The organism is Streptomyces sp. DSM 42067 (genome assembly GCF_055792885.1).
Map to the genome: position 1 here is coordinate 6,960,111 of NZ_CM147706.1, position 57,671 is coordinate 7,017,781.

Below are 57,671 nucleotides of genomic sequence, written 5' to 3' on the forward strand. Positions count from 1 at the left end.
GGCGAGCGCGGTGAGCAGCAGGGCGGGCAGCACGCGCAGGGCGACGCGGCGGCGGGCATGGCGCACGACTGGATCCGGTTTTACGACGGTCGTGGTCATGTCCGGCCTCCCGAGGCCCAGGCGCGTACGAGGTCGGCGAGCAGCAGGACGCCGGTGATGACGGCGCCGGTGACGGCGACGACCCCGGCGATGAGGGGGCTGTCCCGGTCGGCGACCGCGCCGGCGAGGACGGAGCCGATGCCGGGGTAGTTGAAGATGGTCTCCACCACGACCGCGCCGCCCAGCAGCATGCCGGTGGAGGTGGCGATGCCGGCCGCGATGGTGGGCAGGGCGCCGGGCAGCAGGTGGTGGGTGAGGATCCGGTGCCGAGGCAGTCCGTCGAGCACGGCGGTCTCGATGTGTGGTGCCCCCGCCTCGTCGGCGAGGGCGGCCCGCACGATCCTGGTGTTCCAGCCGATCTGCGGGATGGCCAGGGCGAGGACGGGCAGGACGAGCATCTGCCAGGAGGCGGGCGAGCCGTCGGCGTCGGTCAGGGTGACGGCGGGCAGCCAGTCGGCCCACAACGCGAAGACGAGGACGAGGGCGACCGCGACGACGAACTCGGGCAGCGCGAGGATGCTGGTGGCGCTCGCCGACAGCGCCCGGTCCAGCGAGCCGCCCGGCTTGGCCGCCGCCCAGCAGCCGAGCGCAACCGAGGCGACGAGGGTCACCAGCAGCGCGAGCCCGCCGAGCAGCAGCGTGTTGGGGAACGGGTGGGCGAGCAGGTCGGCGACCTGCTCGCCGCGTGCGGAGGTGCCCAGGTCGCCGGTGGGCAGGCCGGTCATCCAGTCCCAGAACCGTTCCGCGACCGGCCGGTCCAGGCCCAGCAGATGGCGTCGCTGGGCGAGATCGGCCGCGCTCTCCCCGCGCTCGGAGGTGGCGCGCGCCGCGTCACCCGGAAGCAGCTCGACGGCGGCGAAGACGGCGGCGAGCAGCACGGCCAGTAGCAGGATCCGGCGTGCGAGTACACCGGCCGCGTACAGGGCCGTACGCATCACAGCCGGAACCGGCCGCGGCCCCAAGGCCGCGGCCGGTTCACCCTGGGTCAGCGAGCCAGCCATGCAGTCTCAAGCTGGACGCGCCCGTAGCCGGGCAAGGTGGGCAGGTTGCGCACGGCCGCGCCCGCGAGGTCGATGCCGTCGGCCATGCCCCACAGCAGGTAGCCGGACTCGTCGTACTCGATCTGCTGCAGCTCGTGGAGCACCTTGGCGCGGGCCGCCGCGTCCTTGGTCGCCATCGCCTTCTTGTATGCGGCGTCGAACTCGGCGTTCTTCCAACCCGTCTCGTTCTGCCCGGAGTCGGAGACCATGGTCTTGCTGGCGAAGAACACCACGGAGTCGTTGGTGCCCCAGTACGTGGTGTAGAGGTCGCCCTTGAGCCAGGTCTTGTCCCAGAACGTGGCGGACTCCTGCTTGACCACCTCGACCTTCACGCCGGCCTCGCGGACCTGGGAGGCGAACAGCGTCGCCGACTCGGCGAGGCCCGCGATGTCCTCGGTGGTCAGCAGCTTGTACGTCTTCGACAGGTCGAAGCCGGCTTCCTTCAGCAGCTGCTTGGCCTTGGCCAGGTCGCGCTTCCGCTGCGGGATGTCCTTGGCGTAGGCGGGGTCGCCGGTGCCGAGGATGTCGTTGGTGACCGTGCCGTAGCCGGACAGCACCTGCTTGACCATGGCCTCACGGTCCACGGCCAGCCGCAGCGCCTCGCGCACCTTCGCGTCCGCGAACGGGCCGTCGGCGGTGCGCATGACGATCGGCATCGCCATGTCGTTGGGGCGGCGCACGATCTGTATGTCGTCGCGCTTCTCGGCCGTACGGGCCGCCACCGCGCCGACGTTGGACGCGACATCGATCTGGCCGGCCAGCAGGGCGTTGGCCATCGCCTGGGGGCTTTCGAAGATCTTGACCTCGATGGCGTCGAGGAGCACGTCCCCGCCGTACCAGTCCTCGTTGCGTACGAGACGGGCGTTGCCGGAGCGGAACCAGTCCAGCTTGAAGGGGCCCGTGCCCGGCGCCTTGCCGAGATCCTTGTCCTTGGTGTCCTTCTTCAGGACGAACGTCGTCAGGCGTGTCAGCAGGGGCAGTTCGGCGTTGGCGTAGTCGGAGACCAGCACGACGGTGTCGTCTCCCTCGGCCTTGATGTTCTCAGCCTTGATGCCGGGCAGCCGGGAGGCCCCGGCGGGGGTGTTGCGCAGCCGCTTCAGCGACCAGACGACGTCCTCGGCGGTGACGGGCGTGCCGTCGTGGAACTTCGCTCCCTTGGCAAGAGTGAAGCGCCACGTCTTCAGGTCGTCCGACGCCTTCCAACTGGAGGCGAGGCGGGCAACGGTGTTGGGCTTGGCGCCGGGAACGGTGAGGGTGTCGTAGACGAGAGAGATGATCAGGTAGTCGCTCTCGTTGGCCTGCGTGCCGTGCGGATCCTGCGTGATGGCCGAGGCGCGGCCCAGTGCGCCGACCCGGAGGGTGCCGCCGCGCCGAGGCTTCTCACTGGACTTTGACGGCGACTTGGAAGAGGTCTCGTCGCTGCCGCCGCACGCGGCGAGCAGCGCGGCAGCGCCAATTCCGCCGCCGACCCACAGCACTTGGCGTCTGTTCACGTTCACGTACGACCTCGTTCCACTTGAGCAGGCAGATTGCTTAGGTGTGCCTACCCTAAGAATTTCCTGTACGCAAGCCGTGCGACATCCGCTCTTCTCGGTCTTTGATGCGTCAAGTCCGCGCATTGAAGCACATCATGGCGCGGCGGGCGGAACTGCACCCCGGAAGATGCAGGACCGATAGTTAGGGTTGCCTTACCTAAATTTGATTGGTACGTTTCGGGCCGCGCGTTACACAGACAACACACAGTCAACGCACAGATTGGCGTCTCCGGCACCGCATCCGCGCATCCGCCACCGGCGTCCGCGCACCCGCATGCCCCAGACACCCGCACCCGCTTGCCCCCGCAGCCGCATGCCCCCACATCCGCACCCGCAATGGAACGGACATCTCGCCATGCCCTTGGGAGCCGCACCCATACGGCAGCTCGAACCGCGCGCCGTCGACGAGCTGACCGACACAGCCCAGAAGATCCTCGCCGACTTCGGTAGTTCGGCCGCACGGCCCGAACTGCTCCGACGTGTCGCAAGGGCTGCCGCCGACCTGAGCGACATGACTCGCCACCACTGCCACCCGGTCGACACGGACGACGGCCTCTACGTCCTGCGTGGCCTGCCGGTCGACGACGCCGGAATTGGTCCCACGCCCGGCAGTTGGGCCACAGCGGGCGACCGCGCGGCCGTCTGGGACGTGATCCTGCTGCTGTTCGCCACGGCCATGGGCCACCCGATCGCCTGGGAGGGGCAGCAGGAGGGCCGGTTCGTGCACAACATCGTGCCCTCGCCCGGCCACGAGGAGGAGCAGACTGGTGCGAGCAGCACCGTGCTGCTCAGCCCGCACACCGAGGACGCCTTCCACCCCGGCCGCGCCCATCTGCTGCTGCTCGCCTGCATGCGCAACCACGACGCCGTCGCCACCACCGCCGCCAGCGTCCGCAAGGTCCGCCTCAGCGCCGACGACGTCGCGCTGCTGTCCCGCCCGGTACTGCCGATCCTCCCCGACGACGCCTATGCGGAGGCGCAGTCGTTCGCGGGAGAGCCGCCGAAGGTCCCCGTCCTGTGGCAGACCGTGGCCGGACCGACCCTGCGCTACGACCCCGCCTACACCCCGCTCGACGAGGCGCCCGCCGACTACCGCGCCGCCTACGACCGGCTGACCGCCGAGCTGGAGCGCGTGTCGGTCGCCGTCAGCCTGGAGCCCGGCGATGTCCTGGTCGTCGACAACGACGTCGTCGTCCACGGCCGGGTGCCGTTCAGGGCCCACTACGACGGCACCGACCGCTGGCTCAAGCGCGCCTCGGTGCGCGTCCCCGGGCGCCGCAGCCGGCCCCTGGCCGAGGCCGACGAACACGGCTACGGGCAGGCCGCGCTCGTGGCCCTTGTCTGACTACCTCAATCCGCCCTCGTACGAAGGAAACCGCCGTGATGGGCACCACCGCACGCACGGAGATACCGGCCGACATACCCGAGGACGACAAGACACTGCGCATCCTGAGCACCAGCGACCTCGCAGGCATCGACATCTCCCTGACCGACGTGGTCGACGTCGTCGAGCAGGCGTACCGCACCCTGGCCGACGGCAAGTCGGCCAACCCGCGCAAGCTCACCGTCAAGCCCGAGGACGGCCACTCCGTCTCGTACGCCATGCTCGGCCGGGACGGGGTCCGCGAGGTCGTCGCGATCAAGACGTCGTACAAGCACGGCTTGGACCGCTCCCGCGAGGAGCAGCACTACTACACGGCCCTCACGATCTACGACGACGTCACCGGACTGCCGGTCGCGATGATGGACTGCGGCCGCGTCGGCTCCCTGCGCACCCCGGCCGTCTCCGCGCTGCTGGCCCGTGAGTGCGCGGCGCCCGGCAGCCGCAGCGCCCTCGTCATCGGCACCGGGACGCAAGGCCGCCTGGCCCTCCCGTTCCTGCTCACCACGCTGCCGAACCTGGACCGGCTCATGGTTTACGGCACCCACCCCGACGGCCTCGCCGCGGTCCGTGAACGGCTCCACCACTACTTCCCGGAGAGGGAGGTGGAGGTGGTCGACGACGTGCGGGCGGCCGCGGCCGACGCCGACGTGGTGGTCGCCACCGCGGGACAGCACACGCCTGCCGCCGTGGAAGCAGCCGACCTGAAGCCGGGCGCTCTGTCGATCCTGGTCGGGCACGGCATCGCGCCCTCCACTCTGCAGGAGGCGGACCGGGTCATCGCCACCAGCGAGGCGCAGATGAAGGTCACCGGCACCGACATGGCCGACGCGGACGGCAACTTCCCGCCCGTGGACGCGGAGTTTCCCGAGATCGTAGCGGGCAGGGCCGAGGGCCGGCGCTCGCCCGACGAGCGGATCTTCGCGTACAACAGCGGACTGGTGGTCACCGACATCGCGCTCGGCCACCGGTTCGCGCAGCTGGCCATAGAGCAGGGCTTGGGAACGCGGGTGGCGCTGTGGCGGTGACCAGTTCGTCGGCTGCCCCGCCGCTGCCCGCCCACCCGGATCCGCAACTCGATGCGGTCCTCGGCAGCGGACTGCCGCGGGAGCTGTCGTATGCGCTACGCGGCCCGTTCCACCTGCTGCTGCCCGACCGGTTCGACTCCAATGTGGCTGCGTTCACGCATGCGTTGGCGGAGGCCGGTGTCGAGGGCCGCGTGTACTACGCGAAGAAGGCCAACAAGGCCGCAATCTGGATGGACCGCTGTGCGCTGTCCGACACGGGCGTGGACGTGGCCAGCGCCGGTGAGCTGCGGGACGCGCTCGGCCACGGGGTGCGCGGCGAGCAGATCGTGGTCACCGGGCCCGCCAAGGCCGACGGTCTGCTGCGGGTGGCCGTGCTGCAGGGCTGCCTGATCGCCGTGGACGCGCTCGACGAGCTGGAGCATGTCATCGCGCAAGCAGAGGCAGCCGCACGTCCGGCACGGGTACTGCTGCGGCGGCTGCCGCCTGCCCAGCATCACAGCCGCTTCGGCCTGGACGACAGGGAGATGGAATCCGCCCTCGCCCGGTGCCGGGAGGCCGGCGAAGCGGTCGCGATGGAAGGCTTCTCCTTCCACCTGTCGGGCTACGACACGCGGCCGCGTGCCGAGCTGGCGGGTGAGCTGGTCGACCTGTGCCTGAAGGCGCGGGTCCTCGGCCTGCGGGCGGACCGGATCAGCATCGGCGGCGGGTTCGCCGTCGACTACACCGCCGCCGAGCACTGGGAAGGCTTCCTGCGGGAGCAGCGGCCCGACCACTACCACGCGGGCAAGTCCTTCGCCGCCGCGGACTTCTACCCCTACCACTCGCCCGTGGCGGGCGCCGACGCCCTGCGCGCGGTTCTCGCCACATGCCCGTCCGGGTCCGCGCGCACCCTGGCCGAGCGGCTGCGTGAGGCCGGGGTAAGGCTCCTGCTGGAACCGGGGCGGGCCCTGCTGGACCGGGCCGGGTGCACCGTGTTCCGAGTGCAGGGCGTCAAGGACCGGGAAGGCTACGGCATCGTCACCGTGGACGGCAGCAGCCTGAGCCTGTCCGAGCAGTGGTTCAACAGCGAGTATCTGCCGGATCCGGTGCTGCTTCCCCAAGCCAAAGGCGGTAAGCCGTACGCCGCCTGCGTCGGGGGCGCCACCTGCCTGGAGTCGGACATGCTCACCTGGCGGAAGGTGCTGCTGCCCGTCCGGCCGACCCCCGGTGACCTGCTCGTGTACCCCAACACCGCTGGATACCAGATGGACTCCAACGAGTCCCCGTTCCACGAGCTGCCGCTCCCCCCGAAGGTCGTCCTCGACATCGCCGGCGGCACGACCCGCTGGCGGCTCGACCGCCCTCCACTGGCCTGACTCTCCCCTCCAACCCGAACCTTGGAGCCATCCGATGGACAAGGCGCTCTCGCGTCCCGCCGTGGTCAGCCGGGTCTCCGACCTCATCGGCCACACCCCGCTCTTCGAGCTGTGCCGCACCGACACCGGCAGCCGACTGCTGCTCAAACTCGAGCAGTTCAACCCGACCGGCACCGCGAAGATCCGCATGGCCCGGCAGATGGTCCTCGACGCCGAGGAGCGTGGCGCGCTGCGCCCGGGCGGCCGGATCATTGAGTCCACCTCTGGCAACACCGGCCTCGGCCTCGCCGTCATCGCTGCCGAACGCGGCTACACCTTCACCGCGGTCGTCGACCACCACGCGGCCGCCGACAAACTGCGCGGCATGAAGGCGCTCGGCGCCGAACTCGTCTACGTCGCCGAAGAGGGCGACGAGGAACTGGCCACGGCGGCTCGCGAGGAGTTCGCCGAGCAGTTGGCCCGCGAGGACGACACCGCCTACTTCACCGAGCAGCACAACAACGCTGCCAACGCAGTCGGTTACTACCCGGTCGGCCGCGAACTCGACGCCGCCCTCGACGGCCGCATCGACGTCCTCGTCGGTGCCGTCGGCACCGGCGGCGGCCTGTGCGGCACCGGGCGCGAGCTGCGCAAGACCGTCCCCGGTGTGCGGATCGTCGGGGTCGAGCCCAAGGGCTCCATCGCCTTCGGCCCACCCGCCCATGACTACTACCAGTCCGGCACCGGCACCCCGGAGGGCGCCACGATCGGCCTCCTCGTCGACTTCGACCTGATCGACGAGGGCGTCAAGGTCGGCGACGTGGAGGCATTCGCCACCGCCCGGGTCGTCGCCCGCCGCACCGGGCTCCTGATCGGCGGCTCCGCGGGCGGAGTGGTGTACGAGGCGCTGACCCGGATGTCCTCCCTCGCGCCGGGCACGACTATGGTCGCGCTGGTCAACGACGGAGGCGAGAAATACATGGACACCGTCTTCAACGACGACTGGATGAACGCCCGCGATCTCATCGACACGGCTGTCGAACGCGAGATCGACGAGCTCCTGACCAAACTCCGCGAGAACTGACACCAATGCCGATACCGCTCACCACCCTTCTCCGGGACAGCCGCGCCCTGGCTACCCTGGCCGTACCGCTCGCCCTCACCCAGCTCGCCCAGGTCGCCCTCACCACCACGGACACGGTGATGATGGGCCTGATGGGCGCCGAGGCGCTGGCCGGCGGCGGCCTGGCGTTGGTCATCTTCAACCAACTGCGCACCATGGGCGTCGGCATGGTCACCGCGGTCGGCAACCAGGTCTCCGCCGCCTCTGCCCACGCCGACGACGAGGAACTCACCGAAGAGGCCGCGGAACAGGTCCGGGACGTGGTCCGAGCCGCCCTCGCTCTGGCCACGCTGTCCGGCGTTTTCGGCGCGGTCGTCATCCTGCTGATCGGGTGGGCCGTCGCCTTCCTCGGTCAGGACCCCGACGTCGTCGACACAGCCTGGCCAGTGCTGCTCGCCCTCGCCCCCGGACTGATCCCCTGCCTGTGGTTCCAGGCGATCCGCCAGTTCACCGTCGGCATGCGCCGCCCCCAGGCCCTGCTGCGCATCACTCTCGCCTCCGTCGCCGTCAACGCGGCCCTCAACTGGGCATTCATCCATGGCACCTGGGGCGTTCCCGAGCTGGGCCTGCCCGGCATCGGTGTCTCCACCTCCCTGGTGTACGCGCTCACCTGCGTCGCCCTGTACGCATCGGCCCGCCGCGACCCCGAGCTCGCCCCCCTCCTCGACATCCGCATCTGGAAGACCCGCCCCGCCACCCTGCGCCGACTGACCGGCCTGGGCCTGCCGATCGCAGCCACCTACGGCTCCGAGGCCGGCTTCTTCTCCGTCGTCGCCCTGATCATCGGCACCTTCGGCAGCGCCGCCCTGGCCGCCCACACCGCCGTCAACCAGCTCATCTACATCGTCTTCCAGATCGCGGTCGGCCTGTCCCACGCCGCGTCCCTCAACGTCAGCCGGGAACTCGCCCTGGACCGGATCGCCGCGGCCCAGCGCATCAAGAACACGGCGCTCGCGTGTGCGGCGGCCGTGATGGCCGTGGTCGGCGTCGTCTACCTGACCGTGCCCGGCCTGGTGCTGCGCCCGTTCTTGGACCCGTCGGCCGCCGACGGGCACACGGCGACGGACATCGCCACCAACCTCCTCCTGGTCGCGGCCGTCCTGCAGTTCTTCGACTGCGCCCAGAACATCGGCGTCGGCCTGCTGCGCGGCTTGGACGACACCAAGAGCGGCTTCCGCATCACCCTGGTCGGCTACTGGCTGATCGGACTGCCCGCCGCCTGGCTCCTCGGCCACCTCGCCGGCCTGGAGACGGTCGGCGTCTGGCTCGGCCTCCTCACCGGCCTTGCCGCCACCGCCCTGCTCCTCCTGCGCCGCTACCACCAGGCCCTGACGCTCCGGGGAGCCGGACAGCCGGCCGTCGCCTGATCGGGCACCGCTGGCCCTCCTCTCCAGAGTGTGGGGGTGCGGTGTGGGCTGGCATTCGTGCATCGGTGGTCCGGGCTGAACGAACGGCAACGCGCGCTTCTCGAGCGGCTCGCCGGGGGAGAAGCCTGGAAACTCGGAGCTGGGGGAGTGGCGCTTCGCCTACGCGTTGCGTGAAGTTGGGGGGTGAGATGCGCTTCCGTGCCATTCGGCGCACGGCCGCGGGCCTGGTCCTGGTCCTGCTGCCGCTGCTGGCGGTCGCCTCGTGCGGCGAGGAACCGAAGAAGCACTTCCCGGGCGCCTTCCCGGGCACGCACACCGATGTGAGCGCGGCCCAGGCGTTCCGTGACTTCCGCCTCGATGTGCCGACGTCGGCGAAGGTCGTCGGGTACTACGCGTGGTCCCAGGACGACACGTACCCGATGGCGGCCGTGCTACGGATGCCCTGTTCCGCGGTGCCCGGTTTCGTCTCGGGCAGCGGACTGCGCAAGGCCTCCTCCCGGGAGGGAGCGATCGCCGGTGTCCAGGTCTTCGCAAGGGACCATGGCTGGACCGACGACGACAAGGACGAGCGCTACCTTCGGGACCGGGACCGGCCGGTGGGTGTCGTGACCCATCGGACGGGGACGGAATGCAAGGTGTACCTGCACACGTGACGGACGTGCGGGTCCTCGTGGACGTGGTGGTGGTCGCGTCGGTCGTCCCGGCCGCCGCGATCATCCCGCGTGTCCTGGTCCGCTGCCCCGACCCGGTCGGGGCGGCGGACCGCCGCGTCTCCCACAGGGGCCGCCACGCCCCTTCCCGACCCGCATTTGCGCAGGTCAGGCTGGGCGCGGCGGCTATCTGTCAGAGAGCGCTCAGATGTCCCGGAAGAGACCAGGCGGCCCCGTGACCTGGCACGCTGGACGGATTCACGTTGCTGACCTGCACAGATGGCCTTTCGGCTGTTTCAGGCTCGTGCTCGTTGACGTGGCCGGAAGTCCCAGAAAAGTCCCAGAGGGCTCCCAGTGCTGAAGGACGCCCTTTCGGCTCTGGTGAGGGTGAGGTAGCGCGGTGTGGGCTGGATCCTGTGCGTCGGAGGCCCGCCCTGATCGAACGGCAGCACAGGCTCCTCGAAAAGCCCCGTTGCTGAGCAAGGCCCTGGAACCTGGATGTCGAGTGACTGGCGCTCGGACGATGCCTTGCGGGATCGTGGGTCCCTGATGAGCGACGACGACTCTGCGTTCGCCGGCGGCAGTGAGTCGGCGGTGCCCGCCAAGCCTCGGACGCCCTACAGCGAGCGGCCTGTCGCGCGTGCCCGGCGGGCGAAGGCACAGGAGCTGATCGAGCGGCTCGTCGCCGAGGGGCGCGTCCGGATCATTGATCCCGATGACGACGAGGTCGCGGAGTGGCGGCGCGTCGTCAACTACGCGAAGCGGCACGGCCTGGAACCGGTAGGCAAACGCATCGAGAAGGTCCCGTACGGCGGGCCAGGGCTGGAGCTGTACCTCGCGGAGGGCCCGCATCCCAACGCGCGGAGTCAGCGGCCGAAGGCGGGCCGGGGGCTGGTTCCTGTCCCCGCGCGACTGGGGAACCTGCATCCGATGGTGACAGCACTCAAAGACGACGAGAGTCGGCTGGTAATGCCGTCTGCGCTGCGCCGAAGGTCACTCCTGCTACTGCAGGGACTTGCGGCTGAGGCGGTACGGCGAGGGTACGAGGTGCGGAAGGCCCGGTCGTCCTTCTTCCCGCGTGAGGGTGGAGTGGACGTCGCTGTCGACGGCTTCGCCTATACCGTCACCGTCAGGAAGGAGTTCCCGGAGTCCACAGATCCGGCGCGCTCCGCTCGTCTCGTCGTAGAGCTTGCCCATGGTCTGACCGGTCGGCCTGGTCGCTGGCGGGATCGGCAGAGCCGGACGCTTGAAGAAGCCCTGGGCGTGATCCTTGGAGAGATCGAGACACGAGCTGTGGAGGACGCCCGGCGCAGGCAGGATGAACAGCAGGCCAGGGCAGAACGCGAAGTTCGTTGGCAAGCGGCCATGGACGTGGCGAAGGAACAAGCTGTTCGCGAACAACTTGCCCAGGTGCTTCGTGAAGAGGTCGGGTGCTGGCAAGAGGCTGCTGTCCTCAGTGCGTACTGCATGGCATTGGAACGTCGTATCGGCGAGTTGGACGGTGCTGTGGACGAGTTGGCTCTGGACTCGGCCCGACGCCGTAGCCGGCGACAAGGCCTATTCGTCCCGCGCCAACTGTGCCTACCTGCGGAGACGCCACATCAAGGCGGTCATCCCGGAGAGGAAGGACCAGGCTGCCAACCGGAAGAAGAAGGGCAGCCGGGGCGGCCGGCCCGTCAGCCACGACGCTGATCTTTACAAGGAGCGGAACACCGTCGAGCGCCTGATCAACAAGCTGAAGGCCTGGCGGGGCATCGCGACTCGGTACGACAAGACGCCCGGGAGCTATCTCGCCGGCCTCCACCTCCGGGCCTCGATGATCTGGATCGACGACCTCTCGAACATGATCGCCGCCACTGCAAGCCGGGGGTATCGGTCTCCCCAGGCGGTGAGCCCGCGTAATGCAGCCGCGGTACCCGCGCCTACCGTGCACGGATGACGCGCGCCGTCCCGCGGCTGCCTACCGTGAAGACGTGAGAGTGATCGATCGTGGGCGGGCCATGGCCCGATCCCATCCGCAGGCAGTGGACGCCGCCCTGGCAGCCGCTGTGCTGCTGCTGTCCCTGTTGTCCTTCGTCTTCGCCCCGGGGGGCAGGCGGTATCCCCTCGACGCGGCCTACGTCGCGACCACGCTGGTGGCGAGCGGGGCCGTGGTACTGCGCCGGCACAGGCCCCTCGCGGTCCTCACGGTGACGGTGGCAGCAGCCGTGCTGTACATGGCGATCGATCCGAGGCAGAGACTCGAGCAGCCCCAGTCGGCCCCGCCTCTCGCGGTGCTGGTGGCGATGTACACGGTGGGGCTGTACACGGACCGGCGTACTCCGTGGATCGCGGGTGCCGCGACGGCGTCGGCCCTCTTCGGTGCGTCCGCGATCTTCCAGGAAGGACCGCTGTTCGCCCCCGACCGCGTCGCCATCGTGGCCTGGACGGGGCTGGCAACCGCGTGGGGCTACGCCGCGCGCAGCCGCCGCGCGTACATCGCGGCCATGGAGGAGCGGGCACGGCGCGCCGAGCAGGCCCGGGAGGAGGAGGCCCAGCGGCGGGTGGTGGCGGAGCGGATGCGGATCGCCCGCGAGCTGCACGATGTGGTCGCCCACCACATCGCGCTGGTCAACACACAGGCCGGGGTCGCGGCACACCTGATCCATGAACACCCGGACCGGGCCGGCGAGGCCCTCGGGCACATCCGCGACACCTCGCGGTCCGCGTTGGACGAACTGCGGGCCACCGTCGGCCTGCTGCGACAGTCCGACGACGCGGAGGCGCCCACGGAGCCCATCCCCGGCCTGAGCAGGCTCGACGACCTGGCTGCCTCCTTCGCCCCGACGGGACTGCAGGTGCAGGTGAGCCGTGAGGGGCAGCAGCGCGAGATACCGTCTTCGGTGGACCTGTGCGCATACAGGATCGTGCAGGAGGCGCTGACCAATGTCCGCAAGCACGTCGGTGCCGGCGCGGCCCGGGTGCGTCTGGCGTACGGTGCCGACGAGCTGCGGATCACGGTGGACGACGACGGCCGGGGCGGCGGGGTGTCCGCCGGCGCGGGAACCGGTCACGGGCTGATCGGCATGCGTGAACGGGCCGGGGCCGTCGGTGGCACTCTGCGGACCGGGCCGCGGCCCGGCGGCGGGTTCAGGGTCGATGCGAAACTGCCGATTCCACCCTGAACCTCGACTCCACCGCCCCGAACCTCGATTCCGCCCCGAACCTCGAAGAGGAACAGCTGACATGACCATCCGCGTGGTACTGGCCGACGACCAGAATCTGCTGCGCGCCACGTTCCGGCTGCTGATCGACTCGGCGCCCGGCATGGAGGTGGTCGGAGAGGCCGCCGACGGCCGCGAGGCGTATGAACTGGCCCGCACACAGCGCGCCGACGTGGTCCTGATGGACATCCGGATGCCCGGCACCGACGGCCTCGCCGGAACCAGGATGATCACCGCGGACGAGGATCTCGCCGGGGTGAAGGTGCTGATCCTGACCACTTTCGAGGTCGACGAGTATGTGGTCGAGGCACTGCGGGCCGGCGCCAGCGGCTTCCTCGGCAAGGGCATCAACCCCGAGGCGCTGCTGGAGGCGATCGAGGTCGTCGCCGCAGGCGAAGCCCTGCTCTCACCGGCGGCCACCAGGGGACTGATCACCCGCTTCCTCACCCAGCCCACTGCCATCCCCGACCGGATCCCGGAGCGGCTGGCCTGCCTGACACCGCGCGAGAGGGAGGTACTGACGCTGGTGGCGGGAGGGCTGTCGAACGAGGTGATCGCGGAGCAGCTGTACCTCAGCCCGATGACGGTCAAGACCCACGTCAACCGGACGATGGCCAAGCTGGGCGTACGCGACCGGGCGCAGCTCGTCGTGATCGCGTACGAGTCGGGTCTCGTACGCCCCGGCCGGGCATGAGGTCTCGTACGCCCCGGGCGGGGCATGACACCGGCCGGCGGCGCTGTGGTGGGGCACTCCTCGTACCGCAGACGCGGTACTGCACTCCTCGTACCGCGGATGCGGTACTGCGAAAAGCCCGCGGAGGGCTGACGCCGGGCGGGGGTCCGTGCGGCAAGGGTGGTGAGGCGTCCAGGTGTGTCCCGGACGCCTTGTCTCCACCGGCTGCCGGCGTTTCGCCGGCCGACGACGACAGAGAAGAGCCCCTCGCCGATGTCCTGGCTGTCCCGGGTCAGTCTGACCCACCGCAAACTTCTGGCGCTGATAACGATCATGCTGCTCGCGTTCGGCGTGTACACAAGCACGTCGATCAAGCAGCAGCTGCTTCCCGATACGTCCTTCCCGACCGTCACCGTGACCGCGGCCTATACGGGCGCGTCGCCCGAGATCGTCGAGAAGCAGGTCGTCGAACCGCTGGAGGACAGCCTCAAGAGCCTCGACGACCTCGAGAGCACCACCTCCACCTCCCGCCAGGGCTCGGCGACCGTGTCGCTGAGCTTCGACTACGGCAACGACCCGGACGAGCTGTCCTCGAAGGTCCAAACCGCCGTCGGCAAGGTGTCCGCGCAGCTGCCCACCGGGGTCGAGCCGGAGGTCTCCACCGGCAGCACCTCGGACATGCCGACGCTGACCCTCGCCGCAACCTCCACCAAGGTGAGCCAGCAGGAGCTCGCCGACCGGCTGGAGGACAAGGTCGTACCTGAGCTGAAGGCCGTCGACGGGGTCAACGAGGTCACCGTCACCGGTGTGCGCGACCAGGTCGTCACCATCACCCCGGACACGGACAAGCTCTCCGCCGCCGGGCTCACCACCAAGTCCATCAGCACCGCACTCACCGCCAGTGGCAGCTCGCTGTCGGCCGGCTCGATGGACTCCGGCGACTCCACCGTCAGCCTCGAGGTCGGCTCGGCGATCACCTCCCTGCAGCAGGTCAAGGATCTGCGCCTGACCTCCGCCACGCCCGGCGGGACGGCTGTACGCCTGGGCGATGTCGCCTCCGTGAAGCTCACGAACGCCACCGCCACCTCGCTGACGCGCACGAACGGCGAGCCCAGCCTCGGTGTCTCGCTGACCATGGACCAGGGCGGCAGCGCCTCGTCCATCTCCGACGATGTGAACGCCGAGCTGTCGGACCTTCAGGAGTCCCTGGCCGACGGCGCCGAGCTGACCGTGGTCTCCGACTCGGGCCCGGCCGTGAGCAAGCAGGTGATGGGGCTGCTCGAGGAGGGCCTGCTCGGTCTGCTCATGGCGGTCGTGGTGATCGTCATCTTCCTGCGCTCGATCCGCTCCACCCTGGTCACCGCGGTGTCGATCCCGCTGTCGCTGGTCATCGCGCTGATCGTGCTGTGGCAGCAGAACCTCTCGCTGAACATGCTGACGCTGGGCGCGCTGACCATGGCCGTGGGCCGGGTCGTCGACGACTCCATCGTGGTACTGGAGAACATCAAACGGCACCTCGGCTACGGCGAGGAGAAGAAGCAGGCCGTGCTGAGCGCGGTGCGCGAGGTCTCCTCCGCGGTGACGTCCTCGACCATCACCACGGTCGCGGTGTTCCTGCCCATCGGCCTGGTCGGCGGCTTTGTGGGCGAGCTGTTCGGGCCGTTCTCCCTCACGGTCGCGGCGGCGATGGTCGCCTCCCTGGTGGTGTCCCTGACCATCGTGCCCGCCCTGGCCTACTGGTTCCTCAAGCCCCCAAAGGGGGCGGCCGGTGCGGACCCGGAGGAATTCCGGCGCCGGATCGAGGAGAAGGAGCGGGGCGGCCTCCTGCCGCGGATCTACGTTCCCGTCGTCCACTGGGCCGTACGTCGCCGCAAGACGGTCCTGGTGGCGGCGATCGCGGTGCTCATCGCCACCTTCAGCATGGTCGGCAGCCTGAAGACCAGCTTCCTGGGCGACTCCGAATCGGACACCGTCAGCATCACGCAGAAGCTGGACGCCACCAGCAGCCTGTCCGTCACCAACGCGGCGGCGAAGAAGACCGAGAAGGTCCTTGCCTCGGTCGACGGCATTGAGTCGTACCAGGTGAACATCGGCTCGAGCGGCGGCGGTTCCCCCTTCGGTGGCGCGGGCGGCGGCACGAGCAGCGCCTCGTTCACCGCGAATCTCGCCGACGGCACCGACGGCTCGGCGCTCGAGAAGACGATCGAGAAGAAGCTGGACGCCCTGACCGGCGCCGGCACGTTCACGGTCGGCGCGGGCAGCGGCATGGGATCCAGCAGTGACATCTCGGTCTCGGTCACGGGCGACGACGACACGGCCCTGGCCACTGCCACCGAGCGAGTCACCAAGGCCCTGGAGGGAGTCGACGGTCTGACCGACGTCACCAGCGACCTCGCCGAGAGCGTCCCGCAGATCAGCATCGAGGCCAAGGCCACCCAGGCCACCCAGTACGGGCTCACCGACACCGCCATCGCGGAGGCGGTCGCCCAGGCCGCCCAGGGCACCACCGTCACCCAGGTCACTGTGGACGGCGCCCAGCGCGATGTCGTGGTCAAGGCGTCCGCGGACAGCCCGACGACCCTCAGCGAGATCAAGGCTCTCCAGATCCCGACCACGAGCGGGACCGTGCGGCTCGACAAGGTGGCCACCGTCACCAAGACCGACAGCTCGGTGACCCGCACCCGGGTGGACGGCGAGCAGACCATCACGGTGAGCGGTACGCCGGAGAGCGACGACACCGGTGCCGCGACCAGCGCCGTCACCACGGCCCTGAAGTCCGTGGACATGCCGTCGGGCACGTCCTACGAACTGGGCGGGGTGAGCTCCCAGCAGAGCGAGGCGTTCGGCCAGCTGGGCCTGGCCATGGCCGCGGCGATCGCGATCGTCTTCCTGGTGCTGGTGGCGACCTTCCGCAGCATCCGCCAGACGCTGGTGCTGCTGGTGTCCATCCCCTTCGCGGCCACCGGGGCGATCGCGCTCCTGCTGGTCACCGGCACTCCGCTGGGCCTGGCGGCGATGATCGGCCTGCTGATGCTGATCGGCATCGTCGTCACCAACGCGATCGTGCTGCTCGACCTGGTCAACCAGTACCGCGCGCAGGGCATGAGCGTCACCGAGGCGGTCGTCGAGGGCGGACGGCGGCGCCTGCGGCCGATCCTGATGACCGCACTGGCGACGATCTTCGCCCTGACTCCGATGGCGCTCGGCATCACCGGCGAGGGCGGATTCATCTCCAAGCCGCTGGCCATCGTGGTCATCGGCGGCCTGATCAGCTCGACCCTGCTCACCCTGGTACTGGTGCCGACCCTCTACACGATGGTCGAGGTCCGCAGGGAGAAGCGGCAGCGGCGCCGTGCGGCGAAGCGGTCCGCACTGCCCGCCCAGGACGAGCGTTCCCCGGAGCCCGCCGGGGTCTCCTGACCCGGTACCACTCCGGCCCGCAGGCCCCGGCTACCGGGGCCTGCGGGCGCGCCTATGCACCGACGTGCTTCGGTCCATTCGCGGCCGACCTGGGGGCAGCGAGGCAGAAGCGACTGCGCTGGGAAGCCGCGTTGCAGCAGGCCCGCGCCGAGTACGCCGAGGCGTACCGCGTCAAGCACCTCGAAGCCCAAGCCAAAGCGTGGCGCCGTGCGACCCCGCTTGGCCGAGTGTCTCGGAGCCCCGCGCAGACGACCTGCGGCCATTCCTGCGCGGTTGGAGCCCCTACGGTCCTCATCTCTACTGACCCGACAACATTTCGGAAAACCGTCAGCCGAACCGGACCGTCCACGGACTCCTGACCTGCGCCAGGCCCCGGCTACCGGGGCCTGCGGGCCGGCAGCGCCTGCGGCCGGTGGAGGTGGTGCTCAACGGGCGGCAGCCTTGGCGCGCCCAGACGAGGCATCGCCGCCACCGTGGCACTGGCTCAGAGCTACCGGCTCCACCCCGTCGCGCCCCGGCTCGGGAACCGGCCGACCAGGAGGTAGTACTGCGGCCGGGCCCGTCACCGCAGTTCGGGCGGCAGTCCGGCCCCACGTTTCACCTCGCCGAACCGCCGCTCGAAAAGGCTGAGTTGGGGCAGCGCGGGGGAGGGGGCCGAAGCGAAGGGCGGATACCGGTGCGCCCAGGGTTCGGGGACAACGACCGGGGTGTGTGGCCGGAGGTAGGAGGACACGGATCAGGAACGGCGCAGCTTGATGGACAGCAGGCGCCGTTACGGGGCCACGGTGTTGTCGGTGACGGCGGTCGGCGGGTAGTACCGCCGGCGGCAGCGGGCGCAGGGCATCCAGGGGGCATCCGTACCATCTGGGTGCCGGGCGGTCGGAACGAGTCACGCGACGCCGCACGGTTCGGCGCCGCGTTCCTTGGCCAGCCCCTACTCGGCTGAACGCCGGGCAGGGCCGGTAGGGGTGGGGCCGGCCCTGCCTGACGTCATCGGGGTTAACGGGGGGTCAGCGGGTGACCATGAGCTTGCGGACGCCTTAGTTGGTGCCGGTGAAGTCCATCGGGACCTCCTCCAGCGGGGTGACGAGGCGCAGGTTCGGGAAGCGCTGGAAGAGCTTGGGCAGGACGGTCTTCAGCTCGGCGCGGGCGACGTTCTGGCCGAGGCAGGCGTGGACGCCGTAGCCGAAGCCCATGTGGCGGACCATCTTGCGGTCGATGTCCAGGGTGTAGTTCTCGAAGGCCCGTGGGTCGCGGTTGGCGGCGTTCATGGCGACCACCACCAGATCGCCCGTCTTGATCTGGGCGCCGCCGATCTCCAGGTCCTCCTTGGCCACCCGGCCGAGGCCGAACTGGACGATCGTCAGGTAGCGCATCAGCTCCTCGACCGCAGTGCCGATCTTCTCCGGGTGCTCGACGAGGTCCTTGCGCTGCTCGTCGTGGGTGAGCAGGGTGAGCGCGGACAGGCCCATCATGGCGGCTGTGGTGTCGCGCCCGGCGAACAGCAGGAGCACACCGATGCCGATGAGCTGCCGTTCGGTGAGCATCGCGTCCTCACCCTCGGCCTTGTCGATCAGCTCGGCGAGGATGCCGTCGGTGGCGCCGGTGCGGCGCTTCTCGGCGACCAGATTGGTGATGTAGTCGATCAGCCAGTACGCGCCCTTGTCACGCTCCTCGCGGCTCTTGGCCACGTCCATCATGTCCATGGTGGCGTGGTGGAAGCCGTCGCGGTCCTCGTAGGGGACGCCGAGCAGCTCACAGATCACCAGGCACGGGATGGGCAGCGCCATGGCCTGGACGAAGTCGAAGGTCTCCGGCCCGGCGGCGATGGCGTCCAGGTGCTCGTCGACGATCTTGTCGAGGAGAACCGGGCGCACCACGCCCGGGCGTCCTCGAGGGAGCCGAAACGCTCGGGAAAGTCGTGCCGGTATTTCAGGGTCTTGTACTGGCTCTCGCTGTACGGATTGTCGTTCGACGTCTTCGGCCGCGAATGCGACTTGGTGACGCCCAGACCGGCCATCATCTGGGCGACGTTCTGCGCGACCATCGGGGACCCGCGGTCCGAGAACAGCGATCACGGGTAGACATGGGTGAGGGATTCCGCGACGCACGCCGGTTTGGCGGAACCGTCGAGTTCGAAGGTGAAGATCCGTGTCATCTGCACGCCACCCCGTTTGACCGGCTGCACATTGGCGACCGAGGCGTGCAGGCGCACGCGGCTGCCCATCGGGACCGGAGCAGGGAAACGGACCTTGTTGACCCCGTAGTTGAGTGACATTCCCACGCCGGTGACCTGGAGCAGCTCGGCGAACATGGGGATGCCCCAGCTCAGGATCATGTAGCCGTGAGCGATGGTTCCGCCGTACGGGCCCATCGCGGCGCGTTCGATGTCGGTGTGGATCCACTGGTGGTCGCCGGAGACATCCGCGAACCTGTCGATGAGTTCCTGGCTGACGGTCCGCCACTGCGAGCGGCCCAGATCCCGGCCCGACAACTGTGTGATCTCGGCTATGCCGTTGACCGTGAGGGTCATGGAGAAGGTCTGCTTCCTCGTATGTGCCGGCGGTGTCAGACGGTGATGTGCTCGTAGACCGCGGCCAGTCCCTGACCGCCGCCGACGCACATCGTCTCGAGCCCGTAGCGCGCGTGCCGCCTGTGCATCTCCCGGGTCAGCGTGGCGAGTATGCGGGCCCCGGTCGCACCCACCGGGTGTCCGAGCGAGATGCCGGAGCCGTTGACGTTGATCCGCTCGTGGTCCGCTTCGCCGAGTCCGAGCACGCGGGTGCAGGCCAACACCTGTGCGGCGAACGCCTCGTTGAGCTCGATGAGGTCCATGTCGGACAGTGAGAGTCCGGCCTTGTCCAGGGCGGTCCGGGTCGCCTTGACGGGACCGATTCCCATCGTCTCGGCCGGGACGCCCACGCGGGCGAAGGACACCAGCCGTACCAGAGGAGCCAGGCCGAGACGTTTCGCTGTGGCGCGGCTGGTCACCAGACACGCGGCGGCCGCGTCGTTCTGTCCACTGGCGTTTCCCGCGGTGACCGTCGCGCCGGAGTCGGTGTTCAGCATGACGGGGCGCAGCGCGGCGAGCTGTTCGGCCGTGGTGTCGGGCCGTATGTGTTCGTCGTCCGAGATGGTCGTCTCGCCCTTCCTGGTGCGCACCGTGACCGGGGTGATCTCTTGGCGGAAGAGTCCCGCCTTCATCGCATGCGCGGCACGCCGCTGGGAGCGCAGAGCGAGGGCGTCCTGGTCCTCGCGGCTGATGGCGAACTCGCGGCGCAGGTTCTCCGCGGTCTCGATCATTCCACCGGGCAGTGGATGGCGGGCGCCGCCCGCGGTCACCCGTCCGCGCGCCAGCGAGTCGTGCAGTTGCAGGGCAGGGGCCTTGATGCCCCAGCGCCCCTCGTGCGTGTAGAAGGGGGCCGTGCTCATGACGTCGACTCCGCCCGCGATGACCACCTCGCTGAAGCCTGAGCGGATCTGCATGGCCGCGTCGAGGACAGCCTGCAGGCCCGAGCCGCAGCGACGGTCGACCTGGACTCCGGAGACGCTGTCCGGCAGCCCTGCGTTCATGGCGGCCACCCGGCCGATCGCCGGTGCGTCCGAGGTCGGGTAGGCGTGGCCGAGGATCACCTCGTCGATCTCGTCCGGGCTGATCTCGGTCCGACGGACGACCTCGGCGATGACGTGGGCCGCGAGAGAAGCAGGGGACTGAGATGACAGAGCCCCGCCGAACCGCCCGATCGGCGTACGCACGGGTTCACAGATGACGACGTCGGTGGTGGGCTGCTCGGACATGCGCCGTTCCTTCGCGAGCGGGAGCTGTTGTCCCCACCCTGACACCCACCGACTAAGCCGGTCCAATACCTAATTACTCTTCCATTGAGACCAGAACATTCTCAGAAGAGTTCAGGTCGGGCGGCGTGGGCAATGCCTCCTGAGCGATGGCCAGCACCGTGCGCAGGGCGGCGGAAGGGTTGTCCCGGCGCCAGGCCAGGGCTGCCTGGAGGCGGACGGGCGACCCGGCCAGCGGGCGGTAGACCAGTCCCCTCTGCTGGATGTGCTGGCAGGAGGTGAGGGTGAGCGTCACGCCCACACCGGCCGCCACCAGCGCCAGGATGGTGTGGGAGTCCGGGGCCTCCTGCACCGTTCGTGGGGTGAATCCGGCGTTCTCGCACGCGCGCATCGTGGCATCGCGTAGCGAAGAACCCGCGTTGGCCGGGAAAGTGACGAAGCCGTCGCCCGCCAGAAAGTCGAGGGCGATGCGCTTGTGCCGCGCCAACGGATGGTCCGACGGCAGGGCGCAGACGAGCTCCTCCTCGTCGATCACCCGTGTCTGCACGCCGGGCCGGTTGACCGGCAGGCGTACGAAGCCCAGGTCCAGCGAACCTTCCGCGACCCGGTTCAGCGCGATCGTGGCGTAGGTCTGTCCCTCCAGGACCAGTTCGATGCCCGGATGGGCGGCTGCCACGGCCCGGGTCAGCAGGGGCAGGGTCTCGTGACTGGAGGCTCCGGCGAATCCCACCGTGACCCGACCGAACTCGCCGCGGCCGGCCGCTTTGGCCGCGCGCGTCGCGATGCCGACGTCCTCCAGGACCGTCCGTGCCGGCTCCAGGAAGGACTGGCCGGCGCTGGTGAGCCGCACCGAGCGGGTGCTTCGCTCGAAGAGCTGGACACCGAGTTCCTTCTCCAGCTGACGGATCTGCTGACTGAGCGGCGGCTGGGCCATCTGCAGCCGTTTCGCGGCACGCCCGAAGTGCAGTTCCTCGGCCACGGCGAGGAACGCGTTGATGTGCCGCAGTTCCATGAGGCTCCCTTCCGCGCCCTTACGGCGATTCATAAATTCTGCATCTGTATATGAGCGTAATTCGGTATTGGACGTGAATCAATGGCCGCTGGCACCGTGAGTGAGCGCCTGTCGGCACGGCAGAGGCGCCGGATTACGGCCGCCGCGTGAGCATGCCGGCCCGACCGTGTCCACCCGCATCAGAGAAACGAGGAGTTCGTGCACATCAGGATCGTCGGTGCCGGCGTCATGGGCCGCGGCATTGCCCAGTGGGCGCTGGTCGCCGGTCACACCGTCGAACTCTGCGACGCCCGCGAGGAAGCGGTTCCAGAAGCCGTCGACTTCATCGAGTCGATGATCGAACGCGCCGTACAGAGACAGCGGATGACCTCCGAGGCCGCCGCGGACGCCCTCGGCCGGCTCATCCCGCTCCGCTCCCCGACGGAGCCCGGCGAGGACGTGGGCCTGGTCGTCGAAGCCGTCCTGGAGGAACTCTCCGTCAAAGTCGGGCTGTTCCGCCAGTTGGAAGAGAAGCTGCCTTCGAAGGCGGTCTTCGCGACCAACACCTCCTCGCTGTCGGTCACCCGGATCGCGGCCGGGCTCTCGGATCCCTCCCGGCTCGTCGGCCTCCACTTCTTCAACCCGGTCCCCCTCATGAAGATCGTCGAGGTGGTGCCGGGAGCGCTCACCCGCGCGGACATCCCTCCCGCGCTCGTCGAGCTGGTCCGGGAGACGGGTCACGCCGCGGTGGTCGTGGCGGACACCCCCGGCTTCCTGATCAATCACGCCGGCCGCGGACTGGTCACTGAGGCGTTCGCGCTGCTGGAGGAATCCGTCGCCGACACGACCGGGATCGACCTCATCGCCCGCGACGTGCTCGGCCTGCGGATGGGCCCGTTCGAACTCATGGACCTCACCGGACTGGACGTCACAGCCACGGTGATCGAGTCCATCTGGCAGGGTTTCCGCCACTCCGACCGTCTCCGGCCTTCCTACCTCACTCCACACAGGGTCGCCGCCGGCCTGCTCGGGCGCAAGACCGGCCGCGGCTTCTACACCTACGGTCCCGACGAGCCGTCGACCCTCGGCGAGCCGCTGGTCGACGGCGATGCCAGGCGGCCCGTGCACGTCCACGGCGTAGGGGCGGACCTCGACGCGCTGCGCAAGGCCCTGCATCGTGCGGGCGCCGTGCTGGAGGCCGAGCCGTCGGCGCGCGCCGTGGTCCTGGTCCCCACCTGGGGGACCACGGTCGCCGAAGAGGTGGCCGAGGCCGGCCTGCCGGCGGAACGCACGTTGGGCGTCGATCCCTTGTCCCTGGGCACGCGCCGCCGTGTCCTGGCCGTCACTCCCGCGTCGGATCCGGCCGCGGTACGGGACGCGCGGGCCGTACTGGCCGGAACCGGCGAGCCGGGCAGGTCACACGCGGTGTCCGTCATCCGGGACACCGCGGGGTCGGTCGCGCAACGGTTGCTGGCGTCGATCGTCTCGGTGTCCGCGTCGATCGGCGAACGGTCGATCGCCGCCCCGCACGATATCGACGTGGCGGTCACGGCCGGTCTCGGCTACCCCGTCGGACCACTGGCCTGGGGTGACCGCATCGGCGCTCGCCGCCTGCTGTCGATGCAGCAGGCCCTGCACCGTACGACCGGCGACCCCCGATACCGGCCGACGCGGTGGGTCACCGAGCGGGCCCAGCTCGGCTTGCCCCTGACGGAACGGGGCACCGACCCCGTGCACATCGTGCGCTGAACCACTGCACGCCCATGCCACAGGTCCATGAGAACGGATGAGGGAGCAGGACCCATGTACTCACGGGATTTCGGACTGACGGAGACACAGCGCGACATCAGGACGATGGCCGCGAAGTTCATCGACGAGGAGATCGTGCCCCACGCCCGGGAGTGGGACCGGGCCGAGCGAGTCGATCCGGCGATCGTGAAGAAGTTGGGAGAGCTGGGGTTCCTGGGACTGATGATCCCGGAGAACTACGGCGGGGTGGACGCCGACATGCTCTCCTACGTCCTGGTCACCGAGGAACTCGGGCGTGGCGACTCCTCGGTCAGGGGGATCGTCTCCGTCTCCCTCGGCCTGGTCAGCAAGACCATTGCCACGCACGGGACGGCGGAGCAGAAGGACGAGTGGCTGCCGCGTCTGACCGCCGGCGAGGCGCTGGGTTGCTTCGCTCTCACCGAGCCGGGCACCGGCTCCGACGCGGCCTCCCTCACCACCCGGGCCGGCCGGGACGGCGACGACTGGGTGATCAACGGCAGCAAGATGTTCATCACCAACGGAACCGTTGCCTCGGTGGCCCTCACTTTCGCCCGCACGGGCGACCAAGGCATCACCGCTTTCCTGGTGCCTACCGACACTCCGGGATTCACCGCCACCGAGATCCACGGCAAGCTCGGACTGCGCGGCCAGGCCACCGCCGAGCTCACCTACGACGGCGTGCGCGTCCCGGACTCCGCCAGGCTCGGAGAGGTCGGCAAGGGACTGGGCATCGCCCTCGGGGCGCTGTCCCGCGGGAGGATCTCGGTGGCGGCCGGCGCCGTCGGCGTGGCCCAGGCCGCGCTCGACGCCGCCGTCGGCTACTCCACCGAGCGGACGCAGTTCGGCAAGCCGATAGCGTCGTTCCAGATGGTGCAGGAGCTGATCGCCGAGTCCGCCGTGGACGTACAGGCTTCCCGGCTGCTCACTCACCAGGTCGCCAGGATGGCTGACGCCGGTGCCACACCCAAGGAGTACGCGACCGATGCCTCCGTGGCCAAGTACCACGCGAGCGAGACGGCCGTGCGGGTCAGCAACAGGTGCCTTCAGGTGTTCGGGGGATACGGCTTCATCGACGAGTACCCGGTCGGGAAGTACCTGCGTGACGCACGCGTCCTCACTCTGTACGAGGGCACGAGCCAGGTGCAGAAGCTCATCATCGGCCGCGACCTCACAGGCGTGAACGCCTTGGTTTGACAACTCGTCGTACGGCGACGTTGACGGCCCCGACACCATCGGCACGTCGTGCCGTCCACGCCTCCGTGCCGTCATGTATGCGTTGGGTGAGGTGAGCGCTGCCACCCGGCCCGGTGGCTGCGGCCACGGCCGCTCGGATCGCGCGTTGCAGGGTCTGATGCGGCTGCGACGGGGCGTGGACGGCGTGGACGCTACTCGGAGTCGGCGGTGGCGGACGTCGAGGGGACCGCGCGCTGCGCGAGGCCGCCCTGCAGGAGGACCTCCACGGTCTTCTCGTAGTGCGCTCGCAGGCGCGCGGTGGCGACGTTCACATCACGTGCCAGGGCGGCCTCCAGCAACCCGGCGTGCTCGGCCTCCACATCACGAGACGGCGTACTGGTGCGCGGTGCCGACCACCGGCGGTACAGCTCCGTGGCGTCGAACAGGCCGCCGCACATGTCGAGCAGCACCGGTACGCCGCAGGCTTCGATCAGCTTGTAGTGGAACTCCCGGTGCGCCGCTGACCATTCGTCGCTGGTGTCCGCGGGTGCCTCCGGCCGCCGTCGAGGTGTCTTGGCCAGCCGGTGGTGGCAGGCGATCAGTTCGGACTCCCAGGTCACATCGCCCCGCTCGAGCGCCAGCCCGAGGGCCAGAGACTCGAGGTGGCAGCGGACGAGGGTGAGGTCCTGCAGCTCGTTCGCACACAGGCGGGGGACGAAGAAGCCGCGGTTGGGTTCGAGGGTGACGAACTTCTGTCCGACCAGGCGCGTGAGCGCTTCTCGTACCACCGTCGTGCTGGCGCCGTACTCGGACGCCAGGGCGGCCGGCCGCAGTCGCTCGCCCGGAACCCAGCGTCCACGCAGGATGTCGGACCGCACACGCTCGTGCACGTCGGCACCCAAGCTGTCGGATGATCCCCGTTTCGCCATGGCCCAGACCATAACATGAGGATAAGAATATATTCTCTATTGACAAGTATTTCATCGGCTCGTAGCGTCCCGCCTCACCGGACAACGGTCGCACCGCCATCGCGGGACGCGGCGCGGGTGACCCTGTCACGGATCTCTGCGGCCACGGCCCTACCCATCACACGGAGTCGCGATGAATGCTTCCGCGGGTCAATCAACAGATATCGCCACAAGACGCAGAGAGGTTCGACGCGTACTGGCGTCGAGCTATCTCGGCACGACGATCGAGTACTACGACTTCCTGATCTACGGGGCAGCGGCGACCCTCGTCTTCAACAAGGTCTTCTTCGCGGACCTGCCGCCGCTCGCGGGGACGATCCTCTCCCTGGCCACGCTGGCCATCGGATACATCGTGCGCCCACTCGGCGGCGTGATCTTCGGCCACTTCGGCGATCGCGTCGGACGTAAGTCCATGCTGGTGCTGTCGATGCTGATGATGGGCATCGCGAGCATGTTGATCGGAATGATCCCCAGCCCCGAGCAGATCGGGATCGCGGCACCTATCATCCTGGTCCTCCTCCGGATGGTGCAGGGCATCGCGGTCGGCGGCGAGTGGGGCGGGGCGTCGTTGATGGCGGTCGAGCACGCGGGCGACGGGCGTCGTGGCTTCGCGGCCGCGGTGGCGAACGCCGGGGGCCCGAGCGGGGCGGTACTGGCCGCGCTCGTCCTGGGCATCGTCTCGCTCATGCCGGCGGACGCGTTCTTCGCCTGGGGCTGGCGGGTGCCCTTCCTGCTCAGCGGCGTGCTGCTGGTGATCGGCCTGTGGGTCCGTCTGCAGATCGCGGAGTCGCCGGTGTTCCTGGAGGCGCTGCGGCGTAAGGAGGCCGCCGGGCGGTCCGCGCCGCCGATCGTCGAGGTGCTGCGGCGGCCGGGCCTGGTGATCGTCGTCGCGGTCAGCGTGATGGCGGCGATGGTCTACCAGTCGCTCCTCGCGACGATCGGCCTGACCATCGTGGTCGAGGGCGGCGTGTCGCGGTCCACCGCCCTCCTGCTGCAAGCACTCGCTTCGGTGGTCAACATCTTCAGTGTCATCGGGTTCGGCACGCTGTCCGACCGGATCGGGCGCCGACCCGTGCTGCTCGGCGGAGTCATCGCCGGTGGCGTCCTGATCTACCCGGTGCTCCAGTTGCTGGGCAGCGGATCGCAGTGGCTCGTTCTGGCCGGGTTCCTGCTCGGCTACGGGCTGGTGGTCGGTTCCCTGCTGGGCGTCGCCTCGTCGTTCATCACCGAGCAGTTCGGCGCGGAGCACCGCTACACCGGAGCGTCGCTGGGCTACCAGCTGTCCGCCACGGTCGGCGCCGGATTCACACCGATGATCGCGGGAGCACTGCTGGGTGCCTCCGGAGGCAACGGCACCTTGCTCATCGCCGGGTTCGTCGGCGGCGTGTGCCTGCTGAGCCTGATCGCGATCCTGCGCGTCACCGAGTCCTACCGCACCTCCTTCGCGCAGCCGGCTCCCGAACCGCGACTGGCAGTCGCCGAATAACGCGTCCCTCGTCGTTCCAACGTGCCCATCGGGCCTTGGAGCGACGAGGGACGAGCAAGGGCGGCGGCTCGTCAACGACAGGCGTGGCCGCCGCCCCGACCCCCATCCCTTTCGAACAGGAGTAGTACGACCATGAAGCTGGCAAGTTTCCGCAAGGACGGCATGGAGTCGTTCGGTGTCCTCGACGGCGAGAAGATCATCGACGGTGGCGGCCTGCTCTCCGGCCGCTACCGGAGCATCCGCGACGTCCTTGAGCACGACGCGCTGAGCGAGGTTCGTGCCGCTGCCCAGGGCGCCGACGTCGACTGCTCGCTGGCGGAGGTCGAGCTGCTCCCCGTGATCCCCGACCCGGGCAAGATCCTCTGCGTCGGCGTGAACTACCACGCCCACCGGGAGGAAGCGTCGCGCACAGCGGCCGAGTACCCGACCGTCTTTCCCCGGTACGCCGATTCCCAGGTGGGCCACGGGAGCCCCCTGATCAAGCCGCGGGAGACCGAACGGTTCGACTACGAGGGCGAACTGGCCGTCGTCATCGGCAAGCCCGGGCGCCGGATCGCCACCGCCGACGCGTTCGACCACGTCGCCGGGTACGCGTGCTACAACGACGGCAGCGTGCGGGACTGGCAGCGCCACACCCAGCAGTGGATGCCCGGCAAGACCTTCCCCGGAACCGGTGGGTTCGGCCCCGCCCTCGTGACGGCGGACGAGGTGCCCGACGTCCGCGCGCTGACCCTGACCACGCGGGTCAACGGCGAGGTCAGGCAGTCCGCCGGCGTGGCCGACCTGGTCTTCGACATCCCCTCGCTGATCGCCTACATCTCCACGTTCACCCCCCTCAACCCGGGAGACGTGATCGTCACGGGCACCCCGGGCGGTGTGGGCCTGTTCCGCGAGCCTCCGACCTTCCTGCAGGACAGGGACACCGTCTCCGTGGAGATCAGCGGTATAGGCACCCTCGTCAACGTGGTCGCCGACGAGGCGGCCTGACGATGCCCATCAACAAGATCGTGACGGCTGCCGAGGCGATCGCGGCCGTGGGAGACGGGGCCGTCGTCGCGGTGGGAGGGTTCGGTCGGTCCGGGGTTCCCGTCGCCCTGGTGGACGCGCTGCTCGACAGCGGCGCGAAAGACCTGCACGTCGTCTGCAACAACTGCGGCCTGGACGGGTGGGGGCTGGGCCGCATACTGGAGGCGGGCCGGATCGCCAAGGTGACGATGTCGTACATCGGCGAGAACAAGGAGCTCCAGCGCCGCTACCTCGCCGGTGAGGTCGAGGTCGAGCTGGTGCCGCAGGGCACGCTGGTCGAGCGGGTGCGCGCGGCCGGCGCCGGCATTCCGGCCTTCTACACGCCGACCGGTGTGGCGACGCTGGTCCAGGAGGGCGGGCTGCCGCTGCGCCACGCCCCGGACGGGACGGTGGCCCGGGCTTCCGAGCCGAAACCCACCGCGACGTTCGACGGTGTCGTGCACGTGCTTGAGCACGCGATCACACCGGACATCGCCCTGGTCCACGCCGAACAGGCCGACCGTTGGGGAAACCTGAGGTTCCGGGTCACGGCGCGCAACTTCAATCCGGTGTTCGCCACGGCCGGACGCACCACGATCGCCGAGGCCCGGCACATCGTCGAGCTCGGCCAGCTGTCCGGCGACGACATCCACCTGCCCGGCGCGTTTGTGGACCATGTGGTCGCCGGGCCGATCGATCCCGCGGAGGCGGCGATCGCCCCTGGGCCGGCGAAGGAGGTCCGCCATGTCCTGGAGTCGTGACGAGATGGCGCGCCGAGCGGCACGCGAACTGCGCGACGGTGAGGTGGTCAATCTCGGGATCGGCCTGCCCACCCTCGTTCCCGGCCACCTCCCGTCCGGCATCGAGGTGATGCTGCACAGCGAGAACGGGATGCTGGGCGTCGGTCCGTACCCCGACGACCATGCGGTCGATCCGGAACTGATCAATGCCGGCAAGGAGCCGATCACCTCGGTCGACGGCGCGTCCTTTTTCGACTCGGCGATGTCCTTCGGACTGATCCGTGGCGGACACGTCGACACCGCGATACTGGGGGCCTTCCAGGTGTCGGCCTGCGGTGACCTGGCGAACTGGATGGTGCCGGGCGCAGTGGTGCGGGGAATCGGCGGTGCGATGGACCTGGTCCACGGCGCCCGACGGGTGATCGTACTGATGAGCCACAGCGACCGGTCGGGGCGGCCGAAGCTCGTCAGCACCTGCGATCTCCCGCTCACCGGTCGCCAGGTGGTCGACACTGTCATCACCGACCGCGGTGTCTTCGACATCACCGAAGAGCGTGTGGTCGTTCGCGAGCTGGCCCCCGGTGAATCGCTGGAGGAGGTCCAACGGTTCACCGAGGCCGATCTGGCACTGGCCGAGGAGGTTCCGGCATGACGGACATCGCGATCGTCGGCGCCGGCCCGACCGGCCTGATGCTGGCCAACCTGCTCGCCCAGCACGGCGTCTCCGTGACGGTCCTGGAATGCTCGGAGGGCGTCTGCTCCGAACCACGTGCGGTGGCGCTGGCCGACGAGTCGCTGCGGGCCCTGCAAGCGCTCGGGCTGGTGTCCGCCCTCGCGCCGAACATGGTCCTGAACTCGGCGGCGCACTACTTCGGCCGCAACGGCCGGCGGTTCGCCGTGGCCCGCCCCGGCCAGGGACGCTTCGGGTATCCCACGAAGAACCTCTTCGACCAGCCCGAGCTGGTCGAGGTGCTGGGCAAGGATGCTGTCGACCGGGGCGTGGACGTCCGCTACAGCGTGCGCGTCAGCGATATCAGCCAGGACGCCGACGGCGTCGCCGTCATCACCGCCGACGGCACGGAACTGCGCTGCCGGTACCTGGTGGCCTGCGACGGCGGGGCCAGCACCGTCCGGGAGAAACTCGGTATCAGCATGTCCGGCTCGTCCCAGACCGAGCCATGGATCGTGCTCGACATGGTCAACGATCCCCATGACGAGCGGGCCTCGATGTTCTACTGCGACCCCGAACGCCCCACCGTCGTGGTGCCCGGTGTCCGCGGACGCTGTCGCTACGAGTTCATGCTGCTGCCGGGTGAGAACGCCGAGGCCGTGCTCACCGACGCGTTCCTGACCGAGCTGCTGAGCCGGTACCGTCCGTTCGACCCGGCCGACGTGCGGCGGAAAGCCGTCTACGTGGCACACCGCCTGATCGCCGACCGCTGGCGCGAGGGCAGGGTGTTCCTCGCCGGGGACGCGGCGCACATGATGCCCCCGTTCGCCGGACAGGGCTTGAACTCGGGCATCCGGGACGCCCGGAACCTGGCCTGGAAGCTCGCCGCAGCCGTCTCCGGGCAGGCCGGCCCGGCACTGCTGGACAGCTACGAGCTGGAACGCCGGCCGCACAGCAGGCAGATGGTGAACCTCTCCGCCACGCTGGGCCGACTGGTCATGACGACCAGCCGGGTCCAGGCGCTCGCCCGCGACGTGGTGTTCGGTCTGCTCCGCCTGGTTCCCCCGGCCCGCAGATACCTCACCGAAATGCGGTTCTTCCCCACCACGCGGGTGTCCGACGGATGCGTCGCGGCACCGACGGGCGTCGGCCGTGATCTGCTCGGCAGGCAACTTCCGCAGCCCATGGTGATCGACTCGGCCGGCGTCCGCCGCCGGCTCGACGAGCCGCTCGGGAACGGGTGGGCGGTGCTGGCCCTCGGGACGCGCCACGACCCCGAGGCGTTCACCGCGGTCAGCCGATCGGCCCTAGCCTCCCTCGACCCCCGTTACGTGTCACTCCTCCCGCAGGGCCGGATCCCCCGGGAGTGCTCCGCGGCCACGGCCGTCGCCGAGGCCGAATCGCTGCTGCCGTTCCCCACCGACGGCACCACATGGCTGCTGCTCGTCCGACCGGACCGGTACATCTGCGCGGCCTTCAGCCCCGCGGATGCCGAAGAGGTCGCCGCCTCGCTCGCTCCCTACCTGCCGGTCCTGGGATCGCGCCCCGTGACGAACGGCCCCGGCCACTCGCAAACCGACCGATAAGGAGTACGTCATGGGCCTTCACACGATGCGCCGGATCACGTTGGGTGTGCCCGACGTGACACAAGTAGCCGATTTTTACGAGGACTTCGGGCTCAAGCCGCTGGGCGATGGGCGGTTCGCCACCCGCGACGGGGGCGAGCAGTTGCGACTCGTCACACAGCCGACCCGTCGGCTGGTCGACATGACCATCGGCGTGGACGATCATGACGACCTGCTCCGGGCACAGTCCCGTTTGACCGCCCAGGGCTTCGCCGCCGAGCTGGGAGTGGCCACCCTGACCGCGGTCGAGCCGGTCACCGGCGTCACCGTCACCCTGGAAGTCCAGGAGCCGATCACGCAGACCGGCGTCGGCGAACCGGAGACCTACAACGCCCCCGGGCGGGTAACACGGGTGAATGCACGGGCCGCGGCGCTGGACCGCGCGGGAAGGGTACGCCCACGCAAGCTCGGACACGTGGTGCTCGGTTCCACCGATCTGGAGACCAGCATGCGGTTCTTCCGGGACGGCATCGGGTTCAAGGTCAGCGACCAGATCAAGGACCGCGGCTCGTTCATGCGGTGTTCCACCGACCACCACAACCTTCTCGTGCAGAACACGCCGGTCAACTTCGTGCACCACAGCTCCTGGCAGGTCGACGACGTGGACGAGGTCGGCCGAGGCGCGTCCGCCATGCTGGAGCAGGATCCCGCGCGGCACGTATGGGGGCTGGGGCGCCACCACGTGGGGTCCAACTTCTTCTGGTATCTGCGGGACCCGTCCGGAACCTTCGCCGAGTACTACAGCGACCTCGACATGATCCTGGACGACCAGCTCTGGAAGCCCGAGGTGTTCGAGGGAAAGACCGCCCGCTACAACTGGGGCCCGCCGCCGCCCCCGTCGTTCACCCGCCCCGACGACCTCGCCGAACTCATGACAGGCGCGCACGCGCCCGCACGGTGAGGCCGCTCATCAGGCCCGAGAGTCCCGGCGAAAGCCCCACGACACGGATCCAGGAAGCTGCGATGAAGGCAATTCGATACGTCGATCACGGCGGTCCAGAGGTACTGCGCTGGGTCGAGACACCGGCCGCCGAGCCCGGGCCCGACGAAGTGGTCATCACCGTGGCAGCGTCCGCGTTGAACCGCGCCGACCTGAGCCAACGGCGGGGCCGCTACCCGGTCCCGTCAGGAACAGTGGACATCCTGGGGCTGGAATGTTCCGGCACCATCACCCAGGTCGGCGCCGGGGTGACCGGCCGGCGTGTGGGCGACCCGGTCTGTGCCCTGCTGACGGGGGGTGGCTACGCGGAGCAGGTCGTCGTGCCGGCGGATCAACTGCTGCCAGTCCCGCAGGGCATCGGACTGCTCGAAGCGGCCGCACTGCCGGAAGCGGCCTGCACGGTCTACTCGAACCTCATCAGCGACGGTGGGCTCAAGGCCGGTGACACCGTACTCGTGCACGGTGGGGCGTCGGGCATCGGGACGATGGCGATCCAGGTGGTGACCGCTCTCGGCGCGCGAGCGGTGGTCACCTGCGGCTCGGACGAACGCGCACAGCGCTGCCTCGAACTGGGTGCCGTGGCCGCGGCGAACTACCGTTCCGCCGACTTCGTCCGCACCGTCCACGAGGCCACCGACGGCCGGGGCGCCGACATCGCCCTCGACTGCGTCGGCGGCCCCTACCTGGCACGCAACATCGACGCCATCGCCGATGACGGGAAACTACTCATCATCGGACTACAAGGGGGAAGCAGGGCAGACGTCGACCTGGAACCGATCATGCGACGCCGCCTCACCGTCCGCGGTTCCACACTGCGCGCCCGCTCACGCCCCGACAAGGCACGCATCGTCGCCGGCACGGCAGCGCACATCTGGCCGATGGTCGCCGCAGGCACGGTTCGGCCCGTGATCGACTCCATCGTGCCCATGCCCGATGCCGCCCGCGCGCACGAGTTGATGGAAGACGGTCGCCATTTCGGCAAGATCGTGCTGTCTCTCGCGGCCGACACCGACGGCGGCAGCACCGGCCATCTGGCTCCCCGCTAAACGGCAAGTCCTAACTTCACGGCCTTGAGCTTTGGGGGGCGGTGAAGTCTGCGAAGCGGGAGGCGTCGGGCAGGCTGGAGGCGGCCACCTCGGTGGTGAAGCCCGCCAGGTCTTCCTCCCTCGAGCCGCCGACGGCGGTGAAGAAGACGTGTGGGAGTCCGGCCTGTTCCAGGAACTCTTCCACCAGGCGGGACTTGCCGACCCGGCGGCGCCCGCGGATCAGTACCGCTCGCCCCGGCCGTCCGCCGCGCCCGCCGGTGGAGACCGGCTGCAGGAGGTCCTCCAGGAGCCCGAGCTCGGTGCGGCGTCCGATGAATCCGTTCATGGGTGCGCTTCCTCGCTATGCGGTCCTAGGGGGCTGGAAACTTGCCTCAATTTCTCTGATGCAAGTGTCACACTCCGTTGTTCGTGGTCGCATTCGAAGGCGAGAATCAGGCTCTTTGGGGCTGTTGGCGCGGGTTCCGTTGCCGGTGTGACCATGGAGGTAGGGAGGCCGCCGATATAGTCCGTCGGTGCTCGGGTCCTGTCGTCAAAATCCCGCCTGCCGGGCGACGCCATGCACGCTCCAGAGATCTCTAAAGGTGCGGGTTACGGGGTGCGGTGACGGCTAGATGAAGGCTGCGGCATGCCGATGTCGGTGGCGGTGGGCTGAGGGCGGATGAGCGGGCTCGGCAGGAGCAGGTCCGGCTGGAGGCTGTCGATCTGATCGAGGCTGGGGCCAGTGACCGGGGCGAGGTGGACCGGGTGGTGGTCGGCGGCGCACCGGTCGGCGGGCGTCGGGTGTATTACCGTTCAGGAACGCGCAGGACCTTGCTGGGGGAGAATCAGTGGGCGCTCGGATTCTGGTGGCCGAGGACGACGAGAAACAGTCTCGACTGATCCGGATCTATCTGGAGCGGGAAGGAAACGCGGTGCAGGTCGTGGCCGACGGCCGCGCGGCGCTGGAACGGGCCCGCTCGTCGAAACCCGATCTGATCGTTCTCGATGTGATGCTGCCGCTGGTCGACGGACTTGATGTGTGCCGAATTCTGCGCACCGAATCGGACGTTCCTATTCTGCTTCTCACCGCCCGCACCACCGAGGAGGACATGCTCCTCGGCCTCGACCTGGGCGCCGACGACTACCTCACCAAGCCCTACAGCCCCCGCGAGCTGACCGCGCGGGTACGAGCGCTGCTGCGCCGGTCCGGGAAGCCCGCCGGTTCGGCGGAGCCCGCGGTGTTGCGGGTCGGCGCGGTGGAGCTGGACACGGCGCGCTTCGAGGTCCGGGTGGCGGGGCAGCCCGTGGTCCTGACCGCCAAGGAGTTCGCCGTCCTGGAGGCGCTGGCCCGGGAACCGGGCCGGGTCTTCACCCGGGCGCAGATCATCGAGCGCGTCTTCGGCTTCGACCACGACGTGCAGGAACGGACCGTCGACGCCCATGTGATGAACCTGCGCCGGAAACTGGAGGCGGACCCCGGGCGCCCCCGCCACCTGGAGACGGTGTACGGCCGGGGCTACCGCCTCAACGACGGTCCGGGCTCAGCGCCCTCCTGACGCGCCGCCTCCCGGAGCCGTGGGCAGGACGATCGTGAACGTCGTGCCCACCCCGACCGTGCTGCGCACCTCGACCGTGCCTCGGTGATCGGTGACGATCTGGCGGGCGATGGACAGGCCAAGGCCGCTGCCGCCGGTCGCCCGGCCCCGGGACGCGTCCGCTCGCCAGAAGCGGTCGAAGAGATGCGGCAGGTCCTGCGCCGCTATTCCCTTGCCGGTGTCCCGTACCTCCACGACGGCGAGCTCGCCCCGGGGGATCAGGGCCAGGGTCACGCTGCCGCCCGCCGGGGTCGCGCGCAACGCGTTGCCGACCAGGTTGCCTACGACCTGGCGCAGCCGGTCCGGGTCCGCGGTCACGAACACGGGCCGCGGTGCTTCCAGTTCGAGTGCGACGCCTGCTGCTTCGGCCTGGGCGCGGTGGGCAGTGCGGCCGGCTTCCAGCAGTTCCCTCAGGTCGACCTCGGTGGGGTGGTAGGTGAGCGTGCCGGCCTCCGCCAGCGCGAGGTCCTGAAGGTCGTCCACGACCCGCTGCTGCAGCATCGCCTCCTCGTGCAGGGAGGCGAGCAGTTCGGGGGTCGGTTCGACGACGCCGTCCCGCAGGGCCTCCAGATAGCCGCGCAGATTGGCCAGCGGGGTGCGCAGTTCGTGCGCGATGTCACCGGTGAGGCGGCGTTGGCGTTCCTCGCCGGCCTGGATGGAATCGGCCATGCGGTTGAAGGCGCCGCCGAGCTGCGCGATCTCGTCCCGGCCGGAGACGGGGACCCGCCGTCCCAGATCGCCCTCGCCGAGCCCCTTCGCGGCGAGCGTCATGGCACGGACGGGGCGCAGTACGGCCCTGCTCAGGAGCAGGGCACCGAGGACGGCCGCGAGGGCGACCCCCACCGCGACGGCCACGGTGGGCGCGGCGGCCAGGGTGGGCGGTGACTCGTTCTGGACGCCCAGGCGGATCTCCAGGCGCGGCGGGGCGACGGAAGCGGTCCGTTCGTTGAACACGCGTTGCAGGCAGGCGGTGAACCCCCGCCCGGTCCCGCACGAGCGGACCGCGTCGAGGTCCCGCGCGGTCAGCGGGTGCGCTCCCGGCTTCGGCTCATCGCACTGCGCGGGCCGCCGGTCGGTGCTGATACGGGGCACCCCGAAGTCGTCCGCGGCGGCCGTCACCTCCGCCCCGGCCCGGGTCAGACAGGCCGCGTACACCGCCTCGGCGCGGTAGTCGGCGATCGCGGTGGCGGCGATTTTCGCCGAGGTCTGCGGTACCCGGCCTTCCGGGAACCGCAGGACGGGGCGCGGATTGACCAGGACCGGAGGCTGGCTGCTCAGAGCACGGGGATCTCGGCCGGCGAGGGCGTCGGAATCGGCGAGCAGGACGTCCGACTCCGTGACGACCCGGATGCGCTGGCCGGTGTCCCGGGCGAGCTCGGCCACCGTCGGCGAGAGCCCTTCCCAGGTGCCGTGCGCGAATCCGTACGCGCGCAGTTCGCCGGTGATCCGGGAGACCTCCTGACGACCGGCCGTGACGGTCTCCTGGACCTGGCGGTTGGCCTGCCGCAGCGTCAGCCACGCGGTGGCGGCGGTGGCTGCCAGCGCCACCAGCATGAGCAGGCCGAGGACGCGGAGCCGGAAGCTCACCGTGCCTCCTTCGGAGGTGATCGCACGCTGCCGCGCACGCCTCGTGCGGTACGACGGTCTCGGACAAGGACGGCAGCTCCCGGGGTGGAACGGCGAACGGGGCCGACATGCGAAGTGGCTCCGGCACAGGCTGTGGCATCAACGGCATCGCCTGCGACACCAGCGCGCTCGACTGGCGCTGTCACACGTCGGCGAGGACGGCTAACGTGGCTACGGGGCTGCTGTGCGCACCTGAGCAGCGTAGGGGCAGTCCCGATCGGGGGCGCCCCTACCCTGCCGGGGTGCCGATCTGCGCGTCGGGCAGCGCTCATGTGCCGGACAGTGCCTCGGTGGGCGACAACCTGCTTGCCCGGACCGCCGGATACAGGCCCGCGATCATGCCGATGACCAGCGTCGAGGCGATGCCCGCCGCGCTTGCCCACGCCGGGACGACCGTCGGCCAGTCGCGGCTGACGGCGTACCCGGCAGTGATCAGCGTCCCGAGCACCGTCCCTCCGAGCCCGCCGATCAGCGACAGCAGCAGGGACTCCGTGACGAACTGCAGGCGGATCTGCCCCCGTCGCGCCCCCAGGGCACGGCGAAGGCCGATCTCCGGGCGGCGTTCCAGCACCGAGATGACCATGGTGTTGCTGACACCGACCCCGCCGACAAGGAGTGCCACACCGCCGAGGCCGAGCAGCAGGCCGGTCAGGGCCGACTCGGTGACCTCGCGTGCCGCGAGTGCGTCGGAGGGGCGGGAGACCTGCACCTCGCCGGGCTTCTCGGGGTACGCCGTGGCCGCCAGTACCGCCCGTACCGAGGCGACCTGGCTGTCCTGCGCACGGACGTACACCGTCGACGGATGGCCGTCGAAGCGGAGGTAGGTCTCGGCGGCCGACCAGCCGACCAGTGCGGCGCTGTCGATCTCCGGCGCGAGCGGTACAGGATCGAGGACGCCCACCAGCGAGAACCAGCGATCGCCGAGCCAGACCCTGGTTCCCGGGGTGTGGACGTCGAGCCGCTGGGCGGCGGTCGCCCCGAGCACGACAGCCGGGTACTGCTCCGTCGCGGAGTCCAGCCAGCGCCCCTCGCGGACGTGCCCGCCGACGGTCGGCAGGAGGTCTGAGCCAGCCGCCAGGACACTGAGGGATCCGGTGCGGCCGACGGCGATGCGTTCGTTGCGGTAGATGTTGGCCCCGGTCTCGCCGGTGGCGGCGACCTGCTGCACCGGGGGAACCCGGTGGATCATCGCCACGGCCTCCGGGGGAAGCTCGGCGGCGTCGCCGGACAGGGTCTGGCCGGGGGCGACCCGCAGCAGGTTTGTGCCGAGGGCGTCGAGCCGGCGGTCGACCTCCGCCTGTCCGGAGCCGGAGATGCCGACCACCGCGATCATCGCGGCCACACCGATGGCGATACCGAGCGCGGAGAGGAAGACCCGCAGCGGACGGGTCCGCAGGCCGGTGCCGCCGAGCCGTACGACGTCCGCGGGACCGAGCCGCGCGGCACGCAGCCGCGGCCGTTTACGGCCCGGGGCCGGGCCCGGCCCGGGGGCAGTGGCGTCCGACGGCGTGGGGGGCAGGGCGGCGCGGAATTGCAGGGTCTGCGGGTCCGGGGACTCCGTCGCCGTGGGAGGGGTATTCGGGGTCGGGGACCCCGCCGCCGCGGAGGGGAACTCCGAACCCGAATACCCCGCCACCGCGGAAGGGAACTCCGGGTCCTGCCGGTTCGTCGTACTGTCCGTCATCGAGGTGCCCCGATCGTCGTGCGCTGTGCCGTGTCGGCGATCAGACGGCCGTCGTGCATCTCGATGCGGCGCGGCAGCTGGGCGGCGATGTCGCGGTCGTGGGTGATGATCACGACGGTCGTGCCGGCGGCGTTCAGTTCCCGCAGCACGGTGAGGACGGTCGCGCCCGACGCCGAGTCGAGGTTTCCGGTCGGCTCGTCCGCCAGCAGCACCGACGGTTCGCCGACCACCGCGCGGGCGACCGCGACCCGCTGCCGCTCGCCGCCGGACAGCTGGTGCGGCAGGTGGTGGACGCGGTGGCTGAGCCCGACGTGGGCCAGCGCCGCCGCGGCCCTGGCCCGGCGCCGGCGCAGCGGGACGCCCGCGTAGAGCAGGCCGTCCGCCACCGAGTCCAGTACGGGGACACCGACCGCGAGGTGGAACTGCTGGAAGACGAAGCCGATCCGGGTGGCCCGCAGGGCGGAGACCTCCCGGTCCGACAGGCTCGCCACGTCGTGGCCGTCGACCAGGACCCGGCCGGCCGAAGGACGGTCGAGGCTCCCCATGAGGTTGAGCAAGCTGGACTTCCCGGAGCCCGACGTGCCGACGATCGCGACCAGTTCGCCCCGTTCGATGCCCAGACTCACGTCCCGTACGGCCGCCACCCCGCCGGGGTAGATCTTGGAGACCGCGTCGAACTCCACGACCGCCGTCACTCCGGGATCCTCACCTTCATGCCCTCGCGGACCGCGGGACCGCTCACCTCCACGTCGCCGTCGGCGAAGAGACCGGTCTTCACGGCGACGAACCGGCCGTCTTCCGTCTCCAGCCCGTGGCCGCCCTCGGCGAGTGCCACCAGCGCGGCCACCGGGACGGCCAGCACGTCCTTGACCTCCTTGCCCACGTACTCGACCGTCACCGGGCCGCTCTCCAGCCGCCCCAGGGACTTCTGGTCCTTGATGGTGATGGTCACGGGAATCGTGGCGGCCTGCCCCGAGCCGCCGTCGCCGCTGCCCGCCTCGGGCGCGGTCGCCTGCCTGCCCACCGACGCCACCTCGCCCTTCACGGGTGTGCCGTCGGGCAGCCCGACCGCGACGGCGGACCCGCGTACGGCCCAGGTGGCGTCCGCGGCCGAGGCGTTGACGATCACCTTCCGGGAGGTACCGGTGTAGGTGAGGGTGTTCTCGCCGACCGCCGAGCCGGGCCGGGTGCCGGCCCGGCCGATCCGTACCTTTCCGGCCGAGTAGATGACATCACCCACGCCGACCGTGCCGGTCTCGGCCAGTCCGAGCGACTTCTGCCACCGCTTGACCGCCGCGGCGGTGCCGGTGGTGAACCGCTCGTCCACCGTGAAACCGGTGTAGCCGAGGGCGGCCAGGTTGGTCTCGAACTGCATGACATCCATGCCCCACAGTTCGCTCGGAGCCTGGGAGGTGCCGGAGTCCTGCCCTGCTGTGGTGTCCTCCGGCGCCGATGACGCGGAGGGGGTCGGGGACTTGCCGTCCTCGTCGCCCGCCTGCTGCTCGCCCGAGTCCTGGTCGGCGGCCGCGGGTGTCAGTCCCAGGCTCCGGTACATCGGCAGCGACCCGTACATGAGGGTCACCGGCCGGTCGTCGACCCGGAGCAGCTCGTCGCCGCGCTCGACCGTCGCGCCCTGCTCGGGCAGCCACGTCACGGTCCCTGTCGCCTTGACCGGCAGCGGCAGTTCGGTGCCGTAGCCCAACTGGCCGTCCACCGTGGTGCTTTCGGTCAGTGTCTGCCGGGCCACCGAAATGACGGAGCCGGCCCGGGGTGGGGCGCTCGGCGTCTCGTCCCCGCCGCCGAGCCCGAGCGCGCCGGCCACGGCGACCGCCGCCACGACGACCACGGCCGAGGCGATCAGCACGGTACGCCGGCCGCGCCGGCCGTGAGACGGAGGCGGCGCGAGGGCCGTCTCGTCCGCGTCATCGATCTGCGTCTGCGTCTCCGTCTCCGTCACCGTCAGCCCTTGGCCGCAGGCGGGTTGGTCGGGTTACCGGCGATCGGTGCGCAGACGCGCGTCGCGCGCTGCGCGCCGGCCGAGCTCTGGTCCCACTCGGAGACACCCGAGTTGTTGTTCTTCGGGTAGCCGTCGGGGCCGGGGTCGGGGTAGTCGGGGGCGCCGTTCTTCTGCATGCAGGCCGCGTAGTCGCGCGCGACCTTGATCTGCGCGTCAGTGAGCTTGGGCCGGTTGGCGTCCTCGATGCTCTCGGGGACGGTGACCTTCTTGTCAGCGCACTTCTGCGACGCCTTGACGAACGTCGGATCCTTCTTCAGGGCGAGCGCTCCGTCGCCGCTGCCGAAGTCGACCTCGCCCTTCTCGTCCGGGTCCGGCGCATCGACGCCGTTGTCCCGTAGGCACGTCACCCATTCCCGCTGCGCCTTCACGTACGCGGCCAATTCGTCTCCGCCGCTCTGCCCGTCCGAGCCGGCGGACGACGTGGTCGCGCCGCCACTCGCGGCCGTCGGGACCTCCGACTTGCCGTCGTCGCCCCCGCAGCCGGTCAGCGCCAGCGCCATGACCGAGGCCACCGCGGCCAGCAGTACCCGATTCGTCCTCACCGGTTCTCCCGCTCTCCTGTCGGACCCGTCCGCGGGCGCGGCGGGCAGACCGACCGTAGGACGGGGCCGATGAAGAACTCTTGAAGAACCTGTCAGCTGATCATGCGAGTGCGCGGAACATCGCGACCGGCGCTGCACCGCCATCAGCGGCGCGTCCTTCTTTCACTTCAGGTCAAATGACGGGGGAAGTGACCTGCGAGTTCGCAGAGGAACGGGGGTCGGATCTCACCACCGCGCCGCGACGCAGTACGACACGGCCGAGCAACGACGGCCTGTGCCCCATCTCCAAGTCCACGAAGGCATCCCTGCACGCGCACCATCCCAGTGACCCCTCCCAGCCCGCTTCGCCGGACCCGGCGTGCTGGCTTGCCTCGCGCCACTTGGCCGGCGACGACGACGCTCTCGCCGAACAGATCGGCGATACCCTCGCCGGTCTCGGATGGATGTGGCCGACATCCCGTCACATCCTTCTGTACGTGAGTCCGGACGGGCTGCGCGGCGCTGAGTGGATCCTGGCCAGCTACCCGGTTCGAACTCGGCGGACTGCCTGTCGCATTTCAGTTGAGCGCCTGCCCGCACGTGGCCTCCGCGATGACGGAGTGGAATGCGCGCTTCACCACCGGCATGCCACACGAGGCGCTCAGCGATCTCCTTGTCGCGCTCGACGCAGGGGAAATGCCCGATGCTGGCGTTGGCCTCGCCGTTTCCGGGTGTGAGTAGTTGAGGTACAGGAAATCCCGGTGAGATTGATCTTGCTGAAGTTCGCCTACTTCGCGGGCGCCTCGAGCTGGCGAGGTACGGCGCCCGCGCGCAGTTCCTTCAGGTCGGGGATGTGGTTGTAGAGGTGCCCGGTGTGAGACGTCCAGCAGCTTCGCGATCGAGGTGATGGAGCGGCCGGGGTCGGGCAGAAGGTCGCGAGCGGCGCGGATCACTTCCTCGCCGCCGCCGCCGCCGTTCCGCTCCGCTGTGCGGCCCGTACGGCTTCGCCTGCGGGCGAGGTGGACGTCGCAGTGGCGCCGGTTCGCGAATAGGGCAGGTGCCGCTTCGGCGCCTGCTCTGTTCATAGGCGATGGTCTATCAGAAGCACCCTGACCAGGTACTTCGCTCCTGGAAGTGACTCCGGGGGTAGGCGGACGCCGTCACGCGCGGGACGTATATGGGACGGAGCGGCTCAAGATGGGGTGCGAAGCGGGGCAAAAGGGCGCTCGAAGGCAATAAAGGAACCCGTCGCAAGTGATCTTGCGCGGGTCAAAAACACCCTCTGACCTGTATGAAATGCGCGCCCCCGGCAGGACTCGAACCTGCGGCCAAGCGCTTGGAAGACGCCTGCTCGATTCGGCCGCTTGGTTGCGTCCTGAGAAGTGGTGTACGGGCTCCCACCTGATCCGGGCGTTTGCCCCGGCGTCGGAGTGAGTGTCCGGATACAAGAACGGCCACCGGCTGATCTTCGAGATGTCGAAGCTCGAAGGAGATCAGCACGATGACCGCACCCGACAGTGTGCCCCCGCACGCCCTCGCCGAAGACAACCTCGCCGCGGCGAGTCCCGATCTGCTGCGCGCGATGGTCAAGACGTTAGTCAACGAGATCTGACGTCAGCGTCGTGGAGGCCGGTGGCCTTATAGCACGGGATTCCCGGTTACCGAAACCGGGGATCGTGCGGAGCATTGAACCTGTCGCGCGGATCCCCGCGTGGCGCATTCCGTCCCCTTTTCCTGAGGAGTTCAGAGCTGTGACCGTAGACGTAATGGACGAAGAATGGCTGCTTTCCGTGAAGCAGGTTCGATCGCTGCTTGAGTGGATACGTGGGCACGCGGGTGCTGATCGCTCGGTGTACCCCTTCATGCTCACCGTGGCCGAGCAGGCGCTGCGTCCGGGCGAGGCTCGTGCTCTGCGAGTCCGCGACGTGGTGCTCCTGGAGGGCGACGGGGGTGAGTTGACAGTTCGTCATCGAGTAGCGCGGGAGATTCCCCTCCAGCCCCGGTTCGTTGAGTTCCTGCGGGAATGGATCGATGGGGCTGGTCTGCGGGAGGATGATCTGCTGTTTCCCGGCAGGAGCGGTGGGCTGCTCCCGGCTTCCGTCTGCCAGCGGGTGTGGCAGCAGGCCCAAGAGGCCGTCCTGCACCGGGACGAGCTGTACTCCTGGCGCCTGGGGGAGCCCATCTCCATCCTCCGTGAGTCCTGCCTGGCGGAGTGGCTGAGGATGGGCATCTCGTCCTTCGCGGTTGCCGAGTTGGCCGGCGTGACCCCGGACTGGCTGGCGCTTCGCTACCCGTACTGCTTCCGCCGGGAGGACGCCGGCCTCGACTGGGACCACCTGGCCGAGGCCACGGCCCTTCCGGAGCTCAAGCGATGAAACCGGCCCGCGCTCCGGCTGATCTACGGAGCGCGGGCACCTACCGATCTCATTCCGCCACCTCGCAGGTCCCTACGTCAACGACGCCGTCACGTGACGAGGTCCCTCTCTGCGCAGTACCACCGCGACGCGAGGCCCCAACGCGCTGACAGAGCTGGTTGACATTCGGAGAGCCGTTCTCCGCCCGCCTGGGGCGCACCCCCGAAACCTCACAGAGAACCTTCTATGCCTGCACAAACGTCGCTTGCCCGATCCGCTACTCCTGCTTCCCCGAGTGCCATACGCACGGCGTTCCTGACCGTGAATGACGCCGCCGAGTATCTCGGCCTCTCGCCGCACACCCTCTACGTCTGGCGCCACCGGCGGCAGGGACCCCCGAGCTTCCGCATGGGGCCACGCGGCCGCGTCATGTACCGGCTGGAAGCTTTGGACGCCTGGGTCCGTGAGCAAGAGCAGGCCGACTCGCGGTCCAACACGGCCCTGAACCCACTGAACGCCCGTCCCCAGGAGCGGTCCGCCCCCTTCCCCGGCGCCTGACGCTTCAGGCGTGGCAGGACGCCGTATCCATCCACCTTCGACAAGGAGTTCCACCTGGCCGGCTACATAGAAGACCGATGGCTGAAGAAGCGCCCCAACCCGAAGACTGGTAAACGCGAGCGCACTGCTCTGTACGGCTAGTGCACCCGCTACCGCGTGAAGGGCATCCCCGGCGTCAAGGACCGTTCCTTCGACACGCTTCAGGACGCCAAGACCTGGCTCGCCCAGGCCCAGACCGACGCACGTCGAGGCGAGTTCGTCGATCCACGCGATGGAGCCATCTCTCTGAAGGACTACATCGCGACCCACTGGTGGCCCACCCAGAGTGGCGACCCGTCCACCCTTGAGCGCATCGAGCAGCGGGTGCGTCGGCACATCGTCCCGCACCTCGGAGCGCTGCCGCTCAACAGCATCGGAACGGAATCGCTGCGGAGTTGGAAGAAGCGGCTGGAGAAGGACCTCGGCCCCACCTCGATCCGTCTCGTCTGGGCGACGCTGTCCGGCGTACTGCAGGCAGCCGTCGAAGACCGACGCCTCGCGCGCAACCCGTGTCGCGCGAGTACCGTCCGCCCTCCGGCAGCTGCACCGGGCCGGGTCGAGGCGTGGCCGCCCGAGCGGGTCCTGGCCGTACGCGCAGCCCTGTCGGAGCGCTATCGCGTCCTGGTTGAGATTGGCGCGGGCCTCGGACTCCGGCAGGGGGAGGCGTTCGGCCTGTCCATGGAGGACATCGACTTCGACGAGGAAGTCGTCCACGTCCGACGCCAGGTCAAGATGGTGCGGACGAAGCTGTGCTTCGCGCTCCCCAAGGGCCGCAAGGTCCGCGACGCGCCCCTGCCCGCAAGCGTGGCCGAGGCCATACGGCGGCACATGAAGGTCTTCGCACCCGTGCCGGTCACCATGCCGTGGGACGACCCGCGCCCGGCCGAGACACCGGTGGAGGCCAAGCACCGGAGGCCGAGGACGTACAACCTCCTGGTGACGGGGCGCGAGCACAAGGCGATCAACCGGAACTACTTCAACTCCTACGTCTGGAAGCCCGCCCTGGCAGGGGCCGGCGTGATCGCCACGCTGGAGGAGAGTGCCCTGGACGGGGCCCGAGTATGGGAGCCCTCCCGGGAGCACGGCTCCCATGCCCTGCGCCACTTCTACGCCTCCGAGCAACTGGAGGCCGGCGAGTCGGTCGTGTCTCTGGCCCGGTGGCTCGGCCACTCGGACCCCGGATTCACGCTGCGGAAGTACGCGCACTTCCTGCCCCGCGCCGGTGCGCGCGGCAGCACCGCCATCGACGCGGTCTTCGCGTAGCCCGGACGGCCGGCAGAGGCCCGGTCCAGGCCCAAAGTCCCAGAGAATTCCCAGAGGTGCCGCCGCACCCCTTCATGACTGGCATTCGTGCAGGTCAGGAAGGGTGCGGCGGCATCGCCCGGTCAGATGTCCCGGAAGATCTCGATCTGCGCCCCCACCGAGTTCAGCCGCTCCGCCAGGTCCTCGTAACCGCGGTTGATGACGTACACGTTCCGCAGTACCGACGTGCCCTCGGCGGCCATCATCGCGAGCAGGACGACGACGGCCGGTCGCAGGGCCGGCGGGCACATCATCTCCGCGGCCCGCCAGCGGGTCGGGCCCTCGACCAGCACCCGGTGCGGGTCGAGCAGCTGCAGTCGTCCGCCGAGGCGGTTCAGATCGGTGAGATAGATCGCGCGGTTGTCGTAGACCCAGTCGTGGATCAGGGTCTTGCCCTGGGCGACGGCGGCGATGGCCGCGAAGAACGGCACGTTGTCGATGTTCAGGCCGGGGAACGGCATCGGGTGGACCTTGTCGATCGGCGCCTCGAGTTTGGAGGGCCGGACGGTCAGGTCCACGAGCCGGGTGCGGCCGTTGTCGGCGACGTATTCCGGGGTGCGGTCGTGGTCGAGGCCCATCTCCTCCAGCACCGCGAGCTCGATCTCGAGGAACTCGATCGGGACGCGGCACACGGTGAGCTCGGACTCGGTGACCACGGCCGCGGCGAGCAGGCTCATGGCCTCGACCGGGTCCTCGGAGGGGGAGTAGTCGACGTCCACGTCGATGTTCGGTACGCCGTGCACGGTCAGCGTCGTCGTGCCGATGCCGTCGACCTTGACCCCGAGCGCCTCGAGGAAGAAGCAGAGGTCCTGGACCATGTAGTTGGACGAGGCGTTGCGGATGACGGTCGTGCCGTTGTGGCGGGCGGCCGCGAGCAGCGCGTTCTCGGTCACGGTGTCGCCGCGCTCGGTCAGCACGATCGGGCGCTCCGGCGCCACCGCGCGGTCCACCTGCGCGTGGTAGAGGCCCTCGGTCGCGGTGATGTCGAGGCCGAACCGGCGCAGCGCGATCATGTGCGGTTCGACGGTGCGCGTGCCGAGGTCGCAGCCGCCCGCGTACGGCAGCTTGAAATGGTCCATACGGTGCAGAAGCGGGCCGAGGAACATGATGATCGAGCGGGTGCGGCGGGCCGCCTCCGCGTCGATGGCGCCCATGTCGAGCTCGGCGGGCGGCACGATCTCCAGGTCGACCCGGTCGTTGATCCAACGGGTGCGCACACCGATGGAGTTGAGCACCTCGAGGAGCCGGTACACCTCCTCGATACGGGCGACGCGGCGCAGCACCGTACGCCCCTTGTTGAGCAGCGATGCGCAAAGCAGCGCCACGCAGGCGTTCTTGCTCGTCTTGACGTCGATGGATCCGGACAGCCGGCGGCCGCCCACCACGCGAAGGTGCATCGGGCCCGCGTACCCCAGTGAGACAATCTCACTGTCCAGCGCTTCCCCGATGCGGGCAATCATCTCAAGACTGATGTTCTGGTTGCCGCGTTCGACTCGGTTGACCGCGCTCTGGCTGGTGCCCAGGGCCTCCGCGAGCTGCGCCTGCGACCAGCCGCGATGCTGACGCGCGTCACGGATGAGCTTGCCGATGCGTACGAGGTAGTCGTCTGCCATGTGGCGCAGGTTATCTCAGATATGAGATGGACTTCGCGCCGGGGTGGCATTCGGGTGAGCCTGGCGTGTCACGCAGGGGCACCTTTTGACGGTCAGTCGGGCATCCGTCCCGCGCAACTCGACTGCGGCCGAATGGGTGTCGAAGTGTTCCAGTTGTCCTGGTTTGCCTCTCATCCGTGAAACAGGTGGCCAGATCGGTCAGGAATCGAGAAGCGCGGATCAGGGAGCCGCACCTAGCGTGAAGCTGACGTCGGAAAGGGAGTTCTCTCATGTGTCACCCCTCATGGGGGCGCGCACACACCGCGGCGCAGCGCCTGAGCGACCTCGGACGCCAGAGCGATCTCGCGCGACTGCGCCGTGTCCGCGACCGGATCGACCGGGAGTACGCACAGCCGCTGGACGTCGAGGCGCTCGCCCGCGGCGTGCACATGTCCGCCGGGCACCTCAGCCGCCAGTTCCGGCTGGCCTACGGCGAGTCTCCGTACGCGTACCTGATGACGCGTCGCATCGAACGCGCGACGGCGCTGCTGCGTCGCGGCGACCTCGGCGTCACCGAGGTCTGCTTCGCGGTCGGCTGCTCATCGCTGGGCACCTTCAGCACCCGCTTCACCGAGCTGGTCGGCATGCCGCCAAGCGCCTACCGGCGGTGCGGGGCGGGCCCCGCAGCGGGGATGCCGCCGTGTGTGGCGAAACAGGTGACAAGACCGGTCAGGAATCAAGAAGCGCCGGTCGCCGAGCCGCACATAGCGTGATGGCCATGGCATCCATCGAATCCCTCACCCTCGACGTGGCCGACCCCACGGCCGCCCACCGCTTCTACACCGCCGCCTTCGGCTTGGACACGCAGATCCGCCTGCGGGCCTCGGAGGCACCCACAACCGGCTTCCGCGGGTTCACGCTGTCGCTCACGGTGTCCCAGCCGGCCACCGTCAACAGCCTCATCGACGCCGCCCTCGACGCCGGCGCCACGCCGCTGAAGCCTGCCGCGAAGTCGCTCTGGGGCTACGGCGGTGTCGTACAGGCCCCGGACGGGACGATCTGGAAGGTCGCGACCTCGGCGAAGAAGGACACCGGCCCGGCCACCCGGCAGATCGACGAGATCGTGCTCCTGCTGGGAGTCGCGGACGTGGCCGCGAGCAAGCGGTTCTACGTCGAGCGCGGCCTCGCCGTGGCGAAGAGCTTCGGCCGCATGTACGTCGAGTTCGCCGCTGCGTCGAGTCCCGTCAAGCTGGCCCTGTACAGGCGCCGTGCCCTTGCCAAGGACGCCGGCGTCTCTCCCGACGGCACGGGATCGCACCGGCTCGTGATCGGCGGCGATGCCGGGCCTTTCACCGACCCGGACGGGTTTGCGTGGGAGGCCGCATCGCCGGCCCTCACGCCCTGATGTGCCACTGCCGCCTGCCCTGCCTGGTCGCCGATCACGACACGGCCGCCGGGTGAACCCGACCGATGACCGACGGAGCCTCTCCCCCCGGAGGAAGGGCTCTCCACGAAGTGACTGGAGGAAGCATGACGGGCGCGCCGCCGCGTGGACTTGAGGAGAGGCTGCGGGACACTCGCGCGAAACTGGAGAGCGACGTCGATCTCTGGGTCGCGACGTCGGGCTCCCCGGGCGGGGTCCACCTCATCCCGCTCTCGTACCTGTGGGACGGGACCGCGCTCCTCATCTCGACGCCGCGCGCCTCGGTCACCGGCCGCAACCTGCTGGCGGACGGCAGGGTGCGACTCAGCCTCGGGCCGACCCGCGACGTCGTCGTCGTCGACGGCACCGCCGATCCGGTGGACATCGCCGACCTCGGCCCGGAGGCGGGCGACGCGTTCGCGACCAAGACCGGTTTCGACCCGCGCGAGCTCGACGAGCCCTACCAGTACTTCCTGATCCGGCCGCGGCGCATCCAGGCCTGGCGGGAGGCGAACGAGCTGCGGGGGCGCGACCTGATGCGCGACGGCCGCTGGCTCGGCTGACCACGGGAACACACCCGCGCCAAGCAGTCACTCAACCTTCGGTGAGAATCGCTCCACCTTGAGAATCACTCCACCTTCGATGCGACAGGTCACAGCGCCGGGGTCAGGGCATGACCGAACAGCGCCCATGTACTAGAGTTATCTCGACATCGAGATATCTGCCGAGGCGCACCGCAGCCACCCACCCTGGTAAGGGTCACCTAACTTAGCCTTACCTTAGCGGATCGGCGACGAGTCGTGGCGGCAGGATGCGGTGGTACGCGCACAAAAATGAAGGAGACTGTCGTGTCGGCGAACAGCTTCGACGCCCGCAGCACGCTGCAGGTGGGCGACGAGTCGTACGAGATCTTCAGGCTGGACAAGGTCGAGGGCTCCGCTCGTCTGCCCTACAGCCTGAAGGTGCTGCTGGAGAACCTGCTCCGCACCGAGGACGGCGCGAACATCACCGCCGACCACATCCGGGCGCTCGGTGGCTGGGACTCGCAGGCGCAGCCGAGTCAGGAGATCCAGTTCACGCCGGCTCGCGTGATCATGCAGGACTTCACCGGTGTTCCCTGTGTCGTGGACCTCGCCACCATGCGCGAGGCCGTCAAGGAGCTCGGCGGCGACCCGGCGAAGATCAACCCGCTCGCCCCGGCCGAGCTGGTCATCGACCACTCCGTCATCGCCGACAAGTTCGGCACCCCGGACTCCTTCGCCCAGAACGTGGAGCTGGAGTACGGCCGCAACAAGGAGCGCTACCAGTTCCTGCGCTGGGGCCAGACCGCGTTCGACGAGTTCAAGGTCGTCCCGCCCGGCACCGGCATCGTCCACCAGGTCAACATCGAGCACCTGGCCCGCGTCGTCATGGTCCGTGACGGCAAGGCGTACCCCGACACCTTGGTCGGCACCGACTCGCACACCACCATGGTCAACGGCCTCGGTGTGCTGGGCTGGGGCGTCGGCGGCATCGAGGCCGAGGCCGCGATGCTCGGCCAGCCCGTCTCGATGCTCATCCCGCGTGTCGTCGGCTTCAAGCTGACCGGCGAGCTGAAGCCGGGCACCACCGCCACCGACCTCGTGCTGACCATCACCGAGATGCTCCGCAAGCACGGTGTCGTCGGCAAGTTCGTCGAGTTCTACGGCGAGGGCGTCGCCGCCACCTCGCTCGCCAACCGCGCCACCATCGGCAACATGTCGCCGGAGTTCGGCTCCACCGCCGCGATCTTCCCGATCGACGACGAGACCCTGAACTACCTGCGCCTGACCGGCCGCTCCGAGCAGCAGGTCGCGCTCGTCGAGGCGTACGCCAAGGAGCAGGGCCTCTGGCTCGACCCGGCCGCCGAGCCCGACTTCTCCGAGAAGCTCGAGCTGGACCTCTCCACGGTCGTCCCGTCGATCGCCGGCCCGAAGCGCCCGCAGGACCGCATCGTCCTCGCCGACGCCGCGTACCAGTTCTCGCAGGACGTACGGAACTACGTGGACACGGCCGACGAGGCGGGCGAGGAGTCCTTCCCGGCCTCCGACTCCCCGGCCGTCAGCAACGGTGTGCCGACCAAGCCGACCCTGGTCACCGCCCCCGACGGCTCGACGTACGAGATCGACCACGGCGCCGTCACGGTCGCCGCGATCACCTCCTGCACCAACACCTCGAACCCGTACGTCATGGTCGCCGCCGCGCTGGTGGCCAAGAAGGCGGTCGAGAAGGGCCTGACCCGCAAGCCGTGGGTCAAGACCACCCTGGCCCCGGGCTCCAAGGTCGTCATGGACTACTACGACCGCGCGGGCCTCACGCCGTACCTCGACAAGATGGGCTTCAACCTCGTCGGTTACGGCTGCACCACCTGCATCGGCAACTCCGGCCCGCTGCCGGAGGAGGTCTCCAAGGCCGTCAACGACCACGACCTGGCCGTGACGTCCGTGCTCTCGGGCAACCGCAACTTCGAGGGCCGCATCAACCCCGACGTCAAGATGAACTACCTGGCGTCCCCGCCGCTGGTCGTCGCGTACGCCATCGCGGGCTCCATGAAGGTGGACATCACCAAGGACGCCCTGGGCACCGACAAGGACGGCAAGCCCGTCTACCTGCAGGACATCTGGCCGTCCGAGCAGGAGGTCAACGAGGTCGTCGCCAGCGCCATCGGCGAGGACATGTTCGCCACGTCCTACCAGGACGTGTTCGCCGGCGACGCCCAGTGGCAGTCGCTGCCGATCCCGACCGGCAACACCTTCGAGTGGGACCCGCAGTCGACCTACGTCCGCAAGCCCCCGTACTTCGAGGGCATGACGATGGACACGACCCCGGTCACCGACATCGCCGGCGCCCGCGTCCTCGCCAAGCTGGGCGACTCGGTCACCACCGACCACATCTCCCCGGCCGGTGCGATCAAGGCCGACACCCCGGCCGGCAAGTACCTCACCGAGCACGGTGTGGAGCGTCGTGACTTCAACTCCTACGGCTCGCGCCGAGGCAACCACGAGGTCATGATCCGCGGTACGTTCGCCAACATCCGCCTGCGCAACCAGATCGCGCCGGGCACCGAGGGCGGCTACACCCGCGACTTCACGCAGGCCGACGGCCCGGTGTCGTTCATCTACGACGCGTCGCAGAACTACCAGGCCGCCGGCGTCCCGCTGGTCGTCCTGGCCGGCAAGGAGTACGGCTCCGGCTCGTCCCGCGACTGGGCCGCGAAGGGCACCGCGCTCCTTGGCGTCAAGGCCGTCATCGCCGAGTCGTACGAGCGCATCCACCGCTCGAACCTCATCGGCATGGGCGTCCTGCCGCTGCAGTTCCCGGAGGGCGCCTCGGCCGAGTCCCTCGGCCTGACCGGCGAGGAGACCTTCTCCATCACCGGTGTGACCGAGCTCAACGACGGCACCACGCCGCGCACGGTGAAGGTCACCACCGACACCGGCGTCGAGTTCGACGCGGTCGTCCGTATCGACACCCCGGGTGAGGCGGACTACTACCGCAACGGCGGCATCATGCAGTACGTGCTGCGCAGCCTGATCCGGAAGTAAGCGGTAAAGCACGGCAGTTGAGGGCCGCATCCCCGGTGACGGGGGTGCGGCCCTCGTGTGTCCGCAGGCAGGGGGCCCCTGGTGGACAGGCGAACCTGATGTGTTCGTGCCGAGTGGTGCGCCAGGCGTTTACAAGAGTGGCGGCCCTCGCTAACTTCACAGGGAGTGGGATGGGAGCGCTCCCATAGCAGCGGACCGGAACCCGCCCCCAGGCGGCGTTCCCATCTCACATGCACGTTCCTCACGACCATCGAGCAATCGACAACGAAGGGACGCGTTTGTCATGTCCGCAGCAAAACTCGCGACGAGTAGGCGATTACCGCTGCCCGCCCGGTACAGAGCCTTCTTCCTCGTCCTGCTGGCCCTGGTCACCACGATCCCGGCCCTGGGACTGGTGCTCACGGCGGGCGGGAAGGCCGAGGCGCACGGCACGCCCATGAAGCCCGGCAGCCGCACGTTCCTGTGCTGGCAGGACGGGCTCACGGACACCGGGGAGATCAAGCCCGTCAACCCGGCCTGCGCGGCGGCCGCCCAGGAGAGCGGCACCACGCCGTTCTACAACTGGTTCTCCGTGCTCCGCTCGGACGGGGCCGGCCGTACCCGCGGCTTCGTCCCCGACGGAGAGCTGTGCAGCGGCGGGAACACGAACTTCACCGGGTTCAACCTGCCGCGCGACGACTGGCCGCTCACGCATCTGACGGCGGGAGCGACCGTCGACTTCTCGTACAACGCCTGGGCCGCGCACCCGGGTTGGTTCTACGTCTACGTCACCAAGGACGGTTTCGACCCGACCCAGCCGCTCACCTGGGACGACATGGAGGAGCAGCCGTTCCTCTCCGTCGACCACCCGCCGCTGAACGGATCGCCGGGGACGGTCGATGCCAACTACTCGTGGACCGGTGCCCTGCCCGAGGGCAAGGACGGGCGGCACATCATCTACATGGTGTGGCAGCGCTCGGACAGCCAGGAGACCTTCTACTCCTGCTCCGACGTCGTCTTCGACGGCGGCAATGGTGAAGTGACCGGCATCAAGGACCCGGGCAACCCCCCGACGGAGCCGCCGCCCGGCGACTGCTCCGCCACCCGCCGTACCACCGGCAGCTGGTCCGGCGGCTACCAGGCCGAGGTGACCGTCACCAACACCAGTGACATCCCGATGCTCGGCTGGATGGTGGACTGGACGCTGCCCGACGGGCAGGCGATCGACAGCCTGTGGAGCGGCACGATGACCGTGCAGGGTCAGGAGGTGATGGTCCACAACGCCGACTGGAACGGCGCCCTGGACCCTGGTGAATCGACGACCTTCGGTTACGTGGTGTCGGGCTCCGGGGCGGATCCCGCCACCAGCCTGCCGTGTCGGGTGGGCTGACGCGTGCGCTAGGCAAGTTGATCCACGGGTGGGGTGCCGACGGCCTTTGGCACCCCACCCGTGGCCGTACGTCAGCGGTGGTGCTTGCGCAATTCCCGGGACCCAACAGTCGGAGGACGGGTCTGCCTCTCTCAAGCAACGGCCTCCGCGGGCCGGCGGCCGAGGCCTGCTCACCGCTCGCTGTACGGGTGCCTGTTTTCGCTGGCAGGCGGAGTGTGTCGACACCGCTGCCTGCGACGGCAACTCGTCGCCCGCTGCTCGATCGGGTGAACATCGCCGGTTCTCCGGAACGCGGCCACCCCTCTCCCGGTAGAGGATTTGCTACACTTCAACTGCGGAGAGGCGTCGATGGAAGACTGGGAGATCTACGTTACAGACGAGGTTCGAGATTGGATCGGTGGTCTGGACGAGAGATCGCACAAGCTCGTGGCACAGGCCATCGACGTGCTGGCGGAGAGCGGTCCTGGGCTCGGCCGTCCACTCGTGGACCGAGTCGCTCACTCGTCGGTCCAGAACCTCAAGGAGCTCAGGCCCGGATCAGCGGGCCGTACTGAGATCCGCGTACTGTTCGTGTCCGATCCATGGCGTTCGGCCATCCTCCTGGTCGCGGGTGACAAGTCCGGAGACTGGAGCGGCTGGTACGACTGGGCGATCCCCCGAGCGGAGCGGCTGCTCACGGTGTACCTCGAAGAACGAGCCATCGAGGAGAGGGAGAAGAATCGGTGAAGGGCTTTACGCGCTGGGCCGACATGCGAGGCCCGATCATCGAGCGTATCGGTGAGGAGGAGTTCGAGGCTGGCAAGGAGGAACTGCGGGCTCGGGCGCGCGGTCACCGCCTTGCCGAGATCCGTAGGCGGCAGGGCATGACGCAGGCGCAGCTCGCCGAGCTGATGGGTGTGACCAAGTCTCGGGTCAGCCAGATCGAGCGCGGTCAGGCGTCGACGCACGAGGTGCTCGCCCGCTATGTGGCAGCTCTCGGTGGGCAGCTGCATCTCGTGGCGGACTTCGGTGAGGAGCAGCTCAAGGTGGGCTGACCTGGCTTGGTCGGCGCAATCTTCCCTCGTGTCGTCTTGCAGAGGGTGTAGCCCCTCGCGGCAGATGCGAACGCGGCCAGCCGCAGATCCGCTCTCCGAAGCAGGCAATGCCGTACGGGAGCTGAACGAGTCCCTCGCCGCCTGCGGCATCACACTGCCCTCGCTCCGTGTCGATCTACCGTCATGCGGGTTCAGTGCGACGCCCCGACCCCTGGTCGAGCTGGGCCGCTGCAACCTGGAGACGGCACGGAAGCTGACTCTCGTGCTGAAGCAGGTGGCGCCTTGAGCGACGTACCACTGCCCGGCACGGTTGTCGTCGACGAGCGTCAGGGCCGTGTCGGGCAGGTCATGGGCGCGGCGGGTCCGTACCTCCAACTGCGGCCGCTCGGTGGCGGCAAGGAGTGGGACGCCTGCCCTGCGGCGGTACGTGTGGCCACGCCCGCCGAGCGGCTGAGCGCAGGTGTGGCCGCCGCGAACGCCGCCAGCCGCCGCGCCGGGAGCCGCGGCTGAGCCGTATTCGAGCTCCGCTGCCGTCGGCTCGTGGTGGATCAGAATCCGACGAGTGAGTTGATGTCCGTCTCGACTGGGAACGGCAGGTGCAGACCGCCCGTGTGTCCGCGAGGTCTCAACTAGAAAAAGAACGCAGACCAAACCTGCATTCGATCTTGATCCGTCGCCGGGAAGTGGACTATACCTGTCGGCACCACCCAGCCGTTCGACAGGTCGTGGACAGGAGGGGGGTCCGGGGGAGGGGACAGAGGCGGACCGGCGATGTCGTCGGCCGCGCCCGTGATTCCCGCCGATTCCGACACTCCAGCACTCCAGCACGATCCAGCTCCACCGAAGACACAGCACTTCACCGCGGTGCCGGGGAGGATCCGGTTCACCGCCTGAGTCCTGGAGAAGGCGAGGACTTGAGCATGGGATCCACTTCCGGCCACAGCAGCTCCGAGAACGCCGGCAGCAACTCGGCGGGTGTCGGCCGCCGCGACCTGATCAAGCGGTCCGCTGCGCTCGGTCTGATCTCCGTTCCCACGATGGGTTTCCTCTCGGCGTGCGCCAGCAGCGGCAGCGGCGAGGAGGAGAACACCAACAAGGGGGAGAAGACCAAGTCGAACCCCTTCGGCGTCGCGAAGGGCGGCACCCTCGACGTCGTCATCTTCAAGGGCGGCTTCGGCGACCAGTACGCCATCGAGTGGGAGAAGAAGTACAAGGCGAAGTGGGGCAGCAAGATCTCCCACCTCGGCACCCAGGAGATCACGGGCAAGCTCCAGCCCCGCTTCGTCGGCGGCAACCCGCCGGACGTCGTGGACAACTCCGGCGCCCAGCAGATCAAGCTCGACACCCTGTACAAGGACGGCCAGCTCGCCAACCTGGACGAGCTGCTCGACGCCCCGTCGTACGACGACCCGTCGAAGAAGGTCCGCGACATCCTCGTCCCGGGCACGGCCGAAAAGGGCAACTTCGACGGCAAGATGTACTCGCTGAACTACATCTACACCGTCTGGGGCGTGTGGTACTCCGGCAAGCTCTTCACGGACAAGGGCTGGGAGGTGCCGAAGACCTGGGACGCCTTCCTTGAGATCATGAAGGAGGCGAAGAAGGACGGCATCGGCGGCCTCGCCCACCAGGGCAAGCACCCGTACTACGTCAACGTCATGATCATGGACCTGATCGCCAAGACCGGTGGTCTGGACGCCATGAAGGCGATCGACAACCTGGACCCGAAGGCGTTCGTCGGCAGCGACGCCGCCCAGGCGTCCATCGAGGCGATCTACGAGATCGTCGAGAAGGGCCTGCTGATGCCGGGCACCAACTCCCTCGACCACATCGAGTCCCAGACCGCGTGGAACAAGGGCAAGGCCGTCTTCATCCCCTCCGGCTCCTGGCTGGAGAACGAACAGCTGAAGCAGACGCCCGAGGACTTCGACATGAAGTTCCTGCCGATGCCGCTGCTGCCCGACAGCAAGCTGCCGTTCGAGGCCATCCGCGCCGGCGCGGGTGAGCCCTTCATCGTCCCCGAGAAGGCCAAGAACAAGGCGGGCGGCCTTGAGTTCCTGCGCATGATGCTGTCGAAGGAGTGGTCGACGAGCTTCGCCCAGCAGGCGAACTCGCTGACCATCGTCCAGGACGGTGTCGACACCAGCGTCGAGCTGCGCCCCGGCACGAAGTCCGCGATCGAGGCCGTCACGGCGGCCGGCGACAACACCTTCGACTACTACTACACCAACTGGTACAGCGAGATGGACGAGTCCTTCCGGACCGCGTCCGCCGAGCTGATGGCCAAGCGCATCCAGCCCAAGGAATGGCTCAAGCGGTGCCAGGCCGCCGTCGACAAGGCGGCGAAGGACCCGGCGAGCAAGAACAACAAGCGTCCGTAACGGGGGTTCCGGAACACCAGGGGCTGAGAGTCATGCACAAGGGCAAGAACCGGTTCATCGCCGGTTTTCTGATCGGTCCGCTCGGGCTGTACGTGGTCTTCATGATCTGGCCGTACGTGCAGACCTTCGGGTATTCCTTCACCAACTGGCGTGGCCAGTCGGCGCAGATGGATTTCGTCGGGCTGCAGAACTACATCGACCTGTTCGCCGACGACGTCTTCACGCGGGCCCTGTGGAACAACTTCCTGCTCCTGGTGACGCTTCCGATCGCCACCATCCTGCTCGCCCTCTTCTTCGCCTTCATGGTGAACGTGGGCGGGCGGGGCGGTGCGGCCGGTATCCAGGGCGTCCGTGGGTCCGGCTTCTACAAGGTCGTCTTCTTCCTCCCGCACGTTCTGTCGGTGGTCATCCTCGCCATCGTGTGGCGGGCGATCTACCGCGGCGATGTCGCGGGTCTGATCAACGGCAGCCTGATCAAACTGGGTATCTCCGACCGGGAGAACCCGATCGAGTGGCTCAACTCCCCGAATCTGGTGCTGTGGTGCGTCGCCTTCGTCCTGCTGTGGTGGGGCGTCGGTTTCTATCTCGTCCTCTTCTCGGCGGCCATGCAGTCGATTCCCAAGGAGATCTACGAGGCCGCACTGCTGGACGGCGCCAACCGGAACCAGACCTTTTTCAAGGTCACCCTGCCGCTGCTGTGGGACACCGTGCAGACGGCCTGGGTCTATCTCGCGATTCTGGCCATGGACGCGTTCGCGCTCATCTCGGTCATGACGCCGGGCAGCAATTTCGGCGGCGGTCCCGACCACAGCAGTGAGGTCATGGCCACGTATCTGATGCGCAACTTCCTGGCGTTCGGAAAGAGCGGCTATGCCTGTGCCATGGGTGTGGTGATTCTGCTCCTCACTCTGATCCTGTCCATCCTCACGCTGCGGATCAGCCGCCGCGAGCGCATCGAGTACTGAGCGGGGAGCACACCATGTCCACCACTCCCACGATCGACGGCGTGACCAAGGACGCCGTACCGGCCCAGCGCGGCGGAGCGAACAAGGGCCGCGGCCCGGCGGGGGGCGAGAGCGAGGGCAGGGTCCTCAACGTCTTCTCGCACGGTTTCCTCATTCTGTGGGCCGTGATGATCGTCCTGCCGCTGATCTGGATTCTCCTGGGGTCGTTCAAGACCGACGCGGAAATCGGTGCCAGCTCCTGGTCGTGGCCGTCCAACTGGAACTTCGACGCCTTCGGCCGGGCCTGGACCACGGGCCATATCGGTTCGTACTTCCTGAACACCGTCATCGTGCTGGTCTTCTCGGTGCCGCTGACGATGCTGTTCGGGTCGATGGGCGCCTATGTGCTGGCCCGCTATCCGTTCCGGGGCAACCGGTTCATCTACTACTTCTTCGTCGCCGGTGCGATGTTCCCGGTGTACCTCGGGCTGATCCCGCTGTACTTCCTGGTCAAGCAGCTCGGCATGCTCAACACCTACCAGGGCCTGATCCTGGTGTACATCGCGTACTCGATGCCGTTCACGGTCTTCTTCATGCACGCGTTCTTCCGGACGCTGCCGACCACCAT

The 57,671-nt window shown here is 69.0% G+C and carries 50 protein-coding genes and 2 pseudogenes (2 of these 52 cut by a window edge); 35 read left to right on the plus strand and 17 right to left on the minus strand.

The window, feature by feature from the left end; all coding sequences use genetic code 11:
• The 3 genes in view from ACSMXV_RS31480 to ACSMXV_RS31490 are tightly spaced (each overlapping or abutting the next) and all read right to left on the minus strand, a layout consistent with a single transcriptional unit that may run on beyond the window.
• A protein-coding gene (locus ACSMXV_RS31480; protein ID WP_473174526.1) for an ABC transporter permease crosses the window boundary here: on the minus strand, positions 1-99 show its 5' end (the start). 750 nt of this gene lie to the left of the window's left edge; only the first 99 of its 849 coding nucleotides appear in the window; its start codon is at positions 97-99; its stop codon lies off the left edge, out of view.
• Entirely contained in the window at positions 96-1,100 is a 1,005-nt protein-coding gene (locus ACSMXV_RS31485) for an ABC transporter permease (RefSeq protein ID WP_473174527.1), read from the minus strand. The genes ACSMXV_RS31480 and ACSMXV_RS31485 overlap by 4 nt, the downstream gene beginning before the upstream one ends.
• The gene (locus ACSMXV_RS31490; protein ID WP_473174528.1) at positions 1,085-2,638 is read right to left on the minus strand and encodes an ABC transporter substrate-binding protein; all 1,554 of its coding nucleotides are present in this window, start codon (positions 2,636-2,638) and stop codon (positions 1,085-1,087) included. The genes ACSMXV_RS31485 and ACSMXV_RS31490 overlap by 16 nt, the downstream gene beginning before the upstream one ends.
• A gap of 391 nt (positions 2,639-3,029) precedes the next feature.
• Here ACSMXV_RS31490 and ACSMXV_RS31495 point away from each other — a divergent pair, with 391 nt between their 5' ends.
• The 6 genes from ACSMXV_RS31495 (at position 3,030) to ACSMXV_RS31520 (ending at position 9,560) form a co-directional block, all read left to right on the plus strand.
• Positions 3,030-4,019, plus strand: a complete 990-nt coding sequence (locus tag ACSMXV_RS31495; RefSeq protein ID WP_473174529.1) for a TauD/TfdA family dioxygenase — start codon at positions 3,030-3,032, stop codon at positions 4,017-4,019.
• Positions 4,020-4,057: 38 nt separating this feature from the next.
• Positions 4,058-5,083, plus strand: a complete 1,026-nt coding sequence (locus tag ACSMXV_RS31500; protein ID WP_473174530.1) for an ornithine cyclodeaminase family protein — start codon at positions 4,058-4,060, stop codon at positions 5,081-5,083.
• Positions 5,074-6,438 (plus strand): type III PLP-dependent enzyme domain-containing protein, encoded by a 1,365-nt coding sequence (locus ACSMXV_RS31505; RefSeq protein ID WP_473174531.1) that lies wholly within the window; start codon positions 5,074-5,076, stop codon positions 6,436-6,438. The genes ACSMXV_RS31500 and ACSMXV_RS31505 overlap by 10 nt, the downstream gene beginning before the upstream one ends.
• 34 nt (positions 6,439-6,472) lie before the next feature.
• On the plus strand, positions 6,473-7,501 hold the full coding sequence (locus tag ACSMXV_RS31510; RefSeq protein WP_473174532.1) for a cysteine synthase family protein: 1,029 nt from the start codon (positions 6,473-6,475) through the stop codon (positions 7,499-7,501).
• A gap of 5 nt (positions 7,502-7,506) precedes the next feature.
• Entirely contained in the window at positions 7,507-8,907 is a 1,401-nt protein-coding gene (locus ACSMXV_RS31515) for an MATE family efflux transporter (RefSeq protein WP_473174533.1), read from the plus strand.
• A 188-nt stretch (positions 8,908-9,095) separates the two neighbouring features.
• Positions 9,096-9,560 carry a hypothetical protein gene (locus ACSMXV_RS31520; protein WP_473174534.1) on the plus strand — a complete coding sequence of 155 codons (465 nt, stop codon included), beginning with the start codon at positions 9,096-9,098 and terminating at the stop codon, positions 9,558-9,560.
• A gap of 999 nt (positions 9,561-10,559) precedes the next feature.
• Here ACSMXV_RS31520 and ACSMXV_RS31525 read toward each other — a convergent pair.
• Positions 10,560-10,916, minus strand: coding sequence for a hypothetical protein (locus ACSMXV_RS31525; RefSeq protein WP_473174535.1), 357 nt, complete (start codon positions 10,914-10,916; stop codon positions 10,560-10,562).
• A gap of 166 nt (positions 10,917-11,082) precedes the next feature.
• Between ACSMXV_RS31525 and ACSMXV_RS31530 the strand changes: the two are divergent.
• The 4 genes and pseudogenes from ACSMXV_RS31530 to ACSMXV_RS31545 all read left to right on the plus strand — a co-directional run.
• A pseudogene (locus ACSMXV_RS31530) lies at positions 11,083-11,394 on the plus strand (transposase); the annotation flags it as partial.
• 136 nt (positions 11,395-11,530) lie between these two features.
• On the plus strand, positions 11,531-12,721 hold the full coding sequence (locus tag ACSMXV_RS31535; RefSeq protein WP_473174536.1) for a sensor histidine kinase: 1,191 nt from the start codon (positions 11,531-11,533) through the stop codon (positions 12,719-12,721).
• 61 nt (positions 12,722-12,782) lie between these two features.
• Positions 12,783-13,454 carry a response regulator gene (locus tag ACSMXV_RS31540; RefSeq protein WP_473174537.1) on the plus strand — a complete coding sequence of 224 codons (672 nt, stop codon included), beginning with the start codon at positions 12,783-12,785 and terminating at the stop codon, positions 13,452-13,454.
• Between the two features lie 252 nt (positions 13,455-13,706).
• A complete protein-coding gene (locus tag ACSMXV_RS31545; RefSeq protein ID WP_473174538.1) occupies positions 13,707-16,853 on the plus strand; it encodes an efflux RND transporter permease subunit in 3,147 nt (1,048 codons plus the stop codon).
• Between the two features lie 1,040 nt (positions 16,854-17,893).
• Here the strand turns inward: ACSMXV_RS31545 and ACSMXV_RS31550 are convergent.
• The 5 genes and pseudogenes from ACSMXV_RS31550 to ACSMXV_RS31570 all read right to left on the minus strand — a co-directional run bounded on the left by ACSMXV_RS31550 (position 17,894) and on the right by ACSMXV_RS31570 (position 21,660).
• The gene (locus tag ACSMXV_RS31550) at positions 17,894-18,643 is read right to left on the minus strand and encodes a cytochrome P450 (RefSeq protein WP_473179115.1); all 750 of its coding nucleotides are present in this window, start codon (positions 18,641-18,643) and stop codon (positions 17,894-17,896) included.
• A 74-nt stretch (positions 18,644-18,717) separates the two neighbouring features.
• Positions 18,718-18,927 (minus strand): annotated as a pseudogene (locus ACSMXV_RS31555) (integrase core domain-containing protein); the annotation flags it as partial.
• Positions 18,928-19,386: a MaoC family dehydratase gene (locus tag ACSMXV_RS31560; protein ID WP_473174539.1), complete on the minus strand. Its 459-nt coding sequence runs from the start codon at positions 19,384-19,386 to the stop codon at positions 18,928-18,930.
• Between the two features lie 35 nt (positions 19,387-19,421).
• Positions 19,422-20,651: an acetyl-CoA C-acetyltransferase gene (locus ACSMXV_RS31565; RefSeq protein ID WP_473174540.1), complete on the minus strand. Its 1,230-nt coding sequence runs from the start codon at positions 20,649-20,651 to the stop codon at positions 19,422-19,424.
• Positions 20,652-20,724: 73 nt separating this feature from the next.
• Positions 20,725-21,660, minus strand: a complete 936-nt coding sequence (locus ACSMXV_RS31570; RefSeq protein WP_473174541.1) for a LysR family transcriptional regulator — start codon at positions 21,658-21,660, stop codon at positions 20,725-20,727.
• A 198-nt stretch (positions 21,661-21,858) separates the two neighbouring features.
• Here ACSMXV_RS31570 and ACSMXV_RS31575 point away from each other — a divergent pair, with 198 nt between their 5' ends.
• Both ACSMXV_RS31575 and ACSMXV_RS31580 read left to right on the plus strand, forming a co-directional pair.
• Positions 21,859-23,388 (plus strand): 3-hydroxyacyl-CoA dehydrogenase, encoded by a 1,530-nt coding sequence (locus ACSMXV_RS31575; RefSeq protein ID WP_473174542.1) that lies wholly within the window; start codon positions 21,859-21,861, stop codon positions 23,386-23,388.
• A 54-nt stretch (positions 23,389-23,442) separates the two neighbouring features.
• On the plus strand, positions 23,443-24,603 hold the full coding sequence (locus ACSMXV_RS31580) for an acyl-CoA dehydrogenase family protein (RefSeq protein ID WP_473174543.1): 1,161 nt from the start codon (positions 23,443-23,445) through the stop codon (positions 24,601-24,603).
• A gap of 191 nt (positions 24,604-24,794) precedes the next feature.
• Here the strand turns inward: ACSMXV_RS31580 and ACSMXV_RS31585 are convergent, their stop codons facing one another.
• Entirely contained in the window at positions 24,795-25,511 is a 717-nt protein-coding gene (locus tag ACSMXV_RS31585; RefSeq protein ID WP_473174544.1) for a GntR family transcriptional regulator, read from the minus strand.
• A 172-nt stretch (positions 25,512-25,683) separates the two neighbouring features.
• Here ACSMXV_RS31585 and ACSMXV_RS31590 point away from each other — a divergent pair, with 172 nt between their 5' ends.
• The 7 genes from ACSMXV_RS31590 to ACSMXV_RS31620 all read left to right on the plus strand — a co-directional run bounded on the left by ACSMXV_RS31590 (position 25,684) and on the right by ACSMXV_RS31620 (position 33,062).
• Positions 25,684-27,036, plus strand: a complete 1,353-nt coding sequence (locus ACSMXV_RS31590; protein ID WP_473174545.1) for an MFS transporter — start codon at positions 25,684-25,686, stop codon at positions 27,034-27,036.
• A 132-nt stretch (positions 27,037-27,168) separates the two neighbouring features.
• Positions 27,169-28,023 (plus strand): fumarylacetoacetate hydrolase family protein, encoded by an 855-nt coding sequence (locus ACSMXV_RS31595; protein ID WP_473174546.1) that lies wholly within the window; start codon positions 27,169-27,171, stop codon positions 28,021-28,023.
• Between the two features lie 2 nt (positions 28,024-28,025).
• The gene (locus tag ACSMXV_RS31600; protein ID WP_473174547.1) at positions 28,026-28,802 is read left to right on the plus strand and encodes a CoA transferase subunit A; all 777 of its coding nucleotides are present in this window, start codon (positions 28,026-28,028) and stop codon (positions 28,800-28,802) included.
• Entirely contained in the window at positions 28,786-29,433 is a 648-nt protein-coding gene (locus tag ACSMXV_RS31605; RefSeq protein WP_473174548.1) for a 3-oxoacid CoA-transferase subunit B, read from the plus strand. The genes ACSMXV_RS31600 and ACSMXV_RS31605 overlap by 17 nt, the downstream gene beginning before the upstream one ends.
• On the plus strand, positions 29,430-31,037 hold the full coding sequence (locus ACSMXV_RS31610) for a bifunctional 3-(3-hydroxy-phenyl)propionate/3-hydroxycinnamic acid hydroxylase (protein WP_473174549.1): 1,608 nt from the start codon (positions 29,430-29,432) through the stop codon (positions 31,035-31,037). The genes ACSMXV_RS31605 and ACSMXV_RS31610 overlap by 4 nt, the downstream gene beginning before the upstream one ends.
• Positions 31,038-31,047: 10 nt before the next feature.
• Complete coding sequence (locus ACSMXV_RS31615) at positions 31,048-31,977, plus strand: VOC family protein (RefSeq protein WP_473174550.1); 930 nt, start codon at positions 31,048-31,050, stop codon at positions 31,975-31,977.
• 62 nt (positions 31,978-32,039) lie between these two features.
• Entirely contained in the window at positions 32,040-33,062 is a 1,023-nt protein-coding gene (locus tag ACSMXV_RS31620; protein WP_473174551.1) for an NAD(P)H-quinone oxidoreductase, read from the plus strand.
• A gap of 16 nt (positions 33,063-33,078) precedes the next feature.
• Here the strand turns inward: ACSMXV_RS31620 and ACSMXV_RS31625 are convergent, their stop codons facing one another.
• Positions 33,079-33,387 carry an AAA family ATPase gene (locus ACSMXV_RS31625; protein WP_473174552.1) on the minus strand — a complete coding sequence of 103 codons (309 nt, stop codon included), beginning with the start codon at positions 33,385-33,387 and terminating at the stop codon, positions 33,079-33,081.
• A 502-nt stretch (positions 33,388-33,889) separates the two neighbouring features.
• Between ACSMXV_RS31625 and ACSMXV_RS31630 the strand changes: the two genes are divergently transcribed.
• Positions 33,890-34,597: a response regulator transcription factor gene (locus ACSMXV_RS31630; protein ID WP_473174553.1), complete on the plus strand. Its 708-nt coding sequence runs from the start codon at positions 33,890-33,892 to the stop codon at positions 34,595-34,597.
• Here ACSMXV_RS31630 and ACSMXV_RS31635 read toward each other — a convergent pair.
• The 5 genes from ACSMXV_RS31635 to ACSMXV_RS31655 form a co-directional block, all read right to left on the minus strand.
• Positions 34,583-36,223 (minus strand): sensor histidine kinase, encoded by a 1,641-nt coding sequence (locus ACSMXV_RS31635; protein ID WP_473174554.1) that lies wholly within the window; start codon positions 36,221-36,223, stop codon positions 34,583-34,585. The two genes, ACSMXV_RS31630 and ACSMXV_RS31635, sit on opposite strands and share 15 nt — an antisense overlap.
• A 307-nt stretch (positions 36,224-36,530) precedes the next feature.
• Positions 36,531-37,946 carry an ABC transporter permease gene (locus ACSMXV_RS31640; protein ID WP_473174555.1) on the minus strand — a complete coding sequence of 472 codons (1,416 nt, stop codon included), beginning with the start codon at positions 37,944-37,946 and terminating at the stop codon, positions 36,531-36,533.
• Positions 37,943-38,641: an ABC transporter ATP-binding protein gene (locus tag ACSMXV_RS31645; RefSeq protein WP_473174556.1), complete on the minus strand. Its 699-nt coding sequence runs from the start codon at positions 38,639-38,641 to the stop codon at positions 37,943-37,945. Before ACSMXV_RS31645 ends, ACSMXV_RS31640 begins: the two co-directional genes overlap by 4 nt.
• A complete protein-coding gene (locus ACSMXV_RS31650) occupies positions 38,638-39,903 on the minus strand; it encodes a peptidoglycan-binding protein (RefSeq protein WP_473174557.1) in 1,266 nt (421 codons plus the stop codon). Before ACSMXV_RS31650 ends, ACSMXV_RS31645 begins: the two co-directional genes overlap by 4 nt.
• Before the next feature lie 2 nt (positions 39,904-39,905).
• Positions 39,906-40,505, minus strand: coding sequence for a hypothetical protein (locus ACSMXV_RS31655; protein WP_473174558.1), 600 nt, complete (start codon positions 40,503-40,505; stop codon positions 39,906-39,908).
• Between the two features lie 1,730 nt (positions 40,506-42,235).
• Between ACSMXV_RS31655 and ACSMXV_RS31660 the strand changes: the two genes are divergently transcribed.
• From ACSMXV_RS31660 to ACSMXV_RS31670, 3 genes are all read left to right on the plus strand, one after another.
• Complete coding sequence (locus ACSMXV_RS31660; RefSeq protein WP_473174559.1) at positions 42,236-42,859, plus strand: tyrosine-type recombinase/integrase; 624 nt, start codon at positions 42,236-42,238, stop codon at positions 42,857-42,859.
• A gap of 300 nt (positions 42,860-43,159) precedes the next feature.
• Complete coding sequence (locus ACSMXV_RS31665) at positions 43,160-43,396, plus strand: helix-turn-helix transcriptional regulator (RefSeq protein WP_473174560.1); 237 nt, start codon at positions 43,160-43,162, stop codon at positions 43,394-43,396.
• 156 nt (positions 43,397-43,552) lie between these two features.
• The gene (locus ACSMXV_RS31670; RefSeq protein WP_473174561.1) at positions 43,553-44,698 is read left to right on the plus strand and encodes a tyrosine-type recombinase/integrase; all 1,146 of its coding nucleotides are present in this window, start codon (positions 43,553-43,555) and stop codon (positions 44,696-44,698) included.
• Positions 44,699-44,820: 122 nt separating this feature from the next.
• Here the strand turns inward: ACSMXV_RS31670 and ACSMXV_RS31675 are convergent, their stop codons facing one another.
• Positions 44,821-46,350 carry a UDP-N-acetylglucosamine 1-carboxyvinyltransferase gene (locus ACSMXV_RS31675; RefSeq protein WP_473174562.1) on the minus strand — a complete coding sequence of 510 codons (1,530 nt, stop codon included), beginning with the start codon at positions 46,348-46,350 and terminating at the stop codon, positions 44,821-44,823.
• A gap of 269 nt (positions 46,351-46,619) precedes the next feature.
• Between ACSMXV_RS31675 and ACSMXV_RS31680 the strand changes: the two genes are divergently transcribed.
• From ACSMXV_RS31680 to ACSMXV_RS31735, 12 genes are all read left to right on the plus strand, one after another.
• Positions 46,620-47,102, plus strand: a complete 483-nt coding sequence (locus ACSMXV_RS31680; protein ID WP_473174563.1) for a helix-turn-helix transcriptional regulator — start codon at positions 46,620-46,622, stop codon at positions 47,100-47,102.
• Positions 47,103-47,107: 5 nt separating this feature from the next.
• Complete coding sequence (locus ACSMXV_RS31685; protein ID WP_473174564.1) at positions 47,108-47,734, plus strand: glyoxalase; 627 nt, start codon at positions 47,108-47,110, stop codon at positions 47,732-47,734.
• 125 nt (positions 47,735-47,859) lie between these two features.
• Positions 47,860-48,315: a pyridoxamine 5'-phosphate oxidase family protein gene (locus tag ACSMXV_RS31690; RefSeq protein WP_473174565.1), complete on the plus strand. Its 456-nt coding sequence runs from the start codon at positions 47,860-47,862 to the stop codon at positions 48,313-48,315.
• Positions 48,316-48,600: 285 nt separating this feature from the next.
• Positions 48,601-51,315: an aconitate hydratase AcnA gene (acnA, locus tag ACSMXV_RS31695; RefSeq protein WP_473179116.1), complete on the plus strand. Its 2,715-nt coding sequence runs from the start codon at positions 48,601-48,603 to the stop codon at positions 51,313-51,315.
• Between the two features lie 283 nt (positions 51,316-51,598).
• Positions 51,599-52,684, plus strand: coding sequence for a lytic polysaccharide monooxygenase auxiliary activity family 9 protein (locus ACSMXV_RS31700; RefSeq protein ID WP_473174566.1), 1,086 nt, complete (start codon positions 51,599-51,601; stop codon positions 52,682-52,684).
• 348 nt (positions 52,685-53,032) lie between these two features.
• Entirely contained in the window at positions 53,033-53,410 is a 378-nt protein-coding gene (locus ACSMXV_RS31705; RefSeq protein ID WP_473174567.1) for a type II toxin-antitoxin system RelE/ParE family toxin, read from the plus strand.
• Positions 53,407-53,718, plus strand: a complete 312-nt coding sequence (locus ACSMXV_RS31710) for a helix-turn-helix domain-containing protein (protein ID WP_473174568.1) — start codon at positions 53,407-53,409, stop codon at positions 53,716-53,718. The genes ACSMXV_RS31705 and ACSMXV_RS31710 overlap by 4 nt, the downstream gene beginning before the upstream one ends.
• 64 nt (positions 53,719-53,782) lie before the next feature.
• Complete coding sequence (locus ACSMXV_RS31715; protein ID WP_473174569.1) at positions 53,783-54,004, plus strand: hypothetical protein; 222 nt, start codon at positions 53,783-53,785, stop codon at positions 54,002-54,004.
• A complete protein-coding gene (locus ACSMXV_RS31720) occupies positions 54,001-54,228 on the plus strand; it encodes a hypothetical protein (protein ID WP_473174570.1) in 228 nt (75 codons plus the stop codon). Before ACSMXV_RS31715 ends, ACSMXV_RS31720 begins: the two co-directional genes overlap by 4 nt.
• A gap of 410 nt (positions 54,229-54,638) precedes the next feature.
• On the plus strand, positions 54,639-56,099 hold the full coding sequence (gene ngcE, locus ACSMXV_RS31725) for an N-acetylglucosamine/diacetylchitobiose ABC transporter substrate-binding protein (RefSeq protein WP_473174571.1): 1,461 nt from the start codon (positions 54,639-54,641) through the stop codon (positions 56,097-56,099).
• Positions 56,100-56,131: 32 nt separating this feature from the next.
• Positions 56,132-57,064 (plus strand): carbohydrate ABC transporter permease, encoded by a 933-nt coding sequence (locus ACSMXV_RS31730; protein ID WP_473174572.1) that lies wholly within the window; start codon positions 56,132-56,134, stop codon positions 57,062-57,064.
• 14 nt (positions 57,065-57,078) lie between these two features.
• Positions 57,079-57,671, plus strand: partial view of a carbohydrate ABC transporter permease gene (locus ACSMXV_RS31735; RefSeq protein ID WP_473174573.1) — the 5' portion only. The gene runs 346 nt beyond the window's last position; 593 of the gene's 939 nt are visible here — the first part of the coding sequence; its start codon is at positions 57,079-57,081; its stop codon lies beyond the right edge, outside the window.

Excerpts from the sequence above, each read along its gene's own strand:
- ACSMXV_RS31485 (WP_473174527.1), bottom strand. The coding sequence starts at position 1,100 with ATGGCTGGCTCGCTGACCCAGGGTGAACCGGCCGCGGCCTTGGGGCCG.
- ACSMXV_RS31495 (WP_473174529.1), top strand. The coding sequence starts at position 3,030 with ATGCCCTTGGGAGCCGCACCCATACGGCAGCTCGAACCGCGCGCCGTC.
- ACSMXV_RS31500 (WP_473174530.1), top strand. The coding sequence starts at position 4,058 with ATGGGCACCACCGCACGCACGGAGATACCGGCCGACATACCCGAGGAC.
- ACSMXV_RS31510 (WP_473174532.1), top strand. The coding sequence starts at position 6,473 with ATGGACAAGGCGCTCTCGCGTCCCGCCGTGGTCAGCCGGGTCTCCGAC.
- ACSMXV_RS31515 (WP_473174533.1), top strand. The coding sequence starts at position 7,507 with ATGCCGATACCGCTCACCACCCTTCTCCGGGACAGCCGCGCCCTGGCT.
- ACSMXV_RS31520 (WP_473174534.1), top strand. The coding sequence starts at position 9,096 with ATGCGCTTCCGTGCCATTCGGCGCACGGCCGCGGGCCTGGTCCTGGTC.
- ACSMXV_RS31540 (WP_473174537.1), top strand. The coding sequence starts at position 12,783 with ATGACCATCCGCGTGGTACTGGCCGACGACCAGAATCTGCTGCGCGCC.
- ACSMXV_RS31545 (WP_473174538.1), top strand. The coding sequence starts at position 13,707 with ATGTCCTGGCTGTCCCGGGTCAGTCTGACCCACCGCAAACTTCTGGCG.
- ACSMXV_RS31550 (WP_473179115.1), bottom strand. The coding sequence starts at position 18,643 with ATGGCGCTGCCCATCCCGTGCCTGGTGATCTGTGAGCTGCTCGGCGTC.
- ACSMXV_RS31560 (WP_473174539.1), bottom strand. The coding sequence starts at position 19,386 with ATGACCCTCACGGTCAACGGCATAGCCGAGATCACACAGTTGTCGGGC.
- ACSMXV_RS31565 (WP_473174540.1), bottom strand. The coding sequence starts at position 20,651 with ATGTCCGAGCAGCCCACCACCGACGTCGTCATCTGTGAACCCGTGCGT.
- ACSMXV_RS31570 (WP_473174541.1), bottom strand. The coding sequence starts at position 21,660 with ATGGAACTGCGGCACATCAACGCGTTCCTCGCCGTGGCCGAGGAACTG.
- ACSMXV_RS31580 (WP_473174543.1), top strand. The coding sequence starts at position 23,443 with ATGTACTCACGGGATTTCGGACTGACGGAGACACAGCGCGACATCAGG.
- ACSMXV_RS31585 (WP_473174544.1), bottom strand. The coding sequence starts at position 25,511 with ATGGCGAAACGGGGATCATCCGACAGCTTGGGTGCCGACGTGCACGAG.
- ACSMXV_RS31590 (WP_473174545.1), top strand. The coding sequence starts at position 25,684 with ATGAATGCTTCCGCGGGTCAATCAACAGATATCGCCACAAGACGCAGA.
- ACSMXV_RS31595 (WP_473174546.1), top strand. The coding sequence starts at position 27,169 with ATGAAGCTGGCAAGTTTCCGCAAGGACGGCATGGAGTCGTTCGGTGTC.
- ACSMXV_RS31600 (WP_473174547.1), top strand. The coding sequence starts at position 28,026 with ATGCCCATCAACAAGATCGTGACGGCTGCCGAGGCGATCGCGGCCGTG.
- ACSMXV_RS31605 (WP_473174548.1), top strand. The coding sequence starts at position 28,786 with ATGTCCTGGAGTCGTGACGAGATGGCGCGCCGAGCGGCACGCGAACTG.
- ACSMXV_RS31610 (WP_473174549.1), top strand. The coding sequence starts at position 29,430 with ATGACGGACATCGCGATCGTCGGCGCCGGCCCGACCGGCCTGATGCTG.
- ACSMXV_RS31615 (WP_473174550.1), top strand. The coding sequence starts at position 31,048 with ATGGGCCTTCACACGATGCGCCGGATCACGTTGGGTGTGCCCGACGTG.
- ACSMXV_RS31620 (WP_473174551.1), top strand. The coding sequence starts at position 32,040 with ATGAAGGCAATTCGATACGTCGATCACGGCGGTCCAGAGGTACTGCGC.
- ACSMXV_RS31625 (WP_473174552.1), bottom strand. The coding sequence starts at position 33,387 with ATGAACGGATTCATCGGACGCCGCACCGAGCTCGGGCTCCTGGAGGAC.
- ACSMXV_RS31640 (WP_473174555.1), bottom strand. The coding sequence starts at position 37,946 with ATGACGGACAGTACGACGAACCGGCAGGACCCGGAGTTCCCTTCCGCG.
- ACSMXV_RS31675 (WP_473174562.1), bottom strand. The coding sequence starts at position 46,350 with ATGGCAGACGACTACCTCGTACGCATCGGCAAGCTCATCCGTGACGCG.
- ACSMXV_RS31680 (WP_473174563.1), top strand. The coding sequence starts at position 46,620 with ATGTGTCACCCCTCATGGGGGCGCGCACACACCGCGGCGCAGCGCCTG.
- ACSMXV_RS31685 (WP_473174564.1), top strand. The coding sequence starts at position 47,108 with ATGGCATCCATCGAATCCCTCACCCTCGACGTGGCCGACCCCACGGCC.
- ACSMXV_RS31690 (WP_473174565.1), top strand. The coding sequence starts at position 47,860 with ATGACGGGCGCGCCGCCGCGTGGACTTGAGGAGAGGCTGCGGGACACT.
- ACSMXV_RS31700 (WP_473174566.1), top strand. The coding sequence starts at position 51,599 with ATGTCCGCAGCAAAACTCGCGACGAGTAGGCGATTACCGCTGCCCGCC.
- ACSMXV_RS31705 (WP_473174567.1), top strand. The coding sequence starts at position 53,033 with ATGGAAGACTGGGAGATCTACGTTACAGACGAGGTTCGAGATTGGATC.
- ACSMXV_RS31715 (WP_473174569.1), top strand. The coding sequence starts at position 53,783 with ATGCGAACGCGGCCAGCCGCAGATCCGCTCTCCGAAGCAGGCAATGCC.
- ngcE (WP_473174571.1), top strand. The coding sequence starts at position 54,639 with ATGGGATCCACTTCCGGCCACAGCAGCTCCGAGAACGCCGGCAGCAAC.
- ACSMXV_RS31730 (WP_473174572.1), top strand. The coding sequence starts at position 56,132 with ATGCACAAGGGCAAGAACCGGTTCATCGCCGGTTTTCTGATCGGTCCG.